Origin of the sequence: Exercitatus varius, assembly GCF_029577735.1 — a bacterium.
Taxonomy (GTDB): domain Bacteria; phylum Pseudomonadota; class Gammaproteobacteria; order Enterobacterales; family Pasteurellaceae; genus Exercitatus; species Exercitatus varius.
Map to the genome: position 1 here is coordinate 1 of NZ_JARQTO010000005.1, position 57671 is coordinate 57671.

Annotated in this window: 46 protein-coding genes, 4 tRNA genes and 1 CRISPR repeat array (1 of these 51 running past the window's edge); of the genes, 13 read left to right on the top strand and 37 right to left on the bottom strand. The window is 46.5% G+C overall.

What is annotated here, in order from left to right:
• From P7M01_RS05755 to P7M01_RS05775, 5 genes are all read right to left on the bottom strand, one after another.
• Window positions 1-217, bottom strand: a 217-nt coding sequence (locus P7M01_RS05755; RefSeq protein ID WP_042611824.1) for a GTP-binding protein, incomplete at its 3' end; no start/stop codon positions are given.
• A 104-nt stretch (window positions 218-321) separates the two neighbouring features.
• A tRNA-Thr gene (locus tag P7M01_RS05760) sits at window positions 322-397 on the bottom strand.
• A gap of 4 nt (window positions 398-401) precedes the next feature.
• Window positions 402-476, bottom strand: a tRNA-Gly gene (locus P7M01_RS05765).
• A gap of 36 nt (window positions 477-512) precedes the next feature.
• Window positions 513-597, bottom strand: a tRNA-Tyr gene (locus P7M01_RS05770).
• Between the two features lie 26 nt (window positions 598-623).
• Window positions 624-699 (bottom strand) — tRNA-Thr (locus P7M01_RS05775).
• A gap of 202 nt (window positions 700-901) precedes the next feature.
• Between P7M01_RS05775 and coaA the strand changes: the two genes are divergently transcribed.
• The gene (coaA, locus tag P7M01_RS05780; RefSeq protein WP_317483045.1) at window positions 902-1864 is read left to right on the top strand and encodes a type I pantothenate kinase; all 963 of its coding nucleotides are present in this window, start codon (window positions 902-904) and stop codon (window positions 1862-1864) included.
• Window positions 1865-2001: 137 nt separating this feature from the next.
• On the opposite strand, the gene P7M01_RS05785 is transcribed toward coaA, so the two are convergent.
• The 16 genes from P7M01_RS05785 to P7M01_RS05860 form a co-directional block, all read right to left on the bottom strand.
• Complete coding sequence (locus tag P7M01_RS05785; protein ID WP_317483046.1) at window positions 2002-4107, bottom strand: polysaccharide biosynthesis tyrosine autokinase; 2106 nt, start codon at window positions 4105-4107, stop codon at window positions 2002-2004.
• Between the two features lie 183 nt (window positions 4108-4290).
• Complete coding sequence (locus tag P7M01_RS05790) at window positions 4291-5457, bottom strand: polysaccharide export protein (RefSeq protein WP_202936317.1); 1167 nt, start codon at window positions 5455-5457, stop codon at window positions 4291-4293.
• A gap of 19 nt (window positions 5458-5476) precedes the next feature.
• On the bottom strand, window positions 5477-7402 hold the full coding sequence (locus tag P7M01_RS05795; protein WP_317483047.1) for a polysaccharide biosynthesis protein: 1926 nt from the start codon (window positions 7400-7402) through the stop codon (window positions 5477-5479).
• Window positions 7403-7416: 14 nt separating this feature from the next.
• Complete coding sequence (locus tag P7M01_RS05800; RefSeq protein WP_317483048.1) at window positions 7417-8598, bottom strand: DegT/DnrJ/EryC1/StrS family aminotransferase; 1182 nt, start codon at window positions 8596-8598, stop codon at window positions 7417-7419.
• Window positions 8599-8631: 33 nt separating this feature from the next.
• Complete coding sequence (locus P7M01_RS05805; RefSeq protein ID WP_317483049.1) at window positions 8632-9276, bottom strand: HAD family hydrolase; 645 nt, start codon at window positions 9274-9276, stop codon at window positions 8632-8634.
• Entirely contained in the window at window positions 9266-10231 is a 966-nt protein-coding gene (locus P7M01_RS05810) for an ATP-grasp domain-containing protein (protein ID WP_317476060.1), read from the bottom strand. Before P7M01_RS05810 ends, P7M01_RS05805 begins: the two co-directional genes overlap by 11 nt.
• On the bottom strand, window positions 10228-10827 hold the full coding sequence (locus P7M01_RS05815) for a sugar transferase (RefSeq protein ID WP_317476061.1): 600 nt from the start codon (window positions 10825-10827) through the stop codon (window positions 10228-10230). Before P7M01_RS05815 ends, P7M01_RS05810 begins: the two co-directional genes overlap by 4 nt.
• Window positions 10821-11849 carry an O-antigen ligase family protein gene (locus P7M01_RS05820; protein ID WP_317481188.1) on the bottom strand — a complete coding sequence of 343 codons (1029 nt, stop codon included), beginning with the start codon at window positions 11847-11849 and terminating at the stop codon, window positions 10821-10823. The genes P7M01_RS05815 and P7M01_RS05820 overlap by 7 nt, the downstream gene beginning before the upstream one ends.
• Before the next feature lie 262 nt (window positions 11850-12111).
• On the bottom strand, window positions 12112-13293 hold the full coding sequence (locus P7M01_RS05825; RefSeq protein WP_317483050.1) for a glycosyltransferase: 1182 nt from the start codon (window positions 13291-13293) through the stop codon (window positions 12112-12114).
• On the bottom strand, window positions 13283-14590 hold the full coding sequence (locus P7M01_RS05830; RefSeq protein ID WP_317483051.1) for a flippase: 1308 nt from the start codon (window positions 14588-14590) through the stop codon (window positions 13283-13285). The genes P7M01_RS05825 and P7M01_RS05830 overlap by 11 nt, the downstream gene beginning before the upstream one ends.
• Window positions 14591-14594: 4 nt before the next feature.
• Complete coding sequence (locus P7M01_RS05835; protein WP_317483052.1) at window positions 14595-15752, bottom strand: glycosyltransferase; 1158 nt, start codon at window positions 15750-15752, stop codon at window positions 14595-14597.
• Window positions 15752-16855 carry a glycosyltransferase gene (locus P7M01_RS05840; protein ID WP_317483053.1) on the bottom strand — a complete coding sequence of 368 codons (1104 nt, stop codon included), beginning with the start codon at window positions 16853-16855 and terminating at the stop codon, window positions 15752-15754. Before P7M01_RS05840 ends, P7M01_RS05835 begins: the two co-directional genes overlap by 1 nt.
• A gap of 11 nt (window positions 16856-16866) precedes the next feature.
• Window positions 16867-17943 carry a DegT/DnrJ/EryC1/StrS family aminotransferase gene (locus P7M01_RS05845; RefSeq protein ID WP_317477810.1) on the bottom strand — a complete coding sequence of 359 codons (1077 nt, stop codon included), beginning with the start codon at window positions 17941-17943 and terminating at the stop codon, window positions 16867-16869.
• Between the two features lie 13 nt (window positions 17944-17956).
• Complete coding sequence (locus tag P7M01_RS05850) at window positions 17957-18532, bottom strand: acyltransferase (RefSeq protein ID WP_202936329.1); 576 nt, start codon at window positions 18530-18532, stop codon at window positions 17957-17959.
• A 207-nt stretch (window positions 18533-18739) separates the two neighbouring features.
• A complete protein-coding gene (locus tag P7M01_RS05855; protein ID WP_317481191.1) occupies window positions 18740-19690 on the bottom strand; it encodes a Gfo/Idh/MocA family oxidoreductase in 951 nt (316 codons plus the stop codon).
• Between the two features lie 18 nt (window positions 19691-19708).
• Window positions 19709-21004 (bottom strand): nucleotide sugar dehydrogenase, encoded by a 1296-nt coding sequence (locus P7M01_RS05860; RefSeq protein WP_317476070.1) that lies wholly within the window; start codon window positions 21002-21004, stop codon window positions 19709-19711.
• Between the two features lie 785 nt (window positions 21005-21789).
• Between P7M01_RS05860 and def the strand changes: the two genes are divergently transcribed.
• Window positions 21790-22305, top strand: a complete 516-nt coding sequence (gene def, locus P7M01_RS05865) for a peptide deformylase (protein ID WP_202936332.1) — start codon at window positions 21790-21792, stop codon at window positions 22303-22305.
• A 25-nt stretch (window positions 22306-22330) separates the two neighbouring features.
• Here def and P7M01_RS05870 read toward each other — a convergent pair whose 3' ends face one another.
• On the bottom strand, window positions 22331-22843 hold the full coding sequence (locus P7M01_RS05870; protein WP_317483054.1) for a hypothetical protein: 513 nt from the start codon (window positions 22841-22843) through the stop codon (window positions 22331-22333).
• Between P7M01_RS05870 and fmt the strand changes: the two genes are divergently transcribed.
• The 3 genes from fmt (at window position 22790) to P7M01_RS05885 (ending at window position 27322) form a co-directional block, all read left to right on the top strand.
• The gene (gene fmt, locus P7M01_RS05875) at window positions 22790-23743 is read left to right on the top strand and encodes a methionyl-tRNA formyltransferase (protein WP_317483055.1); all 954 of its coding nucleotides are present in this window, start codon (window positions 22790-22792) and stop codon (window positions 23741-23743) included. The two genes, P7M01_RS05870 and fmt, sit on opposite strands and share 54 nt — an antisense overlap.
• A gap of 44 nt (window positions 23744-23787) precedes the next feature.
• Window positions 23788-25170 carry a 16S rRNA (cytosine(967)-C(5))-methyltransferase RsmB gene (gene rsmB, locus P7M01_RS05880; protein ID WP_317483056.1) on the top strand — a complete coding sequence of 461 codons (1383 nt, stop codon included), beginning with the start codon at window positions 23788-23790 and terminating at the stop codon, window positions 25168-25170.
• A 145-nt stretch (window positions 25171-25315) separates the two neighbouring features.
• Entirely contained in the window at window positions 25316-27322 is a 2007-nt protein-coding gene (locus tag P7M01_RS05885) for an OPT family oligopeptide transporter (protein WP_317483057.1), read from the top strand.
• Between the two features lie 100 nt (window positions 27323-27422).
• Here the strand turns inward: P7M01_RS05885 and P7M01_RS05890 are convergent, their stop codons facing one another.
• The 5 genes from P7M01_RS05890 to ltnD form a co-directional block, all read right to left on the bottom strand.
• On the bottom strand, window positions 27423-28775 hold the full coding sequence (locus P7M01_RS05890; protein WP_317477814.1) for a GntT/GntP/DsdX family permease: 1353 nt from the start codon (window positions 28773-28775) through the stop codon (window positions 27423-27425).
• 158 nt (window positions 28776-28933) lie between these two features.
• Entirely contained in the window at window positions 28934-29710 is a 777-nt protein-coding gene (otnI, locus tag P7M01_RS05895; protein WP_317477815.1) for a 2-oxo-tetronate isomerase, read from the bottom strand.
• A gap of 2 nt (window positions 29711-29712) precedes the next feature.
• Window positions 29713-30345, bottom strand: coding sequence for a 3-oxo-tetronate 4-phosphate decarboxylase (gene otnC, locus P7M01_RS05900; RefSeq protein ID WP_317477816.1), 633 nt, complete (start codon window positions 30343-30345; stop codon window positions 29713-29715).
• On the bottom strand, window positions 30342-31583 hold the full coding sequence (otnK, locus tag P7M01_RS05905) for a 3-oxo-tetronate kinase (protein ID WP_317483058.1): 1242 nt from the start codon (window positions 31581-31583) through the stop codon (window positions 30342-30344). The genes otnC and otnK overlap by 4 nt, the downstream gene beginning before the upstream one ends.
• Window positions 31584-31585: 2 nt before the next feature.
• Window positions 31586-32491, bottom strand: coding sequence for an L-threonate dehydrogenase (gene ltnD / locus P7M01_RS05910; RefSeq protein WP_317477818.1), 906 nt, complete (start codon window positions 32489-32491; stop codon window positions 31586-31588).
• A 184-nt stretch (window positions 32492-32675) separates the two neighbouring features.
• Here ltnD and P7M01_RS05915 point away from each other — a divergent pair, with 184 nt between their 5' ends.
• From P7M01_RS05915 to cas2, 6 genes are all read left to right on the top strand, one after another.
• Complete coding sequence (locus tag P7M01_RS05915) at window positions 32676-33434, top strand: DeoR/GlpR family DNA-binding transcription regulator (protein WP_317483059.1); 759 nt, start codon at window positions 32676-32678, stop codon at window positions 33432-33434.
• Window positions 33435-33581: 147 nt separating this feature from the next.
• On the top strand, window positions 33582-35555 hold the full coding sequence (cpdB, locus tag P7M01_RS05920) for a 2',3'-cyclic-nucleotide 2'-phosphodiesterase (RefSeq protein WP_317486330.1): 1974 nt from the start codon (window positions 33582-33584) through the stop codon (window positions 35553-35555).
• Between the two features lie 183 nt (window positions 35556-35738).
• Window positions 35739-38174: a DNA topoisomerase (ATP-hydrolyzing) subunit B gene (gyrB, locus tag P7M01_RS05925; RefSeq protein ID WP_317483061.1), complete on the top strand. Its 2436-nt coding sequence runs from the start codon at window positions 35739-35741 to the stop codon at window positions 38172-38174.
• Between the two features lie 302 nt (window positions 38175-38476).
• Window positions 38477-41653 (top strand): type II CRISPR RNA-guided endonuclease Cas9, encoded by a 3177-nt coding sequence (gene cas9, locus P7M01_RS05930; RefSeq protein ID WP_317483062.1) that lies wholly within the window; start codon window positions 38477-38479, stop codon window positions 41651-41653.
• 55 nt (window positions 41654-41708) lie between these two features.
• On the top strand, window positions 41709-42623 hold the full coding sequence (gene cas1 / locus P7M01_RS05935) for a type II CRISPR-associated endonuclease Cas1 (protein WP_317481295.1): 915 nt from the start codon (window positions 41709-41711) through the stop codon (window positions 42621-42623).
• The gene (gene cas2 / locus P7M01_RS05940; RefSeq protein ID WP_317476080.1) at window positions 42616-42942 is read left to right on the top strand and encodes a CRISPR-associated endonuclease Cas2; all 327 of its coding nucleotides are present in this window, start codon (window positions 42616-42618) and stop codon (window positions 42940-42942) included. The genes cas1 and cas2 overlap by 8 nt, the downstream gene beginning before the upstream one ends.
• Window positions 42943-43082: 140 nt before the next feature.
• A CRISPR array of direct repeats spans window positions 43083-43581; the repeat unit is 36 nt; unit sequence ATTATAGCACTGCGAAATGAAAAAGGGAGCTACAAC.
• Window positions 43582-43750: 169 nt separating this feature from the next.
• Here the strand turns inward: cas2 and ftsY are convergent.
• Window positions 43751-45268 carry a signal recognition particle-docking protein FtsY gene (gene ftsY / locus P7M01_RS05945; protein ID WP_317483063.1) on the bottom strand — a complete coding sequence of 506 codons (1518 nt, stop codon included), beginning with the start codon at window positions 45266-45268 and terminating at the stop codon, window positions 43751-43753.
• 59 nt (window positions 45269-45327) lie between these two features.
• On the opposite strand from ftsY, the gene rsmD reads away from it, so the two are divergent.
• A complete protein-coding gene (rsmD, locus tag P7M01_RS05950; RefSeq protein WP_317483064.1) occupies window positions 45328-45933 on the top strand; it encodes a 16S rRNA (guanine(966)-N(2))-methyltransferase RsmD in 606 nt (201 codons plus the stop codon).
• A gap of 54 nt (window positions 45934-45987) precedes the next feature.
• On the opposite strand, the gene P7M01_RS05955 is transcribed toward rsmD, so the two are convergent.
• The 5 genes from P7M01_RS05955 to P7M01_RS05975 all read right to left on the bottom strand — a co-directional run bounded on the left by P7M01_RS05955 (window position 45988) and on the right by P7M01_RS05975 (window position 52824).
• Window positions 45988-46608 (bottom strand): YagU family protein, encoded by a 621-nt coding sequence (locus P7M01_RS05955; RefSeq protein WP_317476083.1) that lies wholly within the window; start codon window positions 46606-46608, stop codon window positions 45988-45990.
• A gap of 141 nt (window positions 46609-46749) precedes the next feature.
• Window positions 46750-48609 carry a selenocysteine-specific translation elongation factor gene (gene selB / locus P7M01_RS05960; RefSeq protein ID WP_317483065.1) on the bottom strand — a complete coding sequence of 620 codons (1860 nt, stop codon included), beginning with the start codon at window positions 48607-48609 and terminating at the stop codon, window positions 46750-46752.
• Between the two features lie 13 nt (window positions 48610-48622).
• On the bottom strand, window positions 48623-50011 hold the full coding sequence (gene selA / locus P7M01_RS05965; RefSeq protein ID WP_317481203.1) for an L-seryl-tRNA(Sec) selenium transferase: 1389 nt from the start codon (window positions 50009-50011) through the stop codon (window positions 48623-48625).
• A gap of 99 nt (window positions 50012-50110) precedes the next feature.
• Window positions 50111-51712 (bottom strand): tannase/feruloyl esterase family alpha/beta hydrolase, encoded by a 1602-nt coding sequence (locus tag P7M01_RS05970; protein WP_317483066.1) that lies wholly within the window; start codon window positions 51710-51712, stop codon window positions 50111-50113.
• Between the two features lie 65 nt (window positions 51713-51777).
• On the bottom strand, window positions 51778-52824 hold the full coding sequence (locus P7M01_RS05975) for an extracellular solute-binding protein (protein WP_317483067.1): 1047 nt from the start codon (window positions 52822-52824) through the stop codon (window positions 51778-51780).
• A 300-nt stretch (window positions 52825-53124) separates the two neighbouring features.
• Between P7M01_RS05975 and P7M01_RS05980 the strand changes: the two genes are divergently transcribed.
• Entirely contained in the window at window positions 53125-54420 is a 1296-nt protein-coding gene (locus P7M01_RS05980; RefSeq protein WP_317483068.1) for an NAD(P)/FAD-dependent oxidoreductase, read from the top strand.
• Window positions 54421-54601: 181 nt separating this feature from the next.
• Here the strand turns inward: P7M01_RS05980 and P7M01_RS05985 are convergent, their stop codons facing one another.
• From P7M01_RS05985 to P7M01_RS06000, 4 genes are all read right to left on the bottom strand, one after another.
• Entirely contained in the window at window positions 54602-55261 is a 660-nt protein-coding gene (locus P7M01_RS05985; RefSeq protein WP_238398892.1) for a pseudouridine synthase, read from the bottom strand.
• Between the two features lie 77 nt (window positions 55262-55338).
• Entirely contained in the window at window positions 55339-56106 is a 768-nt protein-coding gene (locus P7M01_RS05990) for a class I SAM-dependent methyltransferase (protein WP_394853283.1), read from the bottom strand.
• On the bottom strand, window positions 56103-57212 hold the full coding sequence (gene trmA, locus P7M01_RS05995; RefSeq protein ID WP_202936356.1) for a tRNA (uridine(54)-C5)-methyltransferase TrmA: 1110 nt from the start codon (window positions 57210-57212) through the stop codon (window positions 56103-56105). The genes P7M01_RS05990 and trmA overlap by 4 nt, the downstream gene beginning before the upstream one ends.
• A gap of 90 nt (window positions 57213-57302) precedes the next feature.
• Window positions 57303-57671, bottom strand: partial view of a RidA family protein gene (locus P7M01_RS06000; RefSeq protein ID WP_317483069.1) — the 3' portion only. Its footprint extends 21 nt past the window's final position; only the last 369 of its 390 coding nucleotides appear in the window; its start codon lies beyond the right edge, outside the window; the stop codon is at window positions 57303-57305.

A 57671-nucleotide genomic window follows, 5' to 3' on the forward strand; every position in this document is an offset into this window, starting at 1 on the left:
GCGTGTCGTATTCTACGTGTGAGGTATTGATGGTGATACCGCGCGCTTTTTCTTCCGGCGCGTTGTCGATTTGGTCGAATGCACGAGCCGCACCGCCGTAATGTTTCGCTAATACGGTAGTGATTGCTGCGGTTAAAGTTGTTTTACCGTGGTCAACGTGGCCGATTGTACCCACGTTTACGTGCGGTTTTGTACGTTCAAATTTTTCTTTAGACATTGAAAGTCCCTCTAAAAAACACGGTTACGATGGTACAATAACACCAAGTGAACCTAATGTAATTAATCAACGGTTTATTCTAAACGGATAGGTGAAAATAGGCGTGGTGCTGATAGGCGGATTTGAACCGCCGACCTCACCCTTACCAAGGGTGCGCTCTACCAACTGAGCTATATCAGCGTACTGGAGCGGGCAGCGGGAATCGAACCCGCATCATTAGCTTGGAAGGCTAAGGTAATAGCCATTATACGATGCCCGCAGTCCTAAATTCATCTGTCCCATCAAATCTTGTGAGTGGTGGAGGGAGAAGGATTCGAACCTTCGAAGGCTGAGCCAACAGATTTACAGTCTGCCCCCTTTGGCCGCTCGGGAACCCCTCCACACGAGATTGATCTTGTTTATGAGATGGTGCCGACTATCGGAATCGAACTGATGACCTACTGATTACAAGTCAGTTGCTCTACCTACTGAGCTAAGTCGGCGTCATAAGCAAGTGAGGCGTATTATAGGGAAAAATTTACCTCTGACAAGTGTTTTTTTGTAAAAAATCAATATTTTTTAATTATCCGCTTAAATTCCACACAAAAATGCAAAAAACTGCGTTTTTTTGACCGCACTTTATAAAATTCTCTGTGCACAAACCGTTTATAAGGTATATTCTTAACAAAATTTCCCATTAAATGAATGCAGAAAATCGTGAATACATTAAATCATACGGAAACTTCCGCGCAAATTGTCAGCCCGTTTCTTACCTTTAACCGTTCGCAATGGGCAGAATTACGCAAATCCGTTCCCTTAACTTTGACCGAACAGGATTTAAAACCCTTGCTCGGTATTAATGAAGAGTTATCGCTGGATGAAGTCAGCACCATTTATTTACCGCTTGTGCGTCTGATTAATTATTATATTGAAGAAAACCTCCGCCGCCAGACCGTACTCAACCGTTTTCTGGGCGGGCAACATCCCAAAGTTCCTTACATTATCAGCATTGCCGGCAGCGTCGCGGTGGGAAAAAGCACATCCGCGCGTATTCTGCAGTCCTTGCTGTCGAACTGGCCGCTGGCGCGCAAAGTGGATTTGATCACCACCGACGGTTTCCTCTATCCGCTAGCCGTTTTGCAGGAAAAAAATCTGTTGCAGAAGAAAGGTTTTCCGGTTTCTTACGACACGCCGAAACTGATTCAGTTTCTGGCCGACGTCAAATCCGGCAAACCTAACGTAAAAGCGCCGATTTATTCGCATTTGACCTATGACATCGTCCCGAATCAATTTAACCTGGTGGATCAACCGGATATTCTTATTCTGGAAGGCTTAAACGTATTGCAAACCGGTAACAAAGCGAAAACTTTCGTATCGGATTTCGTGGATTTTTCCATTTACGTGGACGCCGATGAAGCGCTATTGCAGGAATGGTATATTCGCCGTTTTTTGAAATTCCGCCAAAGTGCGTTCAGCAATCCGCATTCCTACTTTAAACATTACGCCACCTTGTCCGAATCGCAAGCCGTGACCACCGCGGCCCATATTTGGGATACCATAAACGGGCTGAATTTAAGGCAGAATATTTTGCCGACCCGGGAACGGGCGAACCTGATTCTGCACAAAGGCGCCGACCACGCGGTGCAGGAAGTGAAACTGCGAAAATAAAAAACTATCGAAAAATCGCCCGCACTTTTCCGATGTTCACAGTAAAAGTGCGGGCAAAATTTTGCGAGTTTTTGCCGGTTCGGTTGACTGGATGTCTGTAAAATGCCGCTTGAAGCGATTCAAACGGCATGTTCGGTTTAAGCGTTCGGGAAATAATCGTCTTTATTGACGGCTCGGGCTTTGACGGCATTTAAGACGAATCCGTCGACCTTCACGCCGGCATTGGCGAATCGTTCCCGACTGGCTTCGATTTCATGCACCGTAGTTTGTTCGAAACGCCCGATTAACAGCGTGACATCCGCATGTTGTCCCACAATCGCGGCATCCGTGACACTCAGAATCGGTGGTGCGGTGACGATCACGGCATCGTAATGCTGCGCCGCCCAATCCAGTAATTGTTGCCAACGCGACGAAGACAGCAATTCGGACGGCGTGGCGGTCACGCTTCCGCAAGGAATCGCGTCAAAATGCGCACCGACATTTTTTACGCCTTGTTCAAAAGGTAAATTTTCCGTCAGCAGTTCGGTCACGCCCGGACGGTTTTCCACGCCCAAGGCGTAATGTAAGCGACTGCTGCGCAGATCCGCATCGATTAACAACAGTCTTTTATCCGCCTTGGCCAGTAAATTGGCAAGATTAGACGAAACGAAATGTCTGCCGACGCCTTTCGATACGCCGGAAAGCAAGACGATCCGGTTATTCGCTTCGGACAGCATGTGGTTTAAGCTGGTTCTTAAGCTTCTTAAGCTTTCTATTGAAGCATCGTCCGGCTGACGTTCCGATAATAAACCGCCGCCCGCCTGGTTGCCGCCTCTGACTCGGGATAACGCCGATTGTCTCTTGGAAAACGGTACGTTCGCGTAAGTCACCAGACCGATATCAGAAACTTCGGATACGGTAAGAATGCCCTTTTGCAAAATGGATCTTAACAGCACGGCACCGCTACCGAACATGAAACCGATAATGGCCGTTAACACAAAAATAATCAATTTGCGCGGCGCTACCGGTTTCGGCAAGGTTTGCGCTTGATCCAAAATGCGCACATTTCCGACCGCACCGGCTTTAACTACGTCCAATTCCTGAATTTTGTTGGATAATTGAGTATAAATCTGTTGGTCGACTTCAAAATTACGGGTCAAACGAACCGTATCTTTTTGAGTTTCGGGTAACGATTCAAGCTGTTTGGTTAAACGGGCTTTTTCGTTCAGCAAAACTTTACGTTGTTCCAACAGCGCGACATAATTCGGATGGCGTTTGGTAAAACGTTGAGAAATATCGCTTTCTTTGATGGTTAACGCATTGAGATCCGCATCTAACTGCACCAACGCGTCCAACACCGATTTCGCTTCCAACCCTAAATCAATAGAGGCTTTCTTCTGGCGGTATTCGTTCAGTGCATTTTCGGATTTGGTCAATCTGTCGCGCACTTCCGGTAAACGTTTTTCTAAAAAGGCCAGGCTGTTACTTGCCTCCGCCGAATTGCGCGCGGTGCTGTGTTCTAAATAACTTTGAGTAATGCTTTGCAGCACGTTTTGAATGTATTCCGGATCTTCACCTTTCAAAGTTAATTCCACTACGCCGGTTTGTTTACCTTTTTCTTCCGCCGTAACCGCTTGTTGCAGCTGCTCCACCAATTCAAGAACGTCGGATTTTTCCAGTTTCTTCAGGCTAAAACGTTGTCCTGACGCCCCTTTCAGTTGGGTAACCTGAATTTCAATGTCCTTATTATCGTATTTTTCGCCGACAACGCCGCTTAATACGGTTTGATCCTGTTCGTCCACGACGGCATATTCATTTTCGTTAGAACCGATAATTAAGGTATATTCCTGCGATGCATCTTGTTTCGGCACAAAACGGGTAACGGTGATTTCCGATTTATCGCCTGTCAGCTTTTCAATGGCTTTACTGAAAAAAGGAATCGAATAGACGGGAGAAACTTCCGTCGTTAAATTCAAATCCTCCACCGCTTTTAACATAATCGCTCTGGATTTAATCACGGCAATCTCGGTGCCGGCCGTGGATTCCTGTTCGAAAATACTGGAAATCCCTTGCAAAGCCCCGCCCGTATATTTTTCCTCTACCTGCACGGAAGCCGTCGCCATGTAAATCGAGGGCGCCAATAATGAATAAATCAGCCCCAGCCCCGCACATAACAACGTAGAGAAAAGAATGATTCGTTTTTGATCCCAGAATAAACTCAGCAGTTTAGTCAGATCGATAACATCATTTTGTTTTTTACTCATTATGATAAAACCCTTAATAATAAAATCTGTTGTTCAACTTCCAGCATGTCAATTTGCAATACCTGAAGAAAAACCGCCAACGGGCAATATATCGTCCGATGAAGGTTCTCCAGGAGGAGAACCTCAGATATTTCCCTTAATGACCAATTAAAGCGGTCAAAAATTTATGCGCTTACGCGGTGTTTAAGGCCACGTTCTGATTCGTAATGCGCCTTCGGTTAAGTCGTTAAATCCGCTGATAGTCGGTACGACTTGAGAAATCACGCGGTTCCAACGGGAAACCGGTGCGGTCGTCACGTAAACTACGTCATGCGGTTGCAGATAGAATTCCGTACCTAAAATATAAGCCGTCGGATTGGTAACGTCTAACTGATAGATATTGGCGACTTTTTCGATTTTTTCACCATTGCTATCCTGAACGAGCTCATGTTTACCCCGCTGACCCCGGATAACGAAAATCCCCGTTGCGTCGGAAGACAATTTGTCGATACCGCCGCTCGCACTCAGCGCTTCCGTTAAGGTCATGCCGTTACGCCCGATGGTAAGAAGCTGTGATTGCACCACTTCTCCCACCACAAAAATCTTCATGGTATCGTTACGCGGTACATGCACAATATCACCGTTTTTCAACAAACGATTCTGCGTTAAATCGCCGCGCTGAATTAACGCCTCCACTGAAATCACTTCATCCCGTCCGTTTCTGGTCAGCGTCACATTATGCCAGTTGGCGTTATCCGCCAACCCGCCGGCCTTATTGATTGCATCTAACAAAGTCAGCGGCACATTGGTGATAAATTGCTGACCCGGCGACTTAACCTCGCCCGTTACATAAGCTTTTTGTGACTGGAATGATGCGACATTCACCTCAACCTGAGGCTCGGCGATATAATTGGATAACGCTTTGGTTAAACGACCGCGGATCTGATCTACGGTTAATCCCGCAACTTTTATGTTGCCGGCATAAGGATAAAACATTGTTCCGTTCGCATGAACCTGGTTACCGGCCTCCGCCGATGAACGATAAGAACCCGCCGGCGTAGTTAATTCCGGGTGATCCCATACGGTAACATTCAGTACATCGCCGACACCCACACGATATTGATAATCTCTCAGTTCTTTATCCAGATTCAGATTAGACTGTGCCGAAGCGTTCATCGGCTTCAGCGTTTTCAATAACTGCGGCGTAATGAGATAAGCATCAATCGCTTTGGCTAAATCGACATTTTCACCGACAATCTGTGCGGGTCTTTGCGAAATAGGCGATTTATGGCTATCCGGCAAAAATACGGAACAGGATGACAAAGATAAACCCAGTCCGGTTACAAGTAGAGATTTAATTAATTTATTCATATTTAATCTGTAATAAAAGTTAATCGTCCGAATGTTGTTTGTTCCAAACAAAATCCGCAAGTTCACTGACAGGATGATATCCCGTCGGCGCGTTTAACAATAAATGGCGAACCCGTTCGCAATCGTTATGATTGCAAGCGTCTTCAAGTTGTTTAATCAGCTCTTTCAGTTTATCCGGCGGCAAAAAATCTTCCTTCGCCGTCATAATCCGTTCGTGATAAGTCTGTTCAACATTATCGCCGCCGATAAGCAACTCTTCATAAAGTTTTTCACCCGGTCTTAATCCGGTAAAACGAATTTCAATATCACCATCCGGATTACTTTCGTCCTTTATGGTTAATCCTGAAAGTTTAACCAGATTTCGTGCTAAATCGACGATTTTAACCGGTTCACCCATATCAAGGATAAACACGTCACCGCCTTTCGCCATAGCGCCCGCCTGAATGACTAATTGTGCCGCTTCAGGGATTGTCATAAAGTAACGGATAATTCTTTTATCCGTGACGGTTATAGGCCCACCATGCGCAATTTGTTTTTTGAACAACGGAATAACGGAACCCGATGACCCCAATACATTACCAAAACGAACCATAGAAAATAAAGTATGATGCGTCTTTCCTTGTTCTTGGGCAAGCGCTTGCAGACAAAGTTCGGCAATTCGCTTCGTCGTTCCCATGACATTTGTCGGCCGTACCGCTTTATCCGTAGAAATCAATACAAAGGAATCCACGTTCGCTTCAATCGCGGCTTTCGCCGTATTATAGGTTCCGAAGATATTATTCTGTACGCCTTCAACCACATTATATTCGACCATCGGCACATGCTTGTAAGCCGCCGCATGATACAATGTTTCAACATTGAACGCTTTCATGATTTCAACCAGTCGCTGCTTATTTTGTACATTACCCAGTAATGGCAAAATTTTCGTTTCAGGCAGCGATTCTTCTCGGATAATATTTCTTAAATCCTGCTCAATGGCATAAAGTGCATATTCCGAAATTTCGAATAACAACAATGTATTAGGTTGATTACGGATAATTTGACGGCACAATTCGGAACCGATGGAACCGCCCGCTCCCGTAACCATAACGACTTTACCTTGAATATTCTTGCTGAACAATTCCGGCACCGGATCCACCGGTTCTCGTCCCAGCAAATCCACAATATCCACTTCTTTAATATCCGAAATATTGATTTGCCCGTCTACCAGCTTAGTCAGGCTCGGCAATTCCATAATCCGTCGATGAGATTGAGACAAAAATTCCACAATCTCGTTTTTTCTAGCCCGGCTAATCGAAGGCAACGCAATTAAAATCTCATCGATCTCATAACGCTCCAACGCATCCAATGCCGCTTTTGCAGAATAGATCTTTAATCCGCCGACTCGTCTGTTTCTCAGATTTTTATCGTCGTCAATAAAAAATAACGGTAAATGCTCATCGGAGCGCAACAGAGTTTGTACAACTTGTTGCCCGCCGATACCCGCACCATAAATGGCAATGCGCTTACTGGTCACCCGCGGATTTAAAATATATCTTACGGTTAAGCGAATCGCACTACGGCTGAGCCACACCCATAAAAACATCATAAACCCGAACATGAAAGCGACCGATGCCGGAATAAAGACATCCGAAAAATGCCCTAACAACAGCAATCCGATCACCGTCATAATGGTGGCGATAAACAATCTGACAATCAGCGTTTCGTTAAATGTCCGGATAACAAAATGGTACACACTGCACACAAAAAGGCAGGCCACGGCAAATAACGAAATCCAAAACTCACCCAAATAGAGATTTGGCACCAAATCCGCAGAAAGATCTAATAAACGCAAGGCATAACACACCCACAACAAGATCGGAAAAACCAAGAAGTCCAACAACATAAGACCGCAGAGTTTAATCCATCTTGATGCAATCACTAAGCTTGCAATAAAAGACTTCATAATAATCCGCTACCTTATTTGTTTTCCGATAATGCCTTAATAACCCGAGTTATTGCCGCACAAGTTTTATTCAGACTTTCTTCGCTCAGCGTCGGATGAACTAAAAACATTAAGCTGGTTTCACCCAACAATTTCGCATTTTGCAAACGCTGAACCGGACGCCACGGCGTATTATCAAAAGCCTTTTCCAGATACACTTCGGAACAGGAACCGCTGTAGCAAGGCACACCCTGCTCGTTAATTTCCTGCATAATCCGATCTCTCGACCAACCTTCCGGCAAGGCTTGCGGATTAACCTGCACATAACATTTATACGCCGCATGCACATAATCCTGACCAGGTCTGTGTACGGAGAAATAAGGACTGCCGTCGAAAGCATTCAGAATACGTTCCATATTGCTAATGCGCGTTGCCGTCCAATCCGCCATACGGGTCAACTGAATACGACCGATGACCGCTTGCATTTCCATCATTCGCCAGTTGGTACCGAATGAATTATGCAGCCAGCGGAAGCCTGACGGGTGCTGTTTGTTGTAAACCGTATCGAAATCTTTACCGTGATCTTTATAAGACCACATTTTATTCCACAACGCTTTATCGTTGGTGGTCACCATACCGCCTTCGCCGCCTGTCGTCATAATCTTATCCTGACAGAACGACCACGCCCCGATATGACCGATAGACCCCGCCGATCTGCCTTTATACATAGCGCCGTGCGCCTGCGCGCAGTCTTCAATCACATAAATGCCTTTTTCTTTCGCCAACGCCATAATCGGATCCATATCACACATCCAGCCGGCTAAATGCACACAAATAATCGCTTTGGTATTCGGCGTTAAAACGGCTTCAATGGTACGACGGGAAATCACCTGAGAATCCGGCTCGACGTCCGCAAACACCGGATTGGCGCCGGCGGTTACGATTGAACTGGCGGAAGCTAAAAAAGTACGGGAAGTTACGATAACGTCATCACCGGCGCCGATGTCCAACGCTTTCAAAGCCAGATCCAGCGCAACAGTGCCGTTAGTCAGGGCAATGGCATATTCTGTCCCCACGTAAGCGGCAAATTCTTTTTCAAATTCTCGGCATTCGGTGCCCGTCCAGTAATTTACCCGGTTTGATAACAGTACGCGGGAAACGGCGTCGGCCTCTTCTTGAGTAAAAGACGGCCACGGTTCAAAAGCGGTATTCAACATAATAAACCCCTTAATGATTAAGCAATAATAAAATTAAAAATCTAAAATCGTCGGTAAATCCGACCAATCCGACATATAAAAGTGCGGGAGAAATTCGTGAAGAATTTCAAAATCCTGTTTATGGATATTCGTCCCGCGATCCCTTAAACAAATAGTTTTCCAGCCTAATTTATTCGGCGTGACAAAATCTTTTTTAGGATTATCTCCTATATAAATGTAATGTTCGCATTGCAATGCGTCCTGAACCAGCCGGTAATTGTTGATACTGGGTTTTTCACTGCCGATTTCCTCCGAAATCACCATGAAATCCAGCAATGGTTCCAATCCCAACGCTTTCACTTTATTCCGTTGCGTCACGGAGCGGCCGTCCGTGATTAAGGCAAACCGATAATCCGCCTTCAGCCGGTTTAGTTGTTCCTCCACATGCGGAAAAAGCCTAATCTGCGGAATATGAAATCGGTACCAATCCAGCAAAGTTGCCAAATCGACGTCATATTGTTTCACCAAATACTGAAAGGCGTTCTCTCCGCGGTGATACAGTTCGACCAGTCGATTAAATAACACTTCGCCCTGTTCCGGCGCCAAACGAAACGCAATATGCTGATAAGCGGAATACAGAAAATCGATTTCCGCATACAGCGTATCGTCCAAATCTAAAACCAGCGCCTTATTTTTCATAATGATGCGCCAGGATTTCCGCGTCATAACGCAGCATTAATAAATCCGCTTCCCAATCGTCGAAGGCGGGAATCGGTTGATTAAACAAATATTCCTGAATCAACCAGCGCGGATAATTGGCGCCCGCCAGATAACTCAACGGATAACCGCCGCCGAAACGCGGATTAATTTCAATTCCCAGAATTTCGGCGCTAGATTTGTGATAAAACACCTGCACCGTCAAACAACCGCGCGCGCCCGGCAAACGAGACAATTTTTCCGATAACTGAGTGACGATGGCGTTTTTCTTGGTCACGCCTTTATTGATTTCGCCCGCCCGCACAAAAATTCGCTTTCTCGGCACCGCACTTTTCAGCACGGAATGTTTGTCAAAATAACAATCTACGGTGTATTCGTCGTATTCCGCCGGCGAAATATACTGCATAAACATGAGTTCGGGATTTTCCAGCTGCTCCGGTGAAATATCCTCCGGTTTTTCCGCCACAAAAATCCCTTTGCTCAAACTGCCGTTATAAGGTTTCACAAAAACCGGATATTCAAACCGACCTTTCTCAAATTGTTTAGGCACGGCAATACCCTGTTCAACAAACAATTGGTTGGTTAATCGTTTATCGCGACATTTTCTGACAAATTCCGCATCACTGACGGAAATAAAAATGCCTTTATCCTTAAACTGCTGCAAGTGTTCGCTTAAAACCAATAATTCCGTATCAATGGTCGGAACAATTAATTTCACGTTATTTGCTTCGCAAATTTCAAGTAATGTCGGGATATAACCGGCATCCGTCACCCGAGGCACCCGGAAACGGTCGTCCGCCACATAACAGGCCGGCGCCAGTTCGGGATTTAAATCCACGGTCAACACTTTTCCGCCGCTCACTAATTGCGATAATTCTTTTTTAAACGCCTGAACGAGAGAAACCCGTTGTCCGGCTGAGGTAACAAGAATGTTCATGATTTTTTATTCCCTTCAAATTTAGGCATAGTGGCGTCATTTGCCGCGTTAATATCGTCTTTCGCAATCACTTTTTGAATGGTTTTCGCGATGATTTTCAAATCTAACCAGAATGATTGGTTTTCCACATACCAGGCATCCAATTCAAATTTTTGTTCCCAACTGATGGCGTTACGCCCGTTCACCTGAGCATAGCCGGTAATGCCCGGTTTCACGTCGTGGCGTTTAGCTTGCCGTTCGTTATAAAGCGGTAAATATTCCATCAGTAACGGGCGAGGCCCTACCAGACTCATATCGCCTTTTAACACGTTCCAGAGCTCCGGTAATTCGTCCAGACTGGTGGCGCGAAGCATTTTACCAAACGGCGTTAAGCGTTCCGCATCCGGTAAAATATTGCCGTTATGATCCACGCCGTCTTTCATGGTTCTGAACTTAATCATCTCAAACGGTTTACCATGCAAGCCCGGACGGATCTGCTTAAACAAAACCGGCGAACCCAAATTCCGTTTTACCTTATAAGCCACGAATAAATATACGGGTGAAAGCAAAACTAAGGCTGTCAGCGCAATAACAATATCGAAAAAACGTTTTACCATGAAGAACTCCTACTGCCGACCGATTTCGAGCTGGCGAAAGTACCGTTTTTAGCCAGAACGGCATAAACTAAAACCAGGAAAAGCGGATACCAGACTAACGGCAATCTCAAAATGGAAGACGGCACCCAAACGATCCAACAGAAATTAATAAAAATAAATAAAATAAATATGCGTTCTTTCCAGGCTAATAAATAATCGGTTAATACGTAATAAATAGCATTCAATATAAAATATAAAAATGATAAGAATGCAAAAATACCGAAAGCCAAATAAATCTCAATAAAGAAACTATGCGGATTGGTATAACCCAACGGAAAACTTAACTTTATTCGGTCGAAATACTGAATGTAATCCCGCGGACCGTAACCCAACCAAAGAATTTTGAAATTATCTAAAAACGCGGTATAAATTTCTGTCCGATAACCGACGGACTTATCATCCGCCATAGAAAATATAACTAATGAAAAACGTTCTATCGGACGCTCTAGCCAATCAATTTTGGCAAGTAAAATAAATAACTCCTGCAACCAGGAAAGATTAAATATAAATAATACGACTACACAGGCGAAAAACAGATATACCGCCTTAAAATAGACCGATGCATTTAAAAATAATATTAACATCAGCATAATCAGATAACTCAGTAATACCGACCGGGACGCACTAACTACCACCGCCAGACCGATAATCAACAACAACGCATATCCGGTTAATTTCCATTTCCAATTGTTTTCTCGGATGATATAAAAAAATCCTATTAACGCGGCAAGTGAAATCATAATCACAGCCTGGTCATTAGTATTAAAGAAAAATCCTTTAAACGCATTATCGGTTACCGTTAATTCGTCATTACCCGACACCAACTGAAAACCCAGCAAAGCCTCAATAAAAAATCCTGCCAAAATAATTAACGACATTCCCAATAACAAACGTCGGATACCCGCTTCGCCATCATTCCGATTAAATGCCAAAAAAGAATAATGAAATAAGAAAATCACAATACCGAAAAAGAACGAATCCACCGCTTTATCCGTTGAAAACGAATTTAATAATGAAATTCCCACAAAGAAAAACAGCGCATATAACGGAAATATCAGTTTTAAAAAGTCCTTTTCTATCTCTCTAAAAAAGAGAGTTATAAAAGATAAGAAAAAAAATACGAAACTCAGCGCACTATCCAATCGAGGTAAGCCTAACAGATTAGATAATGCGGGCGAAAATATGACCAATCCCAATGCAAAAAATAATAACAGCTTAAAAGTACTGATAACGCTAATATTCATATCAAATAATATTTTTGATTAATTTCTCAATTTCTTTATAAGAACGTTCACGTAAGAATTTCTCTTTCGCAAGCGATAAATTAACTTGAGACATATTGTTTAAAACCGTTCTGTCTTCCGCCAATTTATTTAATTCGGCGGCCAATTCCCGATAATTCCCCGCCGCATATTGAATGCCACCGCCTTGCGCCAGCAGTTTTTCCACTTCCGGATGTTTCTGACAGCTTAAAATCGGCAATCCACAGCAAATATAATCGGATAATTTATTAGTAATACTGCCTTCCGACGAAGCTTTAATAGCATTCAGCGCCACATCGGAATCCGCCAGCATTCGCATGGCTTCGTTATAAGGATGAACGCCTAAAAACGCCACATGACCGCCCAATTGGCGGTTCAGCGCCTGCAGGGAAGCTTCATGCGGACCGGTGCCGATAAATTGAATGTTCACCTTCTCGCTGCACAACGGCGCGGCTTTCACCACGGTCTCCAAATCATAACTGCCCGCCATGGTGCCTAAATAAGTGGCAATCAATTTACCCGTTGTTTTTTTATCCTCCGATTTGGCGAATAAAAAATCTCCGCCAATATAGACCGCACTTTTCAGCGTATCCGGCAAATGATTCACATCCGCCCGGCGCAAATAAGTTTCCGAAACTGCCACTAACGCATCCGCATAGCCGTATGTTTTATCGGCATAGCGCGTAATCGGCTTCATCAGCATTTTGCCGATTGGCGTAGAAAAAAACGCAATGGGCCCGGCAATAGCTTCCGGCCAAACATCCTGCACATCAATAACCAATTTAAAATTTTTACTTTGCTTATATTTGCCTAAAATATAATTTGTTCTAATTAACGGATAAGCGGAATAAACCACATCGATTTTTCGCTCATAATTTTTTAAAAAGGTTTCAAAATGACGGCAAAACGCATGGTGGCTGATTAAGCGGCGAATACTGACATTTTTGGCGTATCCCGGTTCATCCAATAAAACCACACTCACATTATCCAAGTGCGGTACGTTTTCGCGATGTTTTTTTAAGAAATGACAATATTTACTGGTCACCAATGTCACGTCAAATTCCGTCGATAACATTTTGGCAAGATAAATAAATCGGTTCATTCCCATTTCATGAGGAAACGTGACATAAGGCGCAACAATCATAATGTGCTTTTTATCTTGCATTTCTTAATCCTTTTATAAAACTTACCATCATGCCGAAATCCGAAGGCTTCGGAACGATATGCCAAAACGCCCGACTTTGTGTCACTCGGTTAAAAGCAATCAATCGCAACACTAAATCCATGGTGTAGGCAAGCGTCGTCGCAATAGAGGCTCCGATTAATCCCCATAACGGCACAAGGCATAAACTCAATACCGTATTAATCCCGAACACCCAGTAAGAATTTTTCAGATTTAATTCGGCAAATCCCCGGGCGGCAAGATCGTTAGCTAAAATTCTTGACGGTGTCCAGGCCAAAATTCCCGGCAATAACAGCAATATTACGGACACCGCTTTCTCATATTCCGCACCGAATAAAATTCTTACGATAAGGGAAGACAAACAAGCAAATGCGATACCGATAACCAGCGTGACAATAAAGGTCAGTCTGGCGCTGTCTAATGTGAGTTTTGCGACTTCTCTGTCGTCACCGCCTTCCCCTAATTTATTGGATAATCGGGGGAGCAATACCGTACTGACCGCCTGAGAAGGCAACCACAATTTTTCCGCCAGCTGCATCCCGACCGAATAAATACCCACCACTACCGGCGTAGTGAAATAACCTAAAATCAACAATGAAAACCGATAATTCAACAAAGTAATAATGTTACTTAAATGAGATTTCAGTCCGTAACCGATAAAGTCGAAAAAAAAGCGTTTCAGCGAATAAGTTTCCACCTTGATTAATTTCAGGATAATTCGCAGTAAAATAAAGAAACTTATCCAATGGCTTAATACATAGGCGGTTAAAATAGAACTCACATCGTTTGAAAACAGAATCGCCACCATTGAAATCAGAAAAATGACTAACGGCTGAGCAACACAAACAATATTGAACCATTTAAAGTTCTGCACCGCCTGAATTAAAGAAGGCAATACGGTAAAAAATGTCTGCGGCAACAAAGAAGCCAAGGATAAATACAATAAACTCACCGGCACTTCATTAAAAAAATACTGCCCGAAATAATGCACCACGATACCTAACGCCAAACCGGTCACTATCGATAAACCGGATAAGAAAATCAAATTGGCATACAACGCCTGGTTTTCATTAACCATTTTCCGCCCGATGGCGTAAATATTGATACTCTGTAAACCAAAAGTAATGATTTGGGAAAATAACGTCGGCAACAAAATGGCTAACGTATATTGCCCCATTTGCTCGGTACCCAATCCTCTGGCAATTACAATTAATGTAATAACCTGCAGAATACCGACTAAAATCTGTCTGACAAAAACCGTCGATATTAATCTCACCATAACGTTACTTTTTATCTAAAATATCCCGATAAATATTTGTCAGTTTATTGACAAACGGCTTTTTGGAATAGGCATCGATACAGCGCCGCCGGATTTGCTCGTTATCAAATTTTTCCTGATTGGCAAGAAATTCCAAAATACCTTTCGCCAGTTCCTTTTCATCACCCGCTTTGACAAATAAACCGTCACCTTCCGTTAAAATGGATTCGGGTCCGCCACACAATGTAGATACCACCGGTGTACCTTGTGACAAAGCTTCGATAACCACCACGCCGAAAGTCTCGATATAACTGGAAAGAACAAAACCCAGACTTTCTTTCATTAATTGGCAAACTTCCCCGCGGGAAAGCGCCCCCAGTAAAGTTACGTTATTTTCCAGACCTAAAGTTTTGATTAGCATTTCCAGTTTGGCCCGTTCGGGACCCTCTCCGCCAATCATGAGCTTTAATTGCGGATATTCTTCCACAACGTTGGCAAAGGCTTTGATTAATACATCAAATCCTTTCTTTGCATGTAAAAATGCGACGGCGCACAGCTGATATTTTCGCGCCGATAAATTCATCGAACTTTCGACAAACAAATCATCCAGCAAATTAGGAAAAACCGTCCATTCTTTACCGTTTAATTTCTGTTTTAACAGATCCGCCAGGCTTTTACTGACAGCCAATAATTTGCTTGCCGCCGCTTCGGAGCGTTTCAAATACGGCCATTCCCAGTCTTTCACCAATCCCCGTCCGAAAACCGAACTGTGCTCGGTAACACAGTAAGGAATTTGATATTTTTTATGGATTTCCAGTGCCAAAGGCCCCGCATGTAATAAACTATGCACATGCAAAATATCCGGCATGCCTTGTTCTTTAACATAACGTTCGAATAATGCCAATCCGGCTTTCACCCAACGCTTTAAATCCAAGTAAGGAATCTTAGGAAACCAGAATACGCCATGTTGAAAATACGTGCTAATATTGCCGTCCTGCCAGAATTCTTGATCATAACGACCCAGAACCGCATTTTTACCTAACCGTAATGATCTAAACTGCGGCGCAATCACACCGACTTTCACACCGGAATCAGCGAGAACATTAGCTTGTTCTCGAAAAAATGCGCCGTTCAGATCATCTTTATGTAAAGGGTACCAAGACGGCAATATCAGAATATGCATTACAATTCCTTATATAATTTCAACAATTTTTGTGCATATTTTTTCGGATCGCATTCGCGAATAATCAAATCATACGCATTATTCACATAAGATTCGGTTGCCGTTTTATCGTCAATCGTCCGGCAAACCGCTTCCGCCATAGCGGCGATATCGCGCGGCTCAATCAGATGTCCCGTACTACCGTTTATCACGATTTCTTCAATGCCCGCAGCTCTAAAGGCACAAACCGGCACTTTCATAATCATCGCCTCGACAATGGAATTGGATAAGCCTGCACCGCTGTCACCGTCAACAACCAGCGGACTGACAAACACATCGACACCGTCCATAAAATCAGTCACATCCGATACATTGCCCGCAAACTTCACCTGTTGCTCAATCCCTAAATCTCCGGCAATCTTTTCCAAGACCCCGCGATGCGGGCCATCACCGCCAATAACAAATTCAAACTGACGTTCCGGGTGATAAGTTAAACAATATTTCGCGAAATCCAGAAATAACTCAACGCTGCGCCCTTCCCGCAAAGCGGATAAAGTACCAATCACAAACCGCGACTTTTCCAAGGACTTCATCGGCTTGCTGGTCGGAATTAAACGATATGCATTGTAAATATAAGAAGTTTGCACCTCCGGATAACCGTAGCGAATCAGCTTTTGTTGTTCAAGCTTACAATTTCCCAGCCCTCTCACGCCCATTTTGACAAAAAACGGTACGACTTTTTGATAAGTCTCATGATCCAAACCGCGCGATGTCCAGAAAATCTTCACTTGTTTATTTTTGAAGAATTTCTTCGCCAACCAAATAAACAACAACGGACGCGCCATTTGGGCATGAATCACATCAATTTGCTTATCATTCACCGTTTTCACCAACTGATAAACATAATTAAGTAGTTTCAGCGGATTCTTGGTATGACAATCCGCATTAATTTGTTGAATACCCAATTTGTTGATGGTATCAAACAGCGGTCCGGTTTTACCGAAAACCGTCACCGACTCCACGAGCGGATTCAATTCGGTGGCGGCAATCAGAGTAGCGATCTCCGTTCCGCCGATATGCCCCATATCGCTCACCAGCAATACGCGTAATTTAGCCTGGCCCATGGCGAAAAATCCTATACTAAACTTTGCACAATCTTTTGCTGTTCTTCCGATGTGAGATACGGATGCATCGGCAAACTCATCACACGTTCGGCAATTAAATCTCCCACCGGTAAATTGATACGGCTATCCGCTACCGCCGGTTGTTTATTTAACGGAATCGGATAATGAACTGCGGTCGGAATTCCCAACGTTTTTAGTTTTTCCTGTACCTCGGCACGATTATCCACTTGGATGGTGTACTGCGCCCAGGCGCTTTGGTTATGCGCTTCAATAAACGGCGTGCTGTTGATGCCGGCTTGATTAAACAAACGGGTATAGTTTTCCGCCACCCGTTGACGGGCTGAAATTTCATCGTCCAGGATCGCCAGTTTTGGCAACAAAATCGCCGCCTGTAAGGTGTCTAAACGGCTGTTTACGCCCACGCGGATATGATGATAACGACGATCCTGACCGTGTCTTGCCACCTGACGAATCACTTTTGCCAATTCATCATCGTTAGTAAAAATTGCACCGCCGTCGCCATAACAGCCTAAAGGTTTGCTTGGGAAAAAGCTGGTACAGGCAATAGTGGTTAAATTGCAACTTTTACGATTTTTATAGCTCGCGCCGAAACTTTGTGCGGCATCTTCAATGACCGGTAAGTTATATTTCTGTGCCACGGCATTTACCGCATCAAAATCCGCACATTGTCCGTACAAACTCACGGGAATAATGGCTTTAGTACGCGGTGTGATTGCCGCTTCCAGTTTCGCCGCGTCAATATTGTAGGTTTTCGGATCCACATCCACATAAACCGGTTTTGCGCCTAATAAAGCGACGGTTTCCGCCGTAGCGATATAAGTAAATCCCGGGGTAATCACTTCATCACCGGCGCCGATGCCCAACGCCATTTGCGCAATTTGTAACGCATCCGTGCCGTTAGCGCAGCTGATACAATATTTTGCGCCGACATAAGCCGCCAGCTTTTCTTCCAATTCCGCGACTTCCGGACCTAAAATATATTTACCGTGCGCCAACACTTTCTGAATACCCGCGTCAATTTGCGCTTTAATTCTTTGCTGCTGAGCATTTAAATCAATGAATTCCATCTTCTTTACCTGCTTATAATTTCTTCAACACATGACCGTCCAAACGGTAAACCTCTCCCGTGTGCGGACACCGGGCTTCGGCTTGTCCCGACAACGGCAAATCCAATTGTTCGCCGTATTCGCTCATCCAACCGATTTGTTTGGCCGGCACGCCCACCATTAAGGCATAATCCGGCACATCCCGATTAATCACCGCACCTGCGCCGATAAAGGCGTAAGCGCCGATCGTCACGCCGCATACAATGGTGGAATTGGCGCCCAAAGTCGCGCCTTTTTTTACCAAAGTATCTTTATATTCGCTTTTCCGCTCAATCAACGAACGCGGGTTGTACACATTGGTAAAAACCATGCTCGGACCGCAAAAAACCCCTTCTTCCAAATATACATTGTCGTATACGGAAACGTTATTCTGAATTTTGCAACGATCGCCGATACGGACTTTATTGCCCACAAACACATTTTGTCCCAGCGACACCTCTTTACCGATTTTGGCGCCGCCGCATACGTGGGCGAAATGCCAAACTCTTGAGCCGTCACCGATCTCGGCACCCTCGTCAACGATTGCCGACGGATGTTGATAATAGTTCATAATGTTGGTTTCCCGTTGAATAGTTGAATGGATATCGCTTCGCGTTTTATACAAAATTCTTAAAGATTAAATGCAATCCTCGAATGGGCTATGTATAAATTATGGTCAAAAAACAATCTAAAAAAACGTTGCTTTTTGTGACCGCACTTTTATATAGCCCAAACTCGAATTGCAATTGAACTGCTTGCTAGTGCACTCAATTGAGGTTTATTTTTGTAATAATTTTGTTAAAAACGGATGCGGATTGGCCGGATTCGCTATCACGTCGGCATGACGGATATGTTCCACCGTCTCGATCGCCGTGCGGTTTTCTTCCAAGCCGTAACCCTTGCCTTCCAGAATGCGTTGATAGCTTTGGGTGTGCAAATCGGTGAAGCCGCCGGAAAATTCCAGTTCTTCGTTTTCAATCGTAATGCTGCGATAGGTGAGTTTTTCACCCTGCACCGCATTTGCCGGTAAATTGTTGGCATCAATAGACAAGAACCAACGAACCCGCGCACGTTTGTATTCCAAATAACCGGAAACGGTTTTCTCATCGCGATAATGCACTTCGTTTTTCACCACATCACCGAAAATGAAATGCAGCATATCGTAGAAATGTACGCCGATGTTGGTGGCGACGCCGCCGGATTTTTGATCTACGCCTTTCCAGGATTTCAAATACCATTTGCCGCGCGAGGTCAGATAGGTTAAATCCACATCGAACACTTTATCCGCCGGCGCGGATTCCACTTTGTCGCGCAAGGCGATAATCGACGGATGCAGACGTAATTGCAGAATGGAATTTACTTTCGCGCCGTATTTTTGTTCGTATTCGGATAACATGTCCAAATCGGCGGAATTCAATACCAACGGTTTTTCACAGATCACGTTGATGCCGTTTTTTAAGGCGAATTTCATGTGCGGCGCATGCAAATAGTTCGGTGAACAGATGGCCACGTAATCCAGTTTTTCGCCTTTTAATTTTTGGTCTTCCACAAAGGCTTCAAACTGCTCGAATTCGGTGAAAAATTCGGCTTCCGGGAAGTGGCTGTCCATAATACCGACGGAATCGTTCACATCCATGGCCACAACCAACGTATTACCCGTATCTTTGATCGCTCTCAAATGACGCGGAGCGATATAGCCGCCCGCTCCGATAAGTGCAAATTTTTTCATAATTTCGTCTCTACTCATTTATAAACGGAACACACTGATACCTTGTTGCGATAAGGCATCTCGGTCAAATAAACTTTTCACATCCACCAATACCGGATTATCCGAACGCATGTATGAACGCAAAGTTTCAGCGCTTAATTCTCTGAATTCTTTATGTCCTACCGCCACAATCAGTGTATCCACCGGATGTTTTTCATCAATCACTGACAGGTCCAGGTCGTATTCGTGTTTCACTTCGGCAGGATCCGCCCAAGGATCGGCGACCACGACGTCCACGCCCCAGTTACGTAACTCGTCGATCACATCAACCACTTTACTGTTACGGATATCCGGACAGTTTTCCTTGAAGGTCACCCCTAATACGCCCACCTTGGCTTTGGCCACGTCAATATTATGGTTCAACATTAATTTGATCGTGGTTTGCGCAACATAATGAGCCATATCGTCATTAATGCGGCGACCGGCAAGAATAACCTGCGGGTTATAACCCACTTCTTCCGCTTTATGGGTTAAATAATACGGATCGACGCCGATACAGTGTCCGCCGACCAAGCCCGGACGAAACGGTAAAAAGTTCCATTTACTGCCCGCCGCTTCCAATACATCAACCGTATCGATGCCGACACGTTCAAAAATAATGGATAACTCGTTCACCAACGCAATATTCAAATCCCGCTGGGTGTTTTCAATCACTTTGGCCGCTTCCGCCACTTTAATGCTGGCGGCTTTATGAGTGCCCGCGGTAATAATACTGCCGTACATTTGATCGACGATATCCGCCACTTCCGGCGTGCTGCCGCTGGTGATTTTTTTAATTTTCGTCAGCGTGTTAACTTTATCGCCCGGGTTAATCCGTTCAGGGCTGTAACCCGCAAAGAAATCCCGATTAAATTTCAGGCCGGACACTCGTTCCAGAATAGGAATACAGACTTCTTCCGTCGCGCCCGGATATACCGTGGATTCATACACCACAATATCGCCTTTTTTCAGCACTTTACCGATAGATTCACTGGCCTTTTGCAGCGGCGTCAAATCCGGACGGTTCACATCATCAATGGGAGTGGGAACAGTAACAATAAAGAAATTGCATCGTTTCAGCTGTTCGAGATCGGAAGTGTAGGAAAGATAAGTTGCTGACTTGAGGGCGTCCGACGAAACTTCTAAAGTTCGGTCTTTACCCTCCGCCAGTTCTTTTACCCTGTTCGGGCTAATATCAAAACCTATGGTTTCACGCTGTTTACCGAACTCTACCGCCAACGGTAAACCTACATAACCAAGGCCGACAACACCAACTTTGTAGCTGTCTAGATTCATAAAATATACCCCTATATTTTCAATATATTAAAATAATGATTCAAATAAAAAGTGTAGTTTATAAAAACAAATAACAATCGAACTGCAAGAAAAATAATATTATATTTTCACCTTCATTTACGGTTCGAAAAATTAACAAAAAATTAAACAATCAGAATTCGGTAAAAATCGGTATAAGCATAGGACTTAATACCCATGAATATAGTTCAAATAGCCATAGTCAGGTCCGACCACAAGAAAAGTAACGGTGATAAACGGCAATTCATGATATTTACGGCTAAACATACTTAAAAACAAGTCCAACTTATTGAAATATAAAATAACATTACCTAAAAAGCGACATCGACACATGGTCCAACGTCCGATTTGTTGCTAATAAATAGCAGTATTTAACGGCGATAGCAATTTATTTCGGATAAATAATTCATTATTTACACAAGCTTACAATTCTTTTACAAATAATGATGGAAAAATAACAAATTCTTTTATCGTAAAATAAATCCTTATGGGGATAAAAACTCTCCGCTCGAATTTAAAATTTAATTAATTTACCCGAATTAAAAAGTAATTTTTAACGCCATTTATTAAACCGTTTACATAATAAAAAACTCTGAAAAAACCGACCGCACTTTCCGCTTTAAGTGCGGTCAAAAAAACCGCCGTTTTTTCTTCCCGCAACTTCGCTAACAACCGAATTCTGCGAAAAATCAAAGAAATAGGAGCGAGCCGGCGGAATTTCATGTAAAATACGTTCAATTTTTTTAACATTTATGGAAAGAGACTTTATGGCATTATTAAACGTACTGATTTACCCCGACGAGCGCCTTAAAACCGTCGCGACGCCCGTCACCGAATTTAACGACGAACTGCAAACTTTTATCGACGACATGTTCGACACCATGTATCAGGAAGAAGGCATCGGGCTAGCCGCCACGCAGGTTGACGTACACAAACGCGTGATCACCATCGACATCACCGGTGAAAAAACCGAACAACTGGTATTGATTAATCCCGAATTGCTTGAAAGCGAAGGCGAAACCGGCATTGAAGAAGGTTGCTTATCCTTGCCCGGTCTGCGCGGTTTCGTACCACGCAAAGAAAAAATTACCGTCAAAGCCCTCAACCGCCACGGCGAAGCCTTCACCTTACATGCGGACGGTTTACTGGCGATTTGCATCCAGCATGAAATGGATCACTTAAACGGCATCGTCTTTGCGGATTATTTATCGCCGTTAAAACGCAACCGAATGAAAGAAAAATTGCTGAAATATCAGAAACAATTGGCAAAACAAACGGCGTAATTCTTACTTTCTTTGCTTCACCAACTTAATTCTTACTTTCTTTGCTTCGCCAAAGAAAGTAAGCAAAGAAAGGCGCCCCCGTTTTGCCTTGTTCCCTGAAAATAATGAAATTTGCTTTACGAAAATCTTGTAAACTCGCTACGCTCAGACAAACAAGATTTTCTACAAATTTCACTATTTTCAGGCGGCAAAAAGGGGAAGTTGAATAAGCGCAAATATTTAAAAATATCAAAAAAATCAACCGCACTTTTATCACGATTCTACGCTCATCGGGGCCCCGTCTGAGGTGCCTAAGCGACTTGAAATTTTTAGGAAAATAAGTTTGTTTGAGCGTAGCGAGTTTACTTATTTTCCGTAAAAAAATTTCAACTAAGCGAAGAACTGCACCGAAGTCGGGGTGCACTTTCTTTTTGCTTACTTTTGCTTTGTGCAAGCAAAGAAAAAGTAAGTCGCCCATCGGGCGAAACTCGATAAAAATATATTTATGAAAAAACTGAACATTATCTTCGCCGGCACGCCGGATTTTGCCGCCCAACATCTACAAGCGCTGCTTTCGTCCAATCACAATGTTATCGCGGTTTACACCCAACCCGATAAACCGGCGGGACGCGGCAAAAAACTGCAGGCCAGCCCGGTTAAACAGCTGGCGCAACAGCATAATATTCCCGTTTATCAGCCGAAATCTCTGCGTCACGAAGAAGCGCAAGCGGAACTGGCGGCATTAAACGCGGATGTTATGGTGGTGGTGGCTTACGGGTTAATTCTGCCGAAAGCCGTTCTGGCCGCGCCCCGTTTGGGTTGTTTGAACGTACACGGTTCGATTCTGCCCCGTTGGCGCGGTGCCGCACCGATTCAACGGGCAATTTGGGCGGGCGATACGCAAACCGGTGTCACCATCATGCAGATGAACGAAGGCTTGGACACCGGCGACATGCTGCACAAAGTTTATTGCGATATTACACCGCAAGAAACCTCCGCTTCGCTCTATCACAAACTGGCGCAGCTCGCGCCGCCGGCATTAATTAAGGTGTTGGATCACCTGGAAGACGATAAGTTTAAGCCGCAACCGCAGGATGACAATCAAAGCAGCTACGCCGATAAGCTCAGCAAAGAGGAAGCGAAACTGGATTGGTCCTTACCCGCCGCTCAGCTTGAACGCAATATTCGCGCCTTTAATCCCGCGCCGACGGCGTTTTTAACCGTCACCGTCAACGGCAACGAAGAGCGGATTAAAATTTATCAGGCCGACGTATTGCCGCATCAGGAAAAGACGGCGGGAACGGTGTTGGCTTGCGATAAAAAAGGCCTGCGGATAGCCACGGCGGACGGCGTATTGAACATTACCCGCTTACAACCTTCCGGCAAAAAACCGATGTCGGTGCAGGATTTTCTGAACGGTCGGGCGGATTGGTTTCCGGCGGGAACGGTATTAGCTTAATTCCGCCACCCGCAATATCATCAAACGGCATTGAGTTAACGCATATGACAAAAACGTTGCAAAAAACGACCGCACTTTCCACAAAAAACGGGAAAAAAAGCCCGACGGACAAAAATCTCAGCGCGCGCGCGGCAGCGGCGCAAATTATCCTGCAAGTGCTGGATCAGGGAAAATCCTTATCCGCGCTGCTCCCTGAAATTCAGCCTAGAATGAAACCGCAGGATTTGCCTTTACTGCAGGAAATCTGCTTCGGCGTGTGTCGCGTGTTGCCGCGATTGGAATGGATCATCCGTTTGCTGGTGGACAAGCCGCTGAAGGGCAAAACCCGTATCGTACATTGTCTGCTACTGGTGGGATTATACCAAATTCTGTACACCCGCATTCCGCCGCACGCGGCGATCAATGAAGCGGTAAACGCCGCACGCCAGCTGAAATCGGACAATTTCCGCGGCCTGCTCAACGGCGTGTTGCGCCGTTTTCTGCGGGAACGCGAAAGCGTGCTGGCCACCGTGGACAAACATTGGCAAACCAACCATCCCGAATGGCTGGTCAATAAACTGAAAAAAACCTATCCGAACTGGCGTGACATTATCGACGCCAACAATCAGAAACCGCCCATGTGGTTGCGGGTAAACCGGAATCACAGTTCCGCGGAAAATTACCGTCAACGGCTGGCGGAAAACGGCATAACGGCTTTTCCCGCTGAAAATCCTCACGCTCTGCGTTTGGAATCGCCGGTTTCCGTGTCACAGTTGCCGCATTTTGCCGAAGGTTGGGCCACGGTGCAGGACGTGCACGCCCAATGGTCCGCTATTTTACTGGAACCGCAAAACGGCGAACTCATTTTAGACGCCTGTGCGGCGCCGGGCGGCAAAACTACGCATATTCTGGAACAGGCGCCGCAAGCAAAAGTGGTCGCCTTGGATGTGGAAGAAAACCGCCTCAAACGGATAACGGAAAACCTCGCCCGCTTAAATCAACAGGCGGTGGTGATTTGTGGTGACGCCACCCGGCCCGAAACCTGGTTACCGCAGGCGGCGCAACAGATTACCGGAAATAAAAGTGCGGTCAAATTTGACCGAATTTTATTGGACGCGCCCTGTTCCGCCACTGGCGTTATCCGCCGTCATCCCGACATAAAATGGCTGCGTCGGGAACAGGATATTGCCCCGTTAGTGGAAATTCAGCACCAAATTCTGACCGCACTTTGGCAAACCCTCAAACCGAACGGCATATTGCTGTACGCCACCTGTTCCGTGCTGCCTGATGAAAACGGTCGGCAAATCGCCCGTTTTCTGGCGGAACAGAACGACGCACAACTCGAACCGCTGCCGTTCCCAGCGCCACAGGCCATCGGTCATCAATTTCTACCGGAAGAAAACGGCGGCGACGGATTTTATTACGCCAAACTACGAAAAATCGCTTAATCTTTAGATAAAATTCAAAAGCCTGAGCGGTTTCAGGCTTTTTTATATAAGAAAAATAATGTTTAGCTGTTTTTTTATGAGATTTTCGTGCCAATTCGCCGTAGTTCGTCTATACTCAAAATCCGTTTAACCAAGGAAATCTATTATGAATCAACCGACACTAAAAGAACTCACATTTCGAGGAATGTTGTTAGGCGCGCTGATTACGGTGATTTTCACCGCCTCTAACGTTTATTTAGGGCTGAAAGTCGGCTTGACGTTTGCTTCATCCATACCCGCTGCGGTCATTTCTATGGCGGTATTAAAATTTTTCAAGGGTTCGAATATTCTTGAAAACAACATGGTGCAAACGCAAGCGTCCTCAGCGGGCACACAATCTTCCGTCATCTTCGTACTACCGGCAATGCTGATGGTCGGATACTGGCAGGGATTCCCGTTCTGGCAAACCTTATTGGTTTGTATGGCGGGCGGGATTTTAGGCGTAATTTTCACCGTGCCGTTGCGGCATGTAATGGTGGTGAAAAGCGATCTGCCTTACCCTGAAGGCGTAGCCGCGGCAGAAATTCTGAAAGCCGGTCATGACGAAAGCCATAACGGCGAAAGCGGTATCAAAGAAATCGCTGCCGGCGGAATATTGGCGGCTATCGTGGGATTTTGCACCAACGGATTACGCATTATCGCCGACGGCGCCAGCTTATGGTTCAAAGGCGGCAATGCCGTTTTTCAGGTACCGATGGGATTCTCTTTCGCCTTACTCGGCGCCGGTTATTTGGTCGGCATGGTGGGCGGTATCGCCATTTTAGCGGGTATTTTCCTCGCCTGGGGCGTTGCCGTGCCGTATTTTACGGCGGCGGATCCGATGCCGGCGGATGCGGAAATGATCGGTTACGCAATGAATATCTGGAAAACCAAAGTGCGTTTTATCGGTGTGGGAACTATCGGTATCGCGGCAATCTGGACGCTACTGATTTTGTTAAAACCGATGTTGCAGGGCATGGGCCAATCCTTCCGCGCGCTGGGTGACAAAAACGTGCAAAAATCCGACCGCACTTCACAGGATTTATCGCCCAAAGCCATGGGTTTCATCACCTTAGTGAGCGTGGCGTTAATCGTATTGGCGTTGTATAACTTTGTGCAACCCGTTTCGCTTTCGGCGGAAGCGGCGTTATTGCTGATCGTGGTTTGTACCGCTCTTGCGGTGGTAATCGGCTTTTTTGTCGCCGCTGCCTGCGGTTACATGGCGGGATTGGTAGGTTCCTCTTCCAGCCCGATTTCCGGTATCGGCATTATTTCCGTAGTGATTACCTCTATTGTTCTCATGACAATCGGTAACAGCTTAGGCTTAACCGCACACGAAGACGGACAACGCTTCTTAACCGCGTTAACCATTTTCACCGGTTCTATCGTGATGACGACCGCCGCCATTTCCAACGATAACCTGCAGGACTTAAAAACCGGTCAGTTGGTACAGGCCACGCCTTGGCGCCAACAGATTGCCTTAATCATCGGCTGTATCGTAGGCGCTTTCGTTATTGCGCCGGTGCTCGAAATCCTGTTCAATGCCTATGGTTTCAGCGGTGCAATGCCACGCGAAGGCATGGATGCGGCCCAAGCGTTATCCGCGCCGCAAGCCACTTTGATGATGACTATCGCCAACGGCATTTTCTCCCATAATCTGGAATGGTCGTACATTTTCACCGGTATCGCTTTAGGCATAGCGTTAATTATTGTGGACGCCTTGCTGAAAAAATCCAGCAACGGACGCTTTGCCCTGCCGGTTCTTGCCGTGGGAATGGGCATTTATTTGCCGCCGGCGGTCAATGCACCGATTGTTGTAGGCGCGGTGCTGGCTTGGCTCATCAATCGCCATATTGAAAGTTATGCCAAACGCAGCGGCAAAAATGCGGACGAGATAAAGAAAAAAGCGGATCGCTACGGTACGCTTTTCGCCGCCGGTTTAATCGTGGGCGAAAGCTTAATCGGCGTTCTACTTGCCTTTATTATCGCAGGCTCCGTCACATCCGGCGGCTCCGACGCCCCGCTGGCGTTAGCGTTGAATGATTGGGGCACCGTCGGGCAGGTATTAGGGTTAATCGTATTCGTCGCAGGAATCGGCATCTACGCCCTTCGCGTGTTACGGGCTAAAAAATAATATCGGACACCTCAACAAAAGTAAGCATCATCTGCACCCCAAAGGTTGGATTTAATCGCCGACCGATTAAGGTGCAGAATATGATTTCCGCCTTCGCGAATCAAACCGCCATCCACATCAAACTGACAATCAGAAACGCAATCACGCCGTAAATGGTTGTGAGAACCGACCAGGTTTTTAAGCCGTCCGCCACCGAGATACCGAAGAATTTTGTCCAAACCCAAAATAAGCTGTCGTTTACGTGGGATAACGTCATCGAGCCCGCGCCTACAGCGGCGGTAATGAGCGCGATTTGCACGCCGTTGTATCCGCCCGCATTAATTGCCGGCGCAAGAATGGTCGCGGTCGTAATGGTCGCAACCGTTGCCGAGCCCTGGGCGGCGCGTAACAAAGCGGCAAGGATAAAACCCAAAGCCAAGACGTGCAATCCCGTGCTTGCCAAGACTTCGGATAAGGCTTTGCCCACACCGCTGGCATCCAGAACTTTACCGAACATCCCGCCGGCACCGGTGATTAAAATAATACCGGCAATCGGCGCTAACGAAGAATTCAAAATTTCTTCCAGTTTTTCTTTATCCCAGCCGCGGCGAATGCCTAAAACATAAGAAGAAATACAGACGGCAAGCAATAAAGCGAAGGGCGAACTGCCGACCATACTGAAAATATCGCGCACGATATTGCCTTTCGGTAAGGTGGTGGCGGTGATGGTGCCTAGCATAATAAGCACCAAAGGTAACACAATCATGGTTAACACGGTGCCGAATTTAGGTAACCCGTCGGCATTATGCGATAGCTGTTTTTGATATTGAATCAAATCCGTTGAAGCGGGGACATGAATGAACGTGCGTTTAGTAAAGAACGGAATAAACAGCTGTCCCAGCAAATAAGCCGGCAAGGCTGCGCAAAAACCGACGCCCAGAACAAAACCGATATCCGCATTCAATACTTGCGCACCGGCGACTACGCCCGGATGGGGCGGCAACATGACGTGCACCGTTAACATGGACAGCCCGATCGGTAAGGCGTAAACCAGCATGTTCCCGCCGATGCGGCGCGCCACGCTGAAAATGATGGGCAACAATACGATAAAGCCTACGTCCACGAAAACCGGAATGCCGAAAATAAAGCCGGTGGCGCCCAAGGCAAAAGCGGCGCGTTTTTCGCCGAATTTATCCAATAACCAACCTGCCAACACATCGGCGCCGTTTGATTTCTCAATCACTTTACCGAGCATGGCGCCCAATCCCACGATGAGGGCGACACTGCCCAGGGTTCCGCCCATGCCTTTGACTAAGGTCGGAATAACATCGCCCAGCGGAATACCCGCGCTGAGCGCCACGGCAATACTGACCACGCCCAATGCTAAGAAAGGGTGAACTCTACCGCGAATCATTAAGGCCAGCAACGCGATCACGCTCACCAAGCCAATAAGAATAAGACTGCCGTTTGACATATCATCACCTCGATTTAAAAAAGCGCTTCACTTCAATGAAACGCTTTATTCAGGTTTGCACCGTTCACTCATTGATAATGAAAAGTGCGGTCAAAATTTTGAAAGTTTTTTGCAGGCGGGCTTTCCGTCATCCCGCCGCGCATCATCTTTTCAGGTCTTTATTTATAGGTTTGGAACCAACCCAACCCGGCGGCGGTGTCACTGCGCGGATTATATTCGCAGCCCACATAACCTTGATAACCAATTTCATCCAACTTATTGAAAATAAACGGATAATTGATTTCACCCTCATCCGGCTCGTGACGATCCGGAACGGAGGCGATTTGCACGTGATAAAGCACGTTTTTCACGCGATCGGTTAAACGCGCCAGATTACCTTCCACATTCTGAGCGTGATAATAATCAAGCTGCAGGAACACGTTGTCCCGATTCACTAAATCGATGATTTCCAGGGCGTCGTCCTGGGTTTTCATTAAGTAGTTTTCCTTCACTTGCGGACTTAATGCTTCCAGTACGATATTGATGCCGTGCGGTTTAAATTTTTCCGAAGCGTAACGTAAATTATCGATAAAGGTTTGTTTATATTTGGCGCGGCTTTGACCCGGCGGAACAACGCCGCCCATAATTAAAACCGTAGGGCATTCCAGCACAAGCGCATATTCCAACGCCAAATCGATATGTCGGCGGCTTTCCTCCTCTCTGCCCGGAATGGCGGATACGCCCCATTCTCCCGCGGCAATATTGCCGGGCAGGGAATTGAACAACACCTGTTTCAATCCGTGTAAATTGAGTTTGGCTTTTAATTCTTGCGCCGGATAATCGTAAGGCCATAAATATTCCACATATTTAAATCCCGCCCGGGCCGCCGCTTCAAAACGATCAAGAAACGGCACTTCCGTAAACATCATAGTTAGATTTGCTGCAAATTTAGGCATAATTATTTTCCTCTGTTTTCGAGATCTTTCACTTCTTCATCAGTCAGATAACGAATTTTTTGTCCTTGTAAAATGAAGAATAATTTTGCGGTTTCTTCCAATTCTTCCGCATTATCGGCGGCATCCGACAAATCGGTTCCCGTCACCACAACTCCGTGGTTTGCCAACAGGAACGCCTTGCCCGTTAACGCGCGATTACCGAGTTCTTCCGCAATTTTAGGCGAACCCGGACGGTAATAAGGAATGACCTGCATTTTACCTACGCGCATCACATAATAGGGCGTGAAGGCGCGCACGGCATTGTTCGGGTTAAGACCGTCCAGGCACGAAAGTGCGGTCAAATAGGTGCTATGCAAATGCACGATGGCTTTGCAGGCGGGATTTTTCTTGTACATCGCCAAGTGAAACACCGATTCTTTCGACGGTTTATCGCCTTCCAATAAATTGCCGTTCAGATCCAGCACGGACAAGCGTTCCGCCTGCAAGCGACCTAAAGAAGAACCTGTCGGCGTGACTAACACGCGATTGTCATCAAGGCGCACGGACAAATTACCGGCGCCGCCCACGGTGTAACCGCGTTCATAAAAAGAACGCCCGAGTTTTACCATTAATTCTTTTTGTTCTAAATCCCTCATACAAACATTCCTTGTGCGTATTCAAAAAAATCTTCTTGGCCGAAATTGCCCGATTTAAGCGCCAGAAAAATCTCTTCCTCCACCGCTTTTAACCAAGGCACGCCGGGAGCGATTTGTTTGCCGATATGAAAACCGGAAAAGCCAAGCCGCTGCACCACAATACTCGAGGTCTCGCCGCCGGCGGTGATGAAATTGGTCACACCATATCGTTTCAATTTAAGCGCCAACTGCGCGAAAGTGTGTTCAATGGCGCAGCTGGCTTTATCGACGCCAAATTCATTCTGAATCGCTTTCAACGCATCAGGCGGCACCGTTGCAAAAACCATCGGCGCAAGCGGCGCGTCAAGATTTGCAATCACCCACCGATAAAGCTCTTCTACATAGTTTGGATTATTCATCGCTTGTTCTACGCTAAGCTGAAAGTGCGGTGCGTTTTTGCGATATTTTTCCACCTGTTTATTGGTCATCACCGAACAAGAACCCGAAAGCACCACGGTTTTGCCTTTTCTCGGTGTGAAGGCGTTCGTGCCTTTCTTGCCGCCGCTTAACCGAGCCGCCATATAAGCGCCCAGACCGGAACCGCCGGTGACGAGTTTGAAATCCGCCACCGCTTCGGCAAGCACTTCAAGCTGCGAATTATCCGCCGCGTCCACTACGGCGTAGCGGTAGCCTTGCGCTTTCAACTCGGCGAAACGCTCTTTCACGCGCGCAGCGCCCCGAATCACATCCGCATAGGCGACCAACCCCGTTTTGCCTTTAGCCTGCGCATCCATCAAACGCATTAAGTTGGCATCGGTCATAGGCGTAATCGGGTGATTTTTCATGCCCGATTCGCTTAACAGCTGCTCGCCTACGAATAAATAACCGTTAAAAATGGTGCGACCGTTCACAGGCAAAGCCGGCGAAATCACGGTAAAATCATCGCCTAATTCGTCAAGCAACGCATCAGTTACCGGACCGATATTGCCTTTCGGCGTGCTGTCGAAAGTGGAACAATATTTAAAATAAAACTGACTACAACCGTTTTCTTTCAACCATTTATACGCGCTTAAGGATTGTTCAATCGCTTCGTTAACAGGGTTAGAACGCGATTTTAAGCTGATCACGATCGCATCCGCTTTGCTATTGATCGGTTGTTGCGGAATTCCGTTCATTTGCACCGCACTGAGCCCGTTTTCCACTAAAAAACTGGCAATGTCGCTAGCTCCGGTGAAATCGTCTGCAATAACGCCTAACATAGTCACGCTCCTTTTTTCGGAAGATTAACGCCGTTGAAAATTTTAATCACGGCGCTGTCGTCCTCTTTACCGTAACCGGCGTTGCTGGCTTGCGTAAACATGGAGTACGCGGTGCCGGCTAAATAAAGCGGGAAATGAAGGGATTTTGCGGTGTCGTTCACCAGACCTAAATCCTTCACGAAAATATCCACCATGGATAACGGCGTGTAATCGCCGTCCACCACGTGTTTCATCCTGTTTTCAAACATCCAGGAATTTCCCGCGGCATGGGTGACGACATCGTACATTACATCTAACGGAATGCCGGCCTTTGACGCCAGCGCCATCGCTTCCGCCCCCGCCGCGATATGCACGCCGGCCAGCAATTGGTGCACGATTTTCACGGTTGCGCCTAATCCGATTTCTTCACCGATGTTATAGACTTTCGCGGCGGTGGCATTCAAAACCGGTTGTAGTTTATTAAAGGCTTCCTGTGAACCCGACGCCATCACGGTCATTTCGCCTTTTAAGGCTTTTGCCGCCCCGCCGGACACCGGCGCATCCAGCATAATCAGCCCCAATTCTGTTAATTTTTGTGAAATCTCCTGCGCATCAGCCGCCGCCATGGTGGAAGACACCATCACCGCCGTCCCCGGTTTTAATTTTTTTGCAATACCGTTTTCGCCAAATAAAGCGGAATTCGCTTGCGCCGCATTAACCACCAACACCACAACGGCATCCAAATTTTGTGCAAATTCATCACCGTTTGTTGCGACGTCTTTAGCGCCGGCGGCTTTTAATTTTTCTAATGCCGCCGGATTTAAATCAATGCCGTAAGTGTTCAAACCCGCATTAATACAGGATACGGCGGCGCCCATGCCCATCGAGCCCAAACCGATAACGGCGACAGAATAAGATTGATTATTCATTATGAATCCTCCTCAAGATAAATCAGCTGTAACAACGCTGAGTATTCTGCCCGATGAATTTGTGAAAATCTGTGATCAAGATCGCAAAAATGATAAATATTGTTAAAATATGTTCAAAAAAGATATGGATTGATCATGCGATATAAAGTCATATAATGAGAAACCGTATATTCAAGGAGATAAGATGATACCTTTAGAGAGACTTCGCATTGAGCTTGAACTTATCCGAAAATACGGCGTAATCAGCATTAACACGTTAATGGAACATTTAAACGTTTCGCATATGACAATTCGGCGAGACATCCAAAAACTCGAGAGCGAAGGCAAGGTCATCTCGGTGTCGGGCGGCGTACAATTGCTGGAAAGACTGGAAACGGAGTTGCCTCACGATGATAAATCGCGGCTTTCCCACGATCAAAAAGAACAAATCGGCAAAGCGGCGGCGGATCTGATCCCGCAAAATTGCGTGGTTTATTTAGACGCCGGTACCACAACGCTTGAAATTGCAAAATATATTACCGAGCGCGAGGATTTGTTAGTCGTCACCAATGATTTTGTGATTGCCAATTATCTGATGATTAACTGCAAATGCCGCCTGATTCATATCGGCGGCACCGTCAATAAAGCCAACCGTTCTTCCGTCGGCGAATTAGCGGCGCAAACATTGCGGCAGCTCTCCGTCGATTTGGCGTTTATTTCGACTTCTTCGTGGAATTTGTCGGGGTTAACCACGCCGGACGAAGACAAAATTTCGGTCAAGCGCGCCATTATTCAGGCCAGCAGACGCAAAGTATTGGTTTCCGATTCCTCAAAATATGGCAAAGTCGCCACATTTTCACTCTTTCCGTTGACAACATTTAATCGTATTATTTGCGACAAAGGATTAGTGATAAACGCGCAGGAAAAAATCCGTGAAATGGATGTGGAATTATCATTGGTGTGAATGTTTATTCTCCGTCCTTGAGAAAATTGCGCCCTTTCGGGCCATCGGTCAAAAAACGTTGCGTTTTTTGACCGCACTTTTAATAAAGCTGATGCGGCAATATGATTTGAGCGCGACTTCGCATTAAAAAATAACCGTGGAGTAGACATGGACAGACGAAAATTTATCCGACTTGGAACCGGCGCCATGCTGGTGTTGGGAACCGGTCGTTACGGCTGGGCGGCGGACGACGACAGCCAGGCAAAATTACGCGTTATCGCAACGACTGACGTTCACTGCTTTTTAACGGACTTTGATTATTACAAAGACGCCCCGACCGATAAATTCGGTTTCACCCGCGCCGCCACCCTGATTGATCAGGCGCGTCGGGAAGTAACGAATTCCGTTCTGGTGGATAACGGCGATTTAATCCAGGGCAATCCTATTGCGGACTACCAGGCGGCGGAAGGCGCCAAACAAGGCAAACCGCATCCGGCGATTCTGGTCAATAACGCAATGCAATACGATGTCGGCACGCTGGGAAACCACGAATTTAATTACGGTCTGGAATACCTGAACCGCGTCATCAAACAGGCGCATTACCCGACCATTAATACCAATATCGTGCGAAAAGGCACTAATGAACCCATGTTCCAACCTTACGCCGTGCAGGAAAAAGAAATTCTGGATCAGGCCGGCAATAAACAAAAAATCCGCATCGGTTATCTCGGATTTGTGCCGCCGCAAATCATGGTTTGGGATAAAATAAACCTGGCCGGTAAAGCGGAAGTGCGCGATATCGTCCAAACCGCGCGCAAATATATTCCGATTCTGAAAAAAAACGATGTGGATATTATCATCGCATTGGCGCATACCGGTCCTTTCAACGGCCCTTACCGTGCGGGAATGGAAAATGCCGCCTTTCATTTAGCGGAAGTAAAAGACATTGATGCCATTGTTTTCGGCCACTCTCACGGCTTGTTTCCAAGTAAAGAATTCGAAAAATTTCCTCATACGGATATCGCGAAAGGTACCGTCAGAAACGTTCCCGCCGCCATGGCCGGATACTGGGCGAACCATATCGCCGTGATTGACTTAACGCTGGCAAAACGTCGGGGAAAATGGACGGTTACAGACGGTTCTTCCGCTTTGCGTCCGATTTATGATGAACAGGCGAAAGCGCCGACAGTAAAAAATCATCCGAAAATCACCGAACTTTTGCAGCCGGTGCACGAAGCCACACGCAGATTCGTCGCGCAACCGATCGGCCGCTCAAGCGATAACATGTACAGCTATCTGGCGTTAGTACAGGATGATCCGACGGTACAAATCGTGAACCGCGCGCAAAAAGCCTACACTGAAAAAATCATCAAAAATCTGCCGAAACTGGCTAAATTGCCGGTGTTAAGTGCGTCGGCGCCGTTCAAAGTAGGCGGACGTAAAAACGATCCCCTCGGTTTCACTGAAGTCAATAAAGGGCAATTAACTTTCCGCAACGCTTCCGATTTATATCTGTATCCGAATACCTTGGTGGTGCTCCGCATTACGGGCGCGGAACTGAAGGAATGGCTGGAATGCAGCGCCGGCATGTTCAACCAAATTGACGCAGCCAGCGAAAAACCGCAGTCCCTTTTAAACTGGGACGGTTTCCGCACTTATAATTACGATATCATTGACGGCGTGGAATATCAATTCGATATCACCCAGCCGCCGCGTTATGACGGCGAATGCAATCTGATTAACCCGAAGGCGCATCGCGTTGTGAAGTTAAAATTTAAAGGAAAACCGGTTGATCCCAAAGCGCAATTCCTGATTGCCACCAATAATTACCGCGCGTACGGCAATAAATTCCCCGGCACGGGCAATGATCACATCGTGTTCGCCTCGCCGGACGAAAATCGTCAGATTCTGGTGAATTACATTTCGTCGAACAGCAAAGCGAAGGGCGAAGTCTCTCCGACGGTGGACAAAAACTGGAGAATTGCGCCGATCCACAGCAAAGTGAAACTGGATATCCGCGTTGAAACCTCGCCGACGGAAAAAGCCACGGCGTTTATCCGAACCAACGCCCGACACCCGATGACATTCGTGGGCACGGATGAAATCGGATTTGCGGTGTATCGAATTGATTTAACGCGCTAATTCATGTTATCGATTATGAAAATCTCCGGTAAAGAACCGGAGATTTTTAGTTTCAAACAGGTAAAGTGCGGGCAAAAAACTCTCGTTTTTTTGCCCGCACTTTAGCGCCATTAATCCGTGCTATTTTCCGCCGTTTCTGCTATAATTTCGCCAACTTTTTTGCAACAAATAAGAGATATTTCTATGTCAGAAAACACAGCCGAAAATTACGGCGCGGGCAGCATCAAGGTATTGAAAGGCCTGGATGCGGTACGTAAACGCCCCGGAATGTACATTGGGGATACGGACGACGGCACGGGCTTACACCATATGGTTTTTGAAGTGGTGGACAACGCCATCGACGAAGCATTAGCCGGTTACTGCAAAGATATTATCGTCACCATTCACGAAGATAATTCCGTATCCGTGCAGGACGACGGACGCGGCATTCCGGTGGATATTCACCCGGAAGAAGGCGTTTCGGCGGCGGAAGTTATTATGACCGTATTACATGCCGGCGGTAAGTTCGACGATAACTCCTATAAAGTGTCGGGCGGATTGCACGGCGTAGGGGTTTCGGTGGTCAATGCCCTTTCTGACAAACTGCAGCTCACCATCCGCCGGCAAGGGCATGTACACGAACAGTTCTATCATCTGGGCGAACCGGAAGCGCCGTTGAAAGTCATCGGCGACAGCGAAAAAACCGGAACAATGGTACGTTTCTGGCCGAGCTCTTCCATTTTCACCAAAACCGTTTTCGAATACGATATTCTGAAAAAACGGTTACGCGAGCTTTCTTTCCTGAATTCGGGCGTGTCCATCAAGCTGTTTGACGAACGCGACGGCAAAAGCGATCATTTCCACTACGAAGGCGGCATTCAGGCCTTCGTGGAATTTTTAAATCAGAACAAAACCCCGATTCACCAAAAGCCGTTTTATTTCAGCACGGAAAAAGACGGTATCGGCGTGGAAGTCGCATTGCAATGGAATGACAGTTACAACGAAAACATTTACTGTTTCACCAACAATATTCCGCAACGGGACGGCGGTACCCATTTAGCCGGTTTCCGCGGAGCGCTGACGCGTACCCTGAACGCTTACATGGATAAAGCCGGCCTGAACAAGAAAGGCAAAAGCGATAAAGATAAAGTGGAAACATCGGGCGACGATGCGCGTGAAGGTCTGGTCGCCATTATTTCCGTAAAAGTGCCGGATCCGAAATTCTCCTCTCAAACCAAAGATAAACTGGTTTCTTCCGAAGTGAAAGGCGCGGTGGAATCCGCCATGAACGAACGTTTGCAGGAATATCTGGAAGAAAACCCGAACGACGCCAAAATTATCGCCACCAAAATTGTGGAAGCGGCCCGTGCGCGTGAAGCGGCCCGCAAAGCCCGTGAAATGACCCGTCGCAAAGGCGTACTGGATATTGCCGGTCTGCCGGGTAAACTGGCGGATTGCCAGGAACGGGATCCGGCGCTGTCCGAACTTTACTTGGTGGAAGGAGATTCCGCGGGCGGCTCGGCAAAACAGGGACGCAACCGCAAAAACCAGGCGATTTTGCCGTTAAAAGGTAAAATTCTGAATGTGGAAAAAGCGCGCTTCGACAAAATGCTGTCTTCTCAGGAAGTGGGCACCTTAATCACCGCTTTGGGTTGCGGTATCGGACGCGACGAATACAATCCGGAAAAACTGCGCTATCACAAAATCATCATCATGACCGATGCGGATGTGGACGGTTCGCACATCCGCACCTTGCTGCTGACGTTCTTCTATCGTCAAATGCCGGAATTGATCGAGCGCGGTTACGTGTATATCGCCCAACCGCCGCTTTACAAAGTGAAGAAAGGCAAACAGGAACAATACCTGAAAGACGATGAGTCCATGACCCAATACGAACTGGCGATCGCACTGGAAGACGCGGCGCTGTATGTGAATGAAAACGCCCCGGCCATGAACGGCTTGGCGCTGGAAAACCTGGTGTCCGAATTCAACGGCGTAGAACAAATGATTGCACGGCTGCACCGCCGCTATCCGGAAGCTTTATTAAAAGCGTTAATCTATTATCCCGAACTTTCCGACGCTATATTGCAAGACCAAAGTGCGGTAGAAAATTGGGCGGATTCTTTGGTGAAAAAACTGGAACAACAGGATACCGACAGCAATCACTATCGCGTGCGTACGCAGTTCAACGGCGAACGAAATATATACGACATTGTGCTGACCGTGCGCTCCCACGGTATCGACACCAACTACCTGCTGGACTTCAATTTCGCCCACAGCAACGAATACGCTCGCGTGTTGAAATTGGGCAAAAAAATCGACGGCTTATTGGAAGACACCGCCTACATTCAACGCGGCGAAACCAAAAAAACGATTAACAGCTTCGAAGAAGGCATCAACTGGTTGGTCGCGCAATCCCGCCGCGGCTTAACCGTGCAGCGTTACAAAGGGCTAGGCGAAATGAACCCTGAGCAGCTCTGGGAAACCACAATGGATCCCGAAGCTCGTCACATGCTGCAGGTGACAATCAAAGACGCCGTCGAAGCGGATCAATTGTTCACCACCTTAATGGGTGACGAAGTCGAACCGCGCCGCGACTTCATCGAAACCAACGCATTACGGGCGAACTTAGATATTTAATCCAAAAAACTCATGAAAATTTGACCGCACTTTTGAAAGATGAATCAAAGTGCGGTCTTTTTATTTTCGTTTTATTCAGCAAAGAATCATAAAAAACGATGCCCCTTGAGAAACCTCAAGGGGCAGGACGTTTCGGTATAATCTTTTCAGAAAAACCTTATTGTAACAACGTTTTTCATTTCGCAGTGCCATTACAACGGCATAAATTGTAAATTTATCTAAATTTTTTGTCAATGTATTTCTATTTTCAAACAAAACGTTGTTACAATTCCAGCAATTTCATATATTGCAAGGAATTGGCTATGGAAAATGCTCATTTAACTTATATTCTAGGTTTAGATCTGGGTATCGCATCTGTCGGTTGGGCGGTCATTGAAATTGATCAACAGGAAAATCCGTTACGTATTATTGATGTCGGAGTTCGAACATTTGAGCGGGCGGAAGTGCCCAAAACGGGCGATTCATTAGCGTTGGAGCGAAGACTGGCACGCAGCACGCGGCGGCTTATCCGCCGTCGGGCGCACCGCTTATTACGCGCTAAACGTCTGTTAAAACGCGAAGGCCTGTTACGGGCGGAAGATTTCAGTTCGCCGACCGAACTTCAAAATTTACCCATTAATGCCTGGGAACTGCGTGTCAAAGGACTGACGCATAAACTGGAACGTAAAGAATGGGCGGCGGTATTATTGCATTTAATCAAGCATCGCGGCTATTTATCACAGCGTAAAAACGAAAGCAAAACAGACAATAAAGAACTTGGCTCCTTGCTCAAAGGCGTAAAAGAAAACCATAGGTTACTACAATCGAACGACTATCGTTCTCCTGCCGAATTGGCCGTTAAAAAATTTAAGGAAGATACGGGCCATATCCGAAATCAACGCGGTGAATATACGCATACCTTCGACCGTCTTGACTTACATTCAGAATTACAGTTGCTATTTAACATACAGCGAGAACTCGGGAATCCTTATACTTCTATCTCATTGGAGCAGCAAGTTTCCGCATTGTTAATGAGCCAAAAGAAAGCGCTTTCCGGCAAAGCCGTTCTAAAAATGCTGGGGAAATGTACTCATGAAAAAACCGAATACAAAGCCGCTAAAAATACCTATTCCGCCGAACGTTTTGTCTGGCTGACTAAATTAAATAATTTACGTATTTTAGAAAACGGCACGGAACGGGGGCTAACAGAGTCCGAACGCCGGCTTGTAATTAATCAGCCGTACGAAAAATCCAAATTCACTTATGCTCAGTTACGCAAACTGCTAGAGCTTTCCGATAACGCTATCTTCAAGGATTTACGTTATATTAAAGACAACGTCGAATCGGCAATATTAATGGAAATGAAAGCCTTTCATGCTATTCGTAAGGCTTTAGAAAATAACGGTCTGAAAACCGAATGGCAAGGCTTGGCAACCAAACCCGAACTGCTGGATGAAATCGGTACGGCATTTTCACTTTATAAGACCGATGAAGATATTACAAAATACCTTAATAATAAGCTTCCAAAACCGGTTTTAGACGCCCTGCTGAACAATATTGGATTTGATAAATTCATCCAATTATCTTTGCAATGTTTAAGCAAAATTCTACCGCTAATGGAACAAGGGCAACGTTATGATGAAGCCTGTAAAGCGATTTACGGTGATCATCACGACAAGCAGAGACGAGAAGAAAATCTTTATTTACCACAGATTCCTACCGATGAAATCCGTAATCCCGTTGTTTTACGTACGCTTTCCCAGGCCCGTAAAGTCATTAACGGTGTTATACGTTTATACGGTTCGCCTGCTCGAGTACATATTGAAACCGGTCGGGAAGTCGGCAAATCCTTTCAAGAGCGTCATGAAATTAAGAAACGTCAGGATGAAAACCGAAATCAACGTGAAAGTGCGGTCAAAAAATTCAAAGAATTTTTTCCTGATTTTTCCGGCGAACCGAAGACCCAAGACATTCTTAAAATTCGTCTATATGAACTACAGCAAGGCAAATCTCTGTATTCGGGTAAAGAGATTGATTTAACCCGTTTATTGGAAAACAATTATGTGGAAATTGATCACGCCTTGCCTTTCTCACGCACTTGGGATGACAGTCTGAATAATAAGGTATTGGTCTTTAAAAATGAAAATCAAAATAAGGGTAGCCAAACACCTTATGAATGGCTTGGCGGTGAAGAAAATTCGGAACGTTGGAAAATGTTTGTCGCTTTAGTCAATGGTAGCCGTTTTTCTTATACGAAAAAGCAACGGATTTTAGTGCAGAAACTGGATGAGGACGGTTTCAAAAAGCGAAACTTAAACGATACCCGATATGTGGCTCGTTTTTTGTGTGAATTTATTACGAATAACATGTTACTGTTAGGAAAAGATAAGAATAAAGTCTTCGCATCAAACGGACAAATTACGGCATTACTACGTCGGCGTTGGGGACTTAGCAAAAATCGCGAAGAGAATGATCGTCACCACGCGGTTGATGCAATAATAGTCGCCTGTTCGACAGTTTCCATGCAACAGCGAATAACAAATTTTGTCCGTTTTAAAGAAGGTAACGTATTTACGGGCGAGCGAACTGATCGTAAAACCGGTGAAAACGTTCCCATTCACTTTCCCGAACCTTGGAAATATTTCCGGCAGGAAGTTGAAATTCGAGTATTCAGCGATACACCGAAAGAGGATTTAATCATACAATTACCGGATCGTCCGCAAGCAAACCATGAATTTGTTCAACCGTTGTTCGTTTCCCGCGCGCCAAACCGGAAAATGTCCGGACAAGGACATCTGGAAACAGTTAAATCGGCAAAACGGTTGGATGAAGGTATAAGTATTTTAAAAGTGCCGTTAACTCAGCTTAAACCGAGTTTACTTGAGAATATGGTAAACCGCGAACGGGAATCCGAACTTTACAAAGCGCTAAAAACCCGTTTAAATCAATTTAAGGATGACCCGGCAAAAGCTTTTGCCGAACCGTTTTATAAAAAAGGCGGACAGCAAGTAAAAGCCGTTCGGGTTGAAATGGTACAAAAAACAGGTGTGCTTGTACATAACGGTAAAGGTATTGCCGATAATGCTTCGATGGTAAGGGTGGATGTCTTTACTAAAAACGGTAAATATTACCTTGTGCCGATTTATACCTGGCAAGTAGCAAAAGGGATTTTACCGAATAAGGCGATTATCGCTAATAAAGATGAAAGTCAATGGGATGAAATTGATGATTCGTTTAAATTTGAATTTACCGTGTATCCTAACGATTTAATTAAAGTCATAACAAAAAAAGAAACATTTTTTGGTTATTACTCCGGTTGTGATCGGGCTACAGCCGCAATAAGTATTAAGGAACACGATTTGGAAAAAACAAAAGGAAAAGATGGATTACATAGAGGCTTAGGCGTAAAAACAGCTGTTTCTTTTGAAAAATACCAAGTCGATGAACTCGGCAAAAATATTCGTCTTTGCCGTCCAGGCAAACGCCAGAACGTACGTTAACTTTAATCCCCGCTTCTTCTGGAAGTGGGGATTTTTATATAAAAGGAACCATAAAATGACATGGAGAAGCATTTTAATCAGTAATGGCGGCAAACTTTCCCTGCAACATCGCCAAATGCTTATTCAACAATCAGAAAATGAATTTACCGTGCCGTTGGAAGATATTGCCGTAATCGTAGTGGAAAACCGCGAAACGGTGATTACCATTCCACTTTTATCCGCTTTAGCTCAAAACGGTATCACATTGCTGACGTGTGACGAACAATTTTTACCTTGCGGACAGTGGTTACCGTTTTCCCAATATCATCGTCAGCTTAAAACACTAAAATTACAACTAGAAGCTTCATTACCTCAGAAAAAACAGCTTTGGCAGGTCATCGTACAACAAAAGATCCGCAATCAAGCATTTGTGTTGGAACATACGGAACATTCTACCGAAGCAAAAAAGTTACAAATAATGGCTAATAACGTAAAATCAGGCGATAAAGAAAATTTTGAAGCACAAGCTGCGCTACTTTACTTTCAGACCGCATTCGGCAAAGATTTTCGTCGCTGGCAGGCAAATCATATTAATGCGCATCTTAATTATGCATACACCGTACTGCGATCGGCGGTTGCACGTTCTTTAGTTCAATACGGTTGGTTACCTAGTCTGGGCTTATTTCATCACAGCGAACTGAACGCCTTTAATCTTGCCGATGATTTTATTGAACCGTTCCGTCCTATCGTTGATTTAATGGTATGGAAATTATGGAAAAAAGAATGTTTAGAATCCGGTCTTACTCCCGAAACAAAACAAAAATTAATCGGCTTATTGCATTATCAAATGCGTTTTCAAGATCAAACTTTTAGTGTACTTGCCGCCATAGATCGAACCGTCGGTTCACTACAAATCGCTTTACTATCTAAAGATGCCAAACGACTTAAACTACCTGAAATGTTACCGCTGAAGGAACACATCTATGAGTGAGGCAAAATTTATGCGTATTATCGTTTTCTTTGATCTACCGGTTACAACGGCGGCAAAACGAAAAGCTGCTAATCAGTTTCGTCAATTTCTTATAAAAGATGGCTATCAAATGCTACAACTCTCCGTTTATAGCCGAATCGTACGAGGACGCGATTCTCTAGAAAAACACAACAAACGACTCTGCGAAAATTTACCTGAAGAAGGTTCGATCCGTTGCTTAGAAGTCACTGAAAAACAATTTGCCAGCATGAGCATTTTATTGGGAGAATTGAAAATACAAGAGAAAAAAGTGAATGCAAACCAGATGTTACTCTTTTAATATCGATATAAAACCTTATAAATATCTGCCTGTACATTAAAAAATCTAAAAAAAACGACCGCACTTTATATATTTTTGCCCAAATTTCCGAAAGAAAAAAAGAGCTAAACCCTTATCTAATAAGGCCTCAGCTCTTTGATATTATAGCACTGCGAAATGAAAAAGGGAGCTACAACTGCTACCTCTGCCAGTGATTTTGATTTACGATTATAGCACTGCGAAATGAAAAAGGGAGCTACAACAACTGAAACCGGCGTAAACAATACGCCGACATTATAGCACTGCGAAATGAAAAAGGGAGCTACAACTAAACTAATTAGTGTGGTTCTGTCACCACTAATTATAGCACTGCGAAATGAAAAAGGGAGCTACAACCATGTCGCCGCGCAAAAACACGGATAACTTATTATAGCACTGCGAAATGAAAAAGGGAGCTACAACAAGTTGTGGGAATGAATTTGCAGGTGAAAAATTATAGCACTGCGAAATGAAAAAGGGAGCTACAACACCGACAATAGATTTATCTTTAAAGGCTAAATTATAGCACTGCGAAATGAAAAAGGGAGCTACAACCGGTCTGTAATTTGCGATATAGCACGTCAAATTATAGCACTGCGAAATGAAAAAGGGAGCTACAACCTTCCGCGCACAAAACATTCTTTAATCATGGTCGTCTCAACAGAGATAAAGACGAAGATTCAAAAGCCAAAATCAATTCTGATATATAGACTAAGATTTTGTGGGCGGGCAAAAAACTCTCAAATTTTTGCCCGCACTTTGTCTCCTTTAGGTTATGTTCGCATATCGACTAATCGTCTTCATGCGTAAATAACGCGTCGATAAATTCATCCGCATCGAAAGTGCGTAAATCTTCGATTTTTTCCCCGACCCCGATATAGCGAATCGGCAGCTTAAACTGATCGGCGATAGCGAAAATCACGCCGCCTTTTGCCGTGCCGTCCAGCTTGGTTAAACTGATCCCGGTTAAACCTACGGCCTCATTAAATAATTTCGCCTGACTGACGGCATTTTGCCCCGTGCCGGCATCCAGCGTCAGCATGATTTCATGAGGCGCGCTTTCATCGTATTTTTTCATAACGCGAACGATTTTCTTCAGCTCGTCCATCAGATTATTTTTATTCTGCAAACGCCCCGCCGTATCGGCGATTAAAATATCGACCCCACGCGCCGAAGCGGACTGCATGGCGTCAAAAATCACCGAAGCCGAATCCGATCCTGTGCTTTGCGCTACCACCGGAATATGATTGCGTTCTCCCCAGACTTGCAACTGTTCTACCGCCGCCGCCCGGAAAGTATCGCCCGCCGCCAACATCACGGATTTGCCTTGCTGTTGGAATTGACGCGCTAATTTGCCGATAGTAGTGGTTTTCCCCACGCCGTTCACGCCCACCATCAAAATCACATAAGGCTTTTTCGAACCGTCGATTTCAAGCGGTCGCGCCACCGGTTTTAAAATTTCCGCCATTTCCAGTTTCAACCGCTGATACAGCAAATCCGCGTCTTTCAGCTGCTGACGGGTCGCGTGCTGTTCTAAATTTTGGATAATTTTGGCCGTCGTCGGCACACCGATATCGGCGACCAGCAATTGTTCCTCCAGCTCTTCAAATAACTCGTCGTCAATTTTTTTACCGCTAAAAAAAGAACGAAATCCGGCGCCGATATTTTGTTTGGTTTTAACCAAACCTTTCAGCAAGCGGCTGAAAAAACCGCCTTCGCTCGGTTTTTCCCGGGTTTCCGCCGGCACGGCAAGGGCTGCGTTTTCCGCCTTTTGAGAGTTCGTTTCATCTTCCGAAAGCGACGAAAAATCCGCCGCACTTTCGCTCGTTTCCGTCGTCGCTTCAGCCTGAACGGCACTCGCCGTATTATCGGTATTTTCCGTCGCGACAGATTCCGGCGCCGAATTTTCTGTCGTATTGGCTTGCTGCCGACGGACGTCCGCTACCAATTGCTCCGTTTGAACGGGCTCAAGTGCGGTCGAATTTTCCAACGAATTTTGCGTTTCCGATTGCACAAAATGCTCGATTTGTTCGACCGTTTCTTCGCTAAGATTTTGTTCCGCCGCTTCAAGTTTTTCGTCAATCCGCGCCTGAATGCGATCAAACCGTTCTTCAACTTCATCGCCGATTTGCTGGAATTTATCTTCGATTTTGTCGGCAACGTCCTCAATCTTGTCGCTAACATCGTCAATTTTATCTTTTATTTCATCGACTATGTCGTCAATTTTATCCGCGACGTCCTGTTCCGCTTGCTTTTTGCCCAATCCCAACCAGGACCAAAAACCGCCTTTTTTCTTATCTTCTGCCATAATGTTCTCTTTTTCTGTTAAAATGCGTCAAAATTTCGCATAGTCTATCATTTATCCGTATGAAAAAACACACAAAACCACGAAATCCAACGGCTCAAACGGCAAATCCGAGAGGTGAGGTGCGCATTATTGCGGGGCGTTGGCGCGGACGTAAATTGCCGGTGTTAAATGCACCGGGTTTGCGGCCGACGGGCGATCGGATAAAAGAAACCCTGTTCAACTGGTTAATGCCTTACATTGCAGACGCCGATTGTCTGGACGGCTTTGCCGGCAGCGGTTCGCTGGGGTTTGAAGCTTTGTCCCGCCAGGCGAAATCCGTGACATTCCTGGAATTGGACAAAGCCGTGGCAAGCCAACTCAGCAAAAATCTGCAAATGCTGAATTGTGATAAAACGCAAGCCGTCGTGTTTAATCAAAGCAGTCTGGAATTTCTAAAACGACCGCAAAATCGCCCGCACTTTGACGTGGTATTTCTCGATCCACCGTTTCATTTCGGATTGGCGGAACAGGCGGCGCAATTACTGACGGAAAATAATTGGTTACGACCGAACGCCCTGATTTACGTGGAAACGGAACGGGAAAAGCAGCCGAAGGTGCCGGAAAACTGGGTTTTGTTAAAAGAGAAAACGAGCGGACAAGTCAGTTACCGCCTCTATCAAGCCTGATTTTGAAACACAAAAAAACCGAGATAAACATCTCGGTTTTGATTTGAGTGAAACTTAGCGCGTTTCTTCTTCCGGATCCGGTTGACCGGTGATGCGATTACGCAAATCGCGACGGATAATTTCAATCGTCCAGAACCAGAAAATATGACCTACGATTTCAGAAACATGTTCGTATAACGGCCATTCGGATACCGGCGGAGTCAGGTTCATTGCCGGGAACACAATGTAGTGAACCACGATACAGGCTAACAAACCGGCGCCGATACCTTGCCAGAATTTAATTTTCGGGAACACTTCGGCCACTAAACAGTAACCGATAGCGAACACTAATGAAAAGATGATGTGCGTTACGCCAATCCAGTTAAACGCTTGATCCGCAAAGGTAAATGCCGCTTGTGTCGGATCGATGCCAAGATAATCGCGCAAGAACACATGCGGAGGATTTAAAAACGCGCGGGAACATTGTTGTAACGCGCCGTCCATTGCCAAAGCGCCTGAATTTAATGCGTCCAAGACGGGTTGCGGACAGGCGGCGGTAAATAAATCGATTGGGCTGCGCGGCGGGAACGGATGCTCGGCTCCCCATTTTACGAACGCAGAAATAAGACCGCCGATGATCCCTACAAAAAAGGCAACACCGTAACGACGTTTTGATGGCTGAGTAAATAATGCCATAACTAGACTCCGAGTAAAATTATTGAATTTCGTCGCCCATAACGGCGACACCATTTATTCACAGGAATAAATTGCTATAAATTTTAAGCATGAGCCCAAAATAGTCAAGTTATTCCTACCCGAAAGCGGAGAAGCCGCCCTCTAATGATTGAAAATATCGCGATCGCGCAACAAATGAAAATTACCTTTGCGACGTAAAAAACCGCAACGATCAAAATATTCCGTCAACTGTACCGTTAATTTCCGCCCGAACTGCAATTCGTCACGCAGCTGATTCACCGAAATCGCCCCTTGCGCTTCAATCAACGCTTTAATCTTCTCCGCGTACCGATAAACGGTTTCCGTTAAAAAGAACCGATCCTTCACAATCGCCGTTAAATATCCCAAATTTCCCGCTTTATAACAAAAATTGCGCATAACGGTTTCCTCCACGTTCAACGCCGTCGCCAATTCGCGCACCCAAAAGGCTTGTCCGTTCTGTTCTGCAAATTTCGCCGACACCCGTTGCCACAAAGCTTGTTCTTCCTGATTGAACTGGATGCGATGGGTCGGCAAATGCAGCCAGCCGCGACTTTGCTGCAGGCGACCGTCCGCCAGCAACTGATCGATCAGGTGATAAATCAATTTTTCCGGCTGCTGTAAAGCGGCAATGCGATACAAACGGGCTTTTCCCAGCCCTACCTGATCGCTGTGGGCGGCGTGATAATGCTCAAGTGCGGTCAAAATTTGATGAATTTTTTGCTGCTGATAATCCCGGTTAAAACACCATTCCTGAAAGTGCGCCAAATGCTGTTCCGCCATCAAGGCGTCAAGCTGAGCGGCAGTCAGTTGTTCAATCCACATTAACTGTGAAGCGCTCACCGCCTGCGACCGCAAATATAAAGCCAACCGCTCCCCCGCACTTTGCGCGTTCTGTAAATCCGTTAAAAAATTTAACCGCACTTCACTGCGTTTATGCCGTTTCGGCGAATACACTTCCAGCACCCGCGCGCCCGCCGCCAGTTGTTTATTATCGCCGCTGCGCAGAATCAATTTATCGCCCTGAGCCAGAAACAGCGGCTTATCCAGCAACACCTCCGCCAAAACTTCGCTATTTTTGACCGCACTTTTCGCCGTCAGCAGCCCCAGTTTTCCCACCACATGACTCGCCGCGTGATAAACGTGCACGGGCTGACTTTCGTTCAATTGCATTTCGGCATTCAACACCACAGTGAAGCGATCCGTCGGCGCCCAAGGCGCTTGCGAAAACAGCCAATCGCCCCGTTCAATCAAACTGCGACCTAAATCCGCATTAATATTTAATGCTAAACGTTGACCGGCAAGTCCTTCGCTATTTTGCTGATTTTGTGCATGAATATTTTTCACCCGCACTTTTTCGCCGGTGGAAAGATAAAGCTCGTCATCAATTTTTACCTTGCCGCTAAATGCCGTGCCCGTCACCACCGTGCCCGCCCCTTTCACGGTGAAAACGCGATCGATGGCGTAACGGAACGGCTTATTTTGATCCGCCGGATTAGCAAGTGCGGTCAAAAATTCCCGTAATTCCGCAATACCTTGCCCGCTCACGGCGGAGGTGACAAAAAACGGATTCTCCGCTAAAAAAGGGTAATCCTGTTTAATTTTGCGCTGAAGATCGTCGATTTTCGCCGAATCCGCACGATCTGCCTTAGTGATGACCAGCATAATTTTGTCAATCTGCAGCAAACGCAAAATGGCTAAATGTTCTTTCGTTTGCGCCTGCACGCCTTCATCGGCCGCCACAATCAACATGGCGTAATGAATGCCGCCCAACCCCGCCAGCATATTGGCAAGAAATTTTTCATGCCCCGGCACATCGATAAAACCTAAAATTTTATTCTGCACCGGCAAATAGGCATAACCCAAATCAATAGTCATGCCCCGTTTTTTTTCTTCGGGCAAATGGGCGGTACTCACGCCCGTCAAAGCTTGCAAAAGCGCGGTTTTTCCGTGGTCAACATGACCGGATGTGACGATAATCATAATTTTTTCTTCGCTAATTTAATTCATCTAAGGCGGTTAATAACTTTTCAAGATCGGCGAGGGAACGCAAATCCAGCCAAATTTTGTTGTTTTCCACCCGGGCGATAATCGGGCTTGAAAGTTTTTTAAAACGCGTTAAAAGTGCGGTCAGTTTTTGCGAACTTTTTTCTGCGATGGTGACGGCGACGGACGGAATCCTTGCCATAGGTTGCGAACCGCTACCGATTTGCGCCGAACTTGCTTCGATTTGCAGAGAAAATTCATCATTCAACACCGATTCCAATTTTGCTTTCAACCGTTCGGCCTGCCGTTGTAATTGTTCGACCGGTTGAGTGAGTAAATGCAAACTCGTAAGTTTTTCGGCGAGTTTTTCAGGTTGAAGATACAAGCGCAAAGTGGCCTCCAAGCCGGCGAGGATCACTTTGTCGCAACGTAAAACCCGTTTCAGCGGATGAGATTGCAGTTGTCGAATCAGTTCTTTCTTGCCCGCAATAATGCCCGCCTGCGGACCGCCGAGCAGTTTATCGCCGGAAAAGGAAATCAAATCCACGCCCTGTGCGAATTTCTCCTGCACTGTCGGTTCTTTCGGCAGATTATATCGGGACAAATCCGTTAATGCGCCGCTGCCGAGATCGCTGATCACAGGAAGATTGAATTCTCTGCCCAATTCCACCAATTGATGTTCGGCCACCTCGCCGGTGAAACCGCAAATTTGATAGTTACTGCTGTGAACTTTCATTAAAAAGGCGGTATTTTCGTTAATTGCGTTGCGATAATCAGTTAAATGGGTGCGATTCGTCGTCCCCACTTCCACCAGCTTGCAGCCCGCCTGCGCCATAATATCGGGAATGCGGAAAGCCCCGCCGATTTCAATCAGTTCGCCGCGGGAAATAATCACTTCTTTGCCTTGAGCGAAAGTCGCCAGCATTAACAACACCGCCGCCGCATTATTATTCACCACGCAAGCCGCTTCGGCGCCCGTAAGTTGGTGAATCAGCTCGCTGATATAGTTATCGCGATGGCTGCGTTTGCCGGCCTCTAAATCATATTCCAACGCCACATTTTCGCCCATAGCGGTTAAAGCGGCCCGCTGTGCGGACTCCGCCCATAAAGCGCGTCCTAAATTAGTGTGCAGTACGGTGCCGGTCAGATTATGTACGGATTTTATTTGTACCTGACTTTGCTGCAGCAAACGTCGTTCAATTTCGGCGAACACGGCTTGATCCTGAATTAAAAAATCGGGAAGTCGCCGGTTTTGCTGAATAAATTGGCGGCTCTGTTGCAACAAAGCGCGACAAACGCCTACCACGGCCGAATGCCCGAATTTTGTCGTCAGTTGTTGCCCCTGAGAGGCATTTAACAGCTTATCAACGGAAGGAAGTTGCTGGAAAAGTGCGGTCATTTTTTCGTCCTTTTTCGACAGAAATCTTGACCGCATTATACATGAGAACGGCAAAAATTGGGCGTTAATCCGCAATAATCACATCGTTCCCGCATGCGCTTAACGGCATTCGAAACTGTCCGCTTTGCTCATATCGCCGCCTTTGTAAGTGGCAACATGCGGATACGCGCAAATCGGCATGGTTTTGTTTTTATCCGGCAACGCTTTACCGGCTTTACCCACCAAATATGCCGGTGCGTTACCGTTTTCCACCCATTGTTCCAAGGCGGTCAGCGGATCGATATCTTCAAATGCCGGTCCGCCGCCGCAGTGATTCATGCCGGGAATCATAAACACGCGGGCAAATTGTTCGGTCGCTTGCATATCCGCCTGCAACTGTCGATACCAATCCCGTAAATCATGGGCGGAAAAAACCGGATCGGACACGCCTTCAAAAATAATCATTTTGCCGCCGCGGGACCGGAACGTGGATAAATCCGTTTTATCCGCGTCGTTAATGCCTGAAATTTGCGCGACTTTGGCGGGATCCTTATCAAAATCGAATTTCAGCGTATCAAAATCCGGATTGCGCGGCGTCATGAAATATTCTTTTAAACTCGCTACGCCCATAGTGAAATTACGCGAATTCGGTTGTGCGGTTTGCGAATCGCCGTGTTTCCACTGACGCCAGCCCTGAGTATTAATACCCGCATCGTAAGGCCAGGAACTGTACACATTTTCGCCGCGGCTGTTTTTCGCCCCGTTGAAAATGGCATTCAACAACGCCACTTTTTGCGCTCCGATTTCCTTTTTCACCATTTCCGGTTTGAAATCACAGCTTTCCCATGCATTAATAATGCCGTCTTCCAAACCGTCTTTCGCATCGCAACGGGCAAGCACGCCCTTGGCAACGGCGTCCAAATCCGCCTGAGTTAAAGCATTCGCCACGATTTTTTCGCCTTTTTCATTGGTCGGCGCAAATTTCATAAATTGCTGATTATCCCAGGCTTCGCCCATGGCGGCGCGGGATAAACGAAAACCCGGATTGCCCGCCACCACGCCGTCGAATTCCAAAGGATAACGCATAGCGGCATTCATGGCTTCTCGTCCGCCGTTGGAACAGCCCATAAAATAGCTGTGTTCGGGCTGAGTTTGATACATTTGCGCAATCAGCCGTTTCGCTGTCGCCGTCACTTTGCCGGTGGCGGCATAAGCGTAATTCAGCCGCGCTTGCTGATCGGCGGTAAATGCGGTATCACGTGCACCCTGATGTCCGCCGTCCATGGTCACCACCGCATAACCGCGCATCAGTGCCGGCTGTGCATTGGAGCCTCGCACCGGCACGGCCCCCACCGCCGGCGCCAAAAAGCCGTCCAGACCGCCGCCGCCCTGAAACAGGAATTTTTTATTCCAGTTTTGCGGCAAACGTAATTGGAAGCCGATAGCATACGGTTTGCCGTCCGCTCCCTGATATTTTTCAATTTCGCCGTTTACCACGCAATGCGCCTCGGCCTTGGTCTGGCTCTCGCTGGCACCGGTGAAACTGGACTGCTCGTCCTGCGGCAACACACCGCCGGCAAACCATTTTACGGCGGTAATTTGGGTATTCGGAATGACGACGTCTTTTAACGCCAGGCATTGATTCTGTTCTGTTTGCGCCATGCCGTTTTGCGCGGCAACAACCAATGCGACAAAACCTGAAAGTGCGGTCGATTTTTTCATCGTTTTTCTCCTTGACGGATAAAATAAAAGCCGAAATCGCCGCAAGGTGTTTCAGCTTTGCCTGATTAATTATCGGTTTTTAGCCGATTCCAGTATTTTTCATAAATATCCACGGCATCGCCCACATCAGCCTGAAAGACGCCCTTTTTCACTTCGCTTTCGGGCGGAAACAGCAACGGATTCGCCACATCTTCCGGTTTTAACAGCGCTTTCACTCCTTCATTCGGCATGGAATAGCCCATGCGCTCGATAATCACCTTCGCATGTTCCGGACGCAACATAAAATCGATAAATTTGTGCGCCGCTTCTACGTGTTGCGATCCTTTCGGAATCGCGTAATTATCCATCCAGAAAATCGCGCCTTCTTTCGGATAAATAAACTCGATATCCGGATTTTCGCGTTTCGCCATATAAGCCGAACCGTTCCAAATCATGCCCAAATCCACTTCGCCCTGAATATACGGCAATTCCGGCGTGTCGGAATTAAAGGTCGCCACATTCGGCAAAAGTTTGGTTAACCGTTCGTATGCCGCTTTGATTTCCTCTTCGTTTTGCGTATTCGGTGATTTGCCGTCCAGCAATAACGCGATATGGAACACCTCGCGCGCATCGGCGGTTAACAGCACTTGCCCTTTGTATTCCGGATGCCACAAATCCGCCCAACCGGTGATTTTCGCCGGATCGATAACGCTTTTATTCACCCCGATACCGGTTAAGCCGTACACATAAGGCAGCGAATAATCGTTATTCGGATCAAAATCCTTATGCAACAGATTGGCCGGAATCTGGTTAAAATTGCTCAGTTTACTGTGATCAATTTTCTCCAGCATGCCTTCTTTCGCCATCTTACCGATGTAATAGCTGGAAGGAAACACCAAATCATAACCCGTATTTTTCAGCAGTTTCAGCTTCGAATACATTTCTTCGTTGCTTTCGAAAGTGGAATAATTTACATCAATGCCGGTTTCGCGCGTAAATTCGGCGATTAAATCGGAAGGAATGTAGTCCGTCCAGTTATAAATGCGGATTGATTCCGCCCAAGAGGAAGCTGAAAACAGCATAACGGCCGAAACCGTCAGACCTTTCAAACAACAGGATAAGGATTTTTTCACGGCAGAACTCCTAATCAGGATAAAAGTGCGGTCAAAAAAAGCATCGTTTTTTGACTTTGGTTCGGCTTGCTTTTTAACGGAAAACCGAACCGTACGCCGTCCGTTTGCACGGATAACGGATAAAATTCGTACGAATTATAACACAGTCCGCCCGCTTCCGACAGCCGCCCGGCTAGCGACAATCACGGCGTTCTTGACGCACGGCGGCAATCGGAACTAAAATTCAGGCTAAAATCGAACCGCCGACATTTCCGCCGTAAGCCTTAATGCCGCCTTTTCCACCTGAATTCAACTGACATTATGCTAAATTTCGCCCATCAGGAACACATCCACAGTTATTATTACGCCAGCAAAAATCTCGACATAATCCGACCGCACTTAGACAAACCGCTTTCCGCCGATGTTTGCGTAATCGGCGCAGGATTCGGCGGATTATCGGCGGCCCTGGAACTTGCCGAAAAAGGCAAACAAGTGATTGTACTGGAAGGCGCCCGCATCGGATTCGGCGCGTCGGGGCGTAGCGGCGGACAGGCGATTAACGGCTTTGAAGACGGCATTGATCAATATATCAAACGGTTCGGTTTGGACATCACCCGCCAACTTTGGGAAATGTCCCTGGAAGCCATTAATATTATTGACGAACGCATCACCAAATACGATATTCGGTGCGACTGGAAAAAGGGCTATGCCACGGTGGCGCTCAATTCGCGCCGAATGGACGATCTCATCGCCATCGAACGGGCCAGCCGCGAAACCTTCGATTATCCCAACATGCAGCTGTGGGATAAAAACCAACTTAAACGACACCTCGGCAGCGACATTTACGTAGGCGGCCTGTATGACAGCAATTCCGGCCATTTGCATCCGCTCAACTATTGCTTAGGGCTGGCAAAAGCCTGTCTGGATGCGGGCGTACGGATTTTTGAACAATCTCCCGTGGTGGATATTCGGCGCCGCGGCAATCAAGTGACGCTCGTCACCGACAAAGCCCGCGTCACCGCGCAAAACGCCGTCATCGCCGCCAACGCCTACATCACGAAAACGGCAAAATCCGTGCACCGCGGCACCGCGCGCAAAATTCTGCCGGTAGAAAGTTTTATTATCGCAACCGAACCGCTCGATCAAGCCACCGCCGATAGTCTGATAAATAACGGCATGTCCGTTTGCGACAACAATTTATTGCTGGACTACTACCGTTTAAGTGCGGACAACCGCTTGCTTTTCGGTTCCGACAGCAGCGCCGACAAAGACATGATTCGCATCATGCGAAAGAATATGCTGAACGTATTTCCGCAACTGGAAGCGACCAAAATCGAATACGGCTGGGCGGGGCCTATCGACATGACGATGAACGCCCGACCTTATTTCGGCCGCATCGCTCCTAATATTTTCTTCGCCCACGGCTATTCCGGGCACGGCGTCGCATTAACCGGACTGGCCGGGCGCATTATTGCGGAGGCCATATGCGGCGACGACAGCCGTTTACGCGTGTTCGAAACGCTCAAAATTCCGTCGCTTTACGGCGGCAAATGGGTAAAAAATCTGGCGCTGAAAATCGGAATTCCTTATTACAAATTTTTGGATAAATACCGCTAAAATTGCAAGTCGAAAGGATTAACGTATTGAAAACAGATAAAAGTGCGGTTAAAAAACGTCGTATTTTTTATTCGCAATCTTTTAAGGATTGCTCACAAAGGCCGTCGGCAAAGGCAACGTTCGAAAAACGATGCTTTTTTTGACCGCACTTTAGCGTCGGTTCACGAACGGCACATCGGGTTTAAAGCCCTAACAGTCGAAACAGTTCTTTCAATTCCGCCTCGCTAAGCCGGCGATACTGTCCGTTCGGCAAGCCGTTCAGACTCAATCCGGCCACCGCCGTCCGCACCAGACGCAAAGTGGGAAAACCGATATGAGCCGTCATGCGGCGAACCTGACGGTTTTTGCCCTCGCTGATTTGAATTTCCAACCACGCGGTGGGAATGGTTTTACGCTCGCGAACGGGCGGCACCCGCGGCCATAAATCCGGCTCGGAAATCCACCGCACTTTTGCCGGTTTCGTCATGCCGTCTTTTAATTCCAGGCCGCGACGAAGCGGTTCCAAATCCGCTTCCGTCGGCCGCCCTTCCACCTGCACCCAATAGGTTTTCGGCAGTTTAAATTGCGGATTCGCCAATCGGTGCTGCAACTCGCCGTTATTGGTTAAAATCAGCAAGCCTTCGCTGTCGCGATCGAGCCGCCCGGCAGCGTACACATCGGGCACGGGGATAAAATCCTTCAGGGTTTTGCGCCCATTTTCATCGCTAAACTGAGTCAGCACCTCGAAAGGTTTGTTGAACAGAATGACTTCAGTTTGCGCCAGACTCAAAGCCGGTTTCCGGCGGCGAAAATCAGTGCGAAAATCGACCGCACTTTTTGCCTGAGGACGCGCGGCCCGCATCTGATTTCTACGAGATCGTTCCGTTTGTGAACGGTTTTTAGCCTGAGTTTTTCGCAATTCGGTTCGCATAATCCGTCCTACGGAAGATAAATATCGAAGCGGTGATTTTTGGTTTCGCGCGAAAAATGCGGCGGAATCTGCGCGAGATATTCCGCATAATCGGGACGTTTCACCACGACTCGTTTCCGCGCCAGTCGGCGGGCGGGAGCGAGCAAGGCGTCCGCATCCGAATCCGCGCCCACCAAATGCTGAAACACCCGCATTTCTTTTTTCACCAGCGCCGATTTCTGTTTGTGCGGATACATGGGATCGAGATACACCACATCGGCAAAATCCCGGGCGGGATCCAGTTCTGCAATATGACAAACCTCCAGCAGCCGCATATTCCGTCGCATCATGTCGCCGATTTCGGCGTCCCGATAGGCGCGGCGCAAGCCGTCCTGCAGCAACAGGCGAACCACGGGATGGCGTTCCACCAAGCGCACCCGACAACCGACGGATGCCAGCACGAAGGCATCGCGCCCTAAACCGGCGGTGGCGTCGATTACGCTAGGCAATTCCGCGCCTTTTACGCCCACGGCTTTCGCCACCGCTTCACCGCGTCCGCCGCCGAATTTACGGCGATGCGCCATCGCGCCGCCGACAAAATCCACAAATACGGCGCCCAGTTTGGGTTCGTCCAGCTTGCGCAGTTCCAAACGAAAATCCTCGTCTCCCATTTCCGTTTGCACCAACGCCAGCGGGCTGTTTTCAGCATGCATTAACCCCGCCGCGGCACATTGTTGCATGAAAAGTGCGGTCAAATTTTCGTCTGTTTTTAATTCGCTGCGTAATTGAATCATCATTTTCGAATCAGCCACACGCCTGCTTCCATATGATCGGTATAGGGGAATTGATCAAAGAGCGCCGCCCGTTCGATACGATGAGTTTGGCTCAAAGTCCGCAAATTTTCGCATAAAGTCTGCGGATTGCAGGAAATATACAAAATGCGATCATACTGCCGCACCAGTTTTACCGTATCGGGATCCAGCCCCGCCCGTGGCGGATCCACCAAAATGGTGTTGCATTCGTATGCCTGCAAATCAACGCCTTTCAAGCGATTAAAGGTGCGCACGCCGTTCATAGCCTGGGTAAATTCTTCCGCCGACATGCGGATAATCTGTACATTTTCCACCCGATTTGCCGCGATATTGAATTGCGCGGCCGCTACCGACGGCTTGGCGATTTCCGTCGCCAGTACTTTGCGGAAATTTTGCGCCAAGGCAATGGAAAAATTGCCGTTGCCGCAATACAGTTCCAACAAATCCCCCCGACTGCCGCGCGTGCAATCTATCGCCCATTCCAGCATTTTACAATTCACCGCCGCATTCGGCTGAGTGAAGCTGTTTTCCACTTGGCGATACACGTAATTTTTGCCGTTAACGGGCAGCACTTCGTCCGCAAAATCCTGATCCAGACAGATTTTCTGCTTGGCGGCGCGCCCGATAATCTGCACGGAAAATCCCTGATTTTCTAACCGCACTTTTAATGCCCGCGCCGCCGTTTGCCATTCTTCCGTCAACGTTTTGTGATACAACAGGCTGACAATAATCTGATCGCTCAACGTGCTGAGATAATCAATCTGAAACAGCTTTTTGCCGAGCACTTCCCGTTCTTTCAGCAACGGCAGAATGGTCGCCATCATGCGGTTAATCAGCTGTGTGGCGATGGGAAACCGATCCACGCGATAACGCCGCTTGGTGGTTTTATCGAACATGATGTGATAAAGATCGCCGTCGCGGTTTGAACTGTAATCGTGCCACAGGCGAAATTCCGCCCGCATGCGGAAATGCTGAGGCGGCGAAGCAAAAACCGTTAACGCCGGCGCCTTAAAAGGCGCCAAAAGTGCGGTCAGTTTTTGGCATTTTTTCGCTAATAATTCATCGTATTTTTCAATGGGTAAAGGTTGCATGTCAGAATTCGGTTGCAGTAAAAATTGGCGGGATTTTAGCATAACGCGAAGAAAAAGGCTTGATTTCTCAAGCCTTAATCGATACGGAAATTATTTGCGCACGGCGATGGCTTCGATTTCCAGGCCGACGTCTTTCGGTAACCGCGCCACTTCGACGCAAGAACGCGCCGGGAAATTCGGATGGTCGTTTTCTTTGAAGAAGCGTTCGTATTCGGCATTTACCGCGGCAAAATCATTCAGATCTTTTACAAATACGGTCGTTTTTACAATATCCGCCACCTGCAAACCGGCTTGTTGAATAATCGCTTTAACGTTTTCCAGCGATTGACGAGCTTGCGCCGTGATATCCGCCGGTACTTCGCCCGTTGCCGGATTCACCGGAATCTGACCGGATGTTATCACTAAATTGCCCAAATCCACGGCTTGTACGTAAGGTCCGATTGCCGCCGGCGCCTTTTC

Excerpts from the sequence above, each read along its gene's own strand:
- P7M01_RS05800 (WP_317483048.1), bottom strand. The coding sequence starts at position 8,598 with ATGTTGAATACCGCTTTTGAACCGTGGCCGTCTTTTACTCAAGAAGAG.
- P7M01_RS05795 (WP_317483047.1), bottom strand. The coding sequence starts at position 7,402 with ATGAAGTCTTTTATTGCAAGCTTAGTGATTGCATCAAGATGGATTAAA.
- selB (WP_317483065.1), bottom strand. The coding sequence starts at position 48,609 with ATGATTATCGTCACATCCGGTCATGTTGACCACGGAAAAACCGCGCTT.
- otnK (WP_317483058.1), bottom strand. The coding sequence starts at position 31,583 with ATGTTAGGCGTTATTGCAGACGATTTCACCGGAGCTAGCGACATTGCC.
- P7M01_RS05785 (WP_317483046.1), bottom strand. The coding sequence starts at position 4,107 with ATGAGTAAAAAACAAAATGATGTTATCGATCTGACTAAACTGCTGAGT.
- P7M01_RS05980 (WP_317483068.1), top strand. The coding sequence starts at position 53,125 with ATGCTAAATTTCGCCCATCAGGAACACATCCACAGTTATTATTACGCC.
- P7M01_RS05790 (WP_202936317.1), bottom strand. The coding sequence starts at position 5,457 with ATGAATAAATTAATTAAATCTCTACTTGTAACCGGACTGGGTTTATCT.
- selA (WP_317481203.1), bottom strand. The coding sequence starts at position 50,011 with ATGACCGCACTTTTCCAGCAACTTCCTTCCGTTGATAAGCTGTTAAAT.
- P7M01_RS05855 (WP_317481191.1), bottom strand. The coding sequence starts at position 19,690 with ATGAAAAAATTTGCACTTATCGGAGCGGGCGGCTATATCGCTCCGCGT.
- P7M01_RS05850 (WP_202936329.1), bottom strand. The coding sequence starts at position 18,532 with ATGAACTATTATCAACATCCGTCGGCAATCGTTGACGAGGGTGCCGAG.
- gyrB (WP_317483061.1), top strand. The coding sequence starts at position 35,739 with ATGTCAGAAAACACAGCCGAAAATTACGGCGCGGGCAGCATCAAGGTA.
- rsmD (WP_317483064.1), top strand. The coding sequence starts at position 45,328 with ATGAAAAAACACACAAAACCACGAAATCCAACGGCTCAAACGGCAAAT.
- P7M01_RS05970 (WP_317483066.1), bottom strand. The coding sequence starts at position 51,712 with ATGAAAAAATCGACCGCACTTTCAGGTTTTGTCGCATTGGTTGTTGCC.
- ltnD (WP_317477818.1), bottom strand. The coding sequence starts at position 32,491 with ATGAATAATCAATCTTATTCTGTCGCCGTTATCGGTTTGGGCTCGATG.
- cpdB (WP_317486330.1), top strand. The coding sequence starts at position 33,582 with ATGGACAGACGAAAATTTATCCGACTTGGAACCGGCGCCATGCTGGTG.
- P7M01_RS05890 (WP_317477814.1), bottom strand. The coding sequence starts at position 28,775 with ATGTCAAACGGCAGTCTTATTCTTATTGGCTTGGTGAGCGTGATCGCG.
- fmt (WP_317483055.1), top strand. The coding sequence starts at position 22,790 with ATGAAAAAACTGAACATTATCTTCGCCGGCACGCCGGATTTTGCCGCC.
- P7M01_RS05845 (WP_317477810.1), bottom strand. The coding sequence starts at position 17,943 with ATGGAATTCATTGATTTAAATGCTCAGCAGCAAAGAATTAAAGCGCAA.
- otnI (WP_317477815.1), bottom strand. The coding sequence starts at position 29,710 with ATGCCTAAATTTGCAGCAAATCTAACTATGATGTTTACGGAAGTGCCG.
- P7M01_RS05840 (WP_317483053.1), bottom strand. The coding sequence starts at position 16,855 with ATGGGCCAGGCTAAATTACGCGTATTGCTGGTGAGCGATATGGGGCAT.
- P7M01_RS05915 (WP_317483059.1), top strand. The coding sequence starts at position 32,676 with ATGATACCTTTAGAGAGACTTCGCATTGAGCTTGAACTTATCCGAAAA.
- P7M01_RS05870 (WP_317483054.1), bottom strand. The coding sequence starts at position 22,843 with ATGTTGGGCGGCAAAATCCGGCGTGCCGGCGAAGATAATGTTCAGTTT.
- P7M01_RS05955 (WP_317476083.1), bottom strand. The coding sequence starts at position 46,608 with ATGGCATTATTTACTCAGCCATCAAAACGTCGTTACGGTGTTGCCTTT.
- P7M01_RS05985 (WP_238398892.1), bottom strand. The coding sequence starts at position 55,261 with ATGCGGGCCGCGCGTCCTCAGGCAAAAAGTGCGGTCGATTTTCGCACT.
- trmA (WP_202936356.1), bottom strand. The coding sequence starts at position 57,212 with ATGCAACCTTTACCCATTGAAAAATACGATGAATTATTAGCGAAAAAA.
- cas2 (WP_317476080.1), top strand. The coding sequence starts at position 42,616 with ATGAGTGAGGCAAAATTTATGCGTATTATCGTTTTCTTTGATCTACCG.
- P7M01_RS05860 (WP_317476070.1), bottom strand. The coding sequence starts at position 21,004 with ATGAATCTAGACAGCTACAAAGTTGGTGTTGTCGGCCTTGGTTATGTA.
- P7M01_RS05825 (WP_317483050.1), bottom strand. The coding sequence starts at position 13,293 with ATGCAAGATAAAAAGCACATTATGATTGTTGCGCCTTATGTCACGTTT.
- P7M01_RS05830 (WP_317483051.1), bottom strand. The coding sequence starts at position 14,590 with ATGGTGAGATTAATATCGACGGTTTTTGTCAGACAGATTTTAGTCGGT.
- P7M01_RS05835 (WP_317483052.1), bottom strand. The coding sequence starts at position 15,752 with ATGCATATTCTGATATTGCCGTCTTGGTACCCTTTACATAAAGATGAT.
- P7M01_RS05885 (WP_317483057.1), top strand. The coding sequence starts at position 25,316 with ATGAATCAACCGACACTAAAAGAACTCACATTTCGAGGAATGTTGTTA.
- P7M01_RS05990 (WP_394853283.1), bottom strand. The coding sequence starts at position 56,106 with ATGATGATTCAATTACGCAGCGAATTAAAAACAGACGAAAATTTGACC.
- ftsY (WP_317483063.1), bottom strand. The coding sequence starts at position 45,268 with ATGGCAGAAGATAAGAAAAAAGGCGGTTTTTGGTCCTGGTTGGGATTG.
- P7M01_RS05810 (WP_317476060.1), bottom strand. The coding sequence starts at position 10,231 with ATGAACATTCTTGTTACCTCAGCCGGACAACGGGTTTCTCTCGTTCAG.
- cas1 (WP_317481295.1), top strand. The coding sequence starts at position 41,709 with ATGACATGGAGAAGCATTTTAATCAGTAATGGCGGCAAACTTTCCCTG.
- cas9 (WP_317483062.1), top strand. The coding sequence starts at position 38,477 with ATGGAAAATGCTCATTTAACTTATATTCTAGGTTTAGATCTGGGTATC.
- coaA (WP_317483045.1), top strand. The coding sequence starts at position 902 with ATGCAGAAAATCGTGAATACATTAAATCATACGGAAACTTCCGCGCAA.
- P7M01_RS05815 (WP_317476061.1), bottom strand. The coding sequence starts at position 10,827 with ATGGTAAAACGTTTTTTCGATATTGTTATTGCGCTGACAGCCTTAGTT.
- def (WP_202936332.1), top strand. The coding sequence starts at position 21,790 with ATGGCATTATTAAACGTACTGATTTACCCCGACGAGCGCCTTAAAACC.
- P7M01_RS05805 (WP_317483049.1), bottom strand. The coding sequence starts at position 9,276 with ATGAAAAATAAGGCGCTGGTTTTAGATTTGGACGATACGCTGTATGCG.
- otnC (WP_317477816.1), bottom strand. The coding sequence starts at position 30,345 with ATGAGGGATTTAGAACAAAAAGAATTAATGGTAAAACTCGGGCGTTCT.
- rsmB (WP_317483056.1), top strand. The coding sequence starts at position 23,788 with ATGACAAAAACGTTGCAAAAAACGACCGCACTTTCCACAAAAAACGGG.